Source organism: Enterobacter cloacae complex sp. EB5 (assembly GCF_031432835.1).
Classification (GTDB): domain Bacteria; phylum Pseudomonadota; class Gammaproteobacteria; order Enterobacterales; family Enterobacteriaceae; genus Enterobacter; species Enterobacter hormaechei_C.
The window spans coordinates 1027199-1084869 of record NZ_CP133860.1; the positions used below are offsets into that span (position 1 = coordinate 1027199).

The window sequence follows — 57671 nt, forward strand, 5'->3', positions numbered from 1 at the left end:
CCAGCGAATGCTACAGAAGTTGCAGGAGAGCAGAACCCTTGAAAATGATATGGCAAGAGCAATAGAGAATGATGAATTTGTTGTTTATTACCAGCCTATTGTGAATTCCGTCAGCAAGGAAATTTACGGCTATGAAGCGCTTATTCGCTGGATGCATCCTGTTAAGGGAATGCTCTCCCCGGATAGCTTTATTTTCGCCGCTGAAAAAACAGGCATGATCAACGAGATAGGTAAAACTGTACTTAAACTGGCCTGTAGGGAGGCAGTTTCCTGGGCTGTTCCGGCCAGGATCTCCGTCAACGTCTCGCCTGTTCAGTTAGGCAGCAAATCATTTATTAATACGGTGCAGTCCGTTCTGGCTGAGACCGGGCTACCGGCTAACCGTCTTGAGTTAGAGGTCACAGAGTCATCCCTCTTCAGGCTTTGTTGAATAAATCGAACTTTTGCTGAGTTGAAGGATCAGATCACGCATCTTCCCGACAACGCAGACCGTTCCGTGGCAAAGCAAAAGTTCAAAATCACCAACTGGCCCACCTACAATAAAGCCCTCATCAACCGTGGCTCCATAACTTTCTGGCTGGATGATGAAGCTATTCAGGCCTGGTATGAGTCGGCAACGCCTTCATCACGGGGAAGACCTCAGCGCTATTCTGATCTCGCCATCACCACCGTTCTGGTCATTAAACGCGTGTTCAGGTTGACCCTGCGGGCTGCACAGGGTTTTATTGATTCCATTTTTACACTGATGAATGTTCCGTTGCGCTGCCCGGATTACACCAGTGTCAGCAAGCGCGCAAAGTCGGTTAATGTCAGTTTCAAAACGCCCACCCGGGGTGAAATCGCGCATCTGGTGATTGATTCCACCGGGCTGAAGGTCTTTGGTGAAGGCGAATGGAAAGTCAAAAAACATGGCCAGGAACGCCGCCGTATCTGGCGAAAGTTGCATCTGGCAGTTGACAGCAACACACATGAAATCATCTGTGCAGACCTGTCGCTGAACAATGTGACGGACTCAGAAGCCTTCCCGGGTCTTATCCGGCAGACTCACAGAAAAATCAGGGCAGCATCGGCAGACGGCGCTTACGACACCCGGCTCTGTCACGATGAACTGCGGCGTAAGAAAATCAGCGCGCTTATCCCGCCCCGAAAAGGCGCGGGTTACTGGCCCGGTGAATATGCAGACCGTAACCGTGCTGTTGCGAATCAGCGGCTGACCGGGAGTAATGCGCGGTGGAAATGGACAACAGATTATAACCGTCGCTCGATAGCGGAAACGGCGATGTACCGGGTAAAACAGCTGTTCGGAGGTTCACTGACACTGCGTGACTACGATGGTCAGGTTGCAGAGGCTATGGCCCTGGTACGAGCGCTGAACAAAATGACGAAAGCAGGTATGCCTGAAAGCGTGCGTATTGCCTGAAAACACAACCCGCTACGGGGGAGACTTACCCGAAATCTGATTTATTCAACAAAGCCCCCTCTTCAGTGACAGAAATAACCCCATTACGATCCTCAAAAAACTCCGCGCACTGGGCGTAAGAATCTCCATTGATGATTTTGGCACGGGTTATTCGTCGCTCTCCAGACTCAGCGAACTGAATTTTGATAAAATCAAGATCGATAAATCTTTTGTCAATCCGATATCTACGCAGGAAGATGCGCTTAATATTGTGAAGCTAATTACCGGTATGGCTCAAAGCCTTAATATGGGCGTCATAGCCGAGGGCGTTGAGACCGAAGAGCAGCTTGAGCGGCTTCAGGCTCTGGGTTGCGAGCTTGTGCAGGGATATCTTTTCAGCAAACCACAGCCTCAGGTCGACAGCAAAATTAAGAGCGGCCAGCAATGATCCCCTCTCCTCAGCCCGATACCAACCGGGATCACATTTTTCGCCCCTGGATATTCACTGACAATAAGCAGGTGTTATCATTCACCCCGTAAATACCTATCAACTCAATCCGAGGCTTTGATGCTGGAGAATGTAATCATCCGATAATCAGCTTCCCGACCTTTCCAGGCCGGACTGATTATCAATGCGCCGAAATCGTATGCGGACACCGCTGTGTGTTTGCACGTTTTGCACATGATGATTAAACAGGTTTTCCAGTATGAATTTATCCCGTCAGGAACAACGTACCTTACACGTTCTCGCCAAAGGTGGCCGTATTGTGCACGTCCGCGATACCTCCGGCCGCGTCACCGCCGTTGAATGCTATAGCCGCGAAGGGCTGTTGCTGGCTGACTGCACCCTCGCCGTTTTCAAAAAGCTCAAAACCAAAAAGCTGATCAAATCCGTTAACGGTCAGCCCTACCGCATTAACACCACCGGGCTGAACAACGTTCGCGCTCAGCCTGATAATCGTTGAGGAGAGGATGATGGATATCCCACGTATTTTTACTGTTAGCGAAAGCGAACACCGCATTCATAACCCCTTTACGCCAGAGAAGTACGCGACGCTGGGCCGCGTGTTACGCATGAAGCCAGGCACACGCATTCTCGATCTCGGCAGCGGCTCGGGAGAGATGCTTTGTACCTGGGCTAGGGATCACGCCATTACCGGTGTCGGTATTGATATGAGCCCGCTCTTCACCGCGCAGGCCACGCTGCGCGCAGAGGAACTCTGCGTCAGCGAACGCGTCCATTTCATTCATAACGACGCGGCCGGCTACGTCGCAAATGAAAAATGTGACGTGGCGGCCTGCGTTGGCGCAACCTGGATTGCGGGTGGCGTAGCCGGGACAATGGATCTGCTGGCAAAAAGCCTCAAGCCCGGGGGAATTATGCTCATCGGCGAACCGTACTGGCGTCGGGTACCCGCGACGGAGGAGACAGCCCAGGCCTGCGGTGTCTCGTCGATTGCAGACTTTCTCACTCTGCCCGGTCTGGTTGCGTCTTTCGATCAACAGGGCTATGACCCGGTTGAAATGGTCCTGGCTGACCAGGAAGGCTGGGACAGGTACGAAGCCGCAAAATGGATGACCATGCGGCGCTGGCTGGAGGAAAACCCAGACGATGACTTCGCGCAGGAGGTTCGGGCGGAGCTGACGATAGCGCCTGAACGTCATGTGACGTACACGCGGGAGTACTTTGGCTGGGGGGTGTTTGCGTTAATGGCGCGATAATATGGCGCTGGCGGTATAGCCTTTAGGGTTATGCCGCCGATCAACTTCTTTGAGGTACAAAACGATGACGCGAAAATGTGCAGCCAATAGCAATATTTGCTGCCATGGTCTGAGAATGAGATTTAATGTAATGGAGGGTAACTATTTTATTTAGGTGATAATAGGAACATAACGCAACCTACATAACCATTGATAACTATATATTTTCTTGTTTCATCTTTATAAATGCCCCCTTTTGTGCCCCCACCTTTTTTTTCATGCGACTCGATAAGCCTTTCACCGAGTCGCCAATATCACCAATTTTTTCACAGACCGTACAAATCTTCTCGGCTCTTGAAGTCTTTCTCACTGCCGCGATCGGCTAAGAACAATATTACTTACTTCCCGATACGAACAACTGTTCATTAATCCGCATGCTCTCCTGGCATGAAGGATATCTGTCACGGTCAAATATGGCGCTTGTTCCTGTGAGGTAAATCCTGTGCGATCGATACGTACTAACTCATACTTTTCTACCAGAAAGTTAACGGCATTAGCCAGAGTGATACCCGCATCGATATGTTCCTGTATAACGGTTTGATCACAGAACGGCGTATCGTTCAGGGTCAGACCATAGTGTTTTTCCAGCAGGCGTGTAAGTAGCATTTGCCAGACAGCCACTGGAGACAGACAGGGCTTCGCCGCCCGCGAAATTGTAGCAGGTAAAGTTTTCATGCTTGCTCTCGTGAAATTAGTTAGCTTTGAGTGGGATAAACAACGATATATAAGTAGCCGCAGCTACCAAGAGTATCGGCTTCGCAGGTAAAACCGTTGCGGTACAGGGTGACACAGTGGGCATGGCGAGGGTTCATTTCACCAGTAGTCAGCATTGATTCCATCAGACTGATAAAATGCGGGAATGCGACATCCAACTTCAGGCATTCGGCGTCACTGAATTTACCGGTGATACTTGCCCGGTCAGCCAGATAGTGGAGCCGGTTGCCCTCCTGCACCAGACGGGCTCCCAGACGCGGTGTGATATCACGTTGCAGTCCCCATGTAGCGTTACTCCTCATCAGCTTTTCCTTTATTGTCAGTTCAGGGTGATACTCATCAGACAGGCATAGGGCCCGTTGCGGTCCTGGCGGCGTTCGGCGTATATCGCCAGCACACCGGGAATGTCAGGAACTACAAGACCAGTGTAATGACAGACACTGCCGTGCCACTGGTATCTGCCGGTGCAGTAGCGAAAAATGCGGGAAGCCGGATGCTGACGGTAAATCGTCATCGCCCGGCGTTTACTGATAATTTTCATGGCAGACCTCAAAGCAGACCGTGTTCAGCGAACGACAATATCTGCGTGCCACCAACGATAAGGTGGTCAGGCACACGGATATCAACGAGCTGGAGCGCCTGCACCAGACGCTGCGTGACAGCTTTATCAGCCTGACTGGGTGTGGTGTCGCCGGAAGGGTGGTTATGCGCAAATAATACTGCTGCCGCATTGAAGTACAGGGCCCGCTTGACCACCTCGCGAGGATGTACCTCGGTACTGTTAATGGTGCCGGTGAATAGTGTTTCATGGGCAAGCAACTGGTTCTGCTGATTGAGATAAAGCACCATAAACTCCTCTCGCTCCAGTCCCGCCATTTTCAGTTTCAGCCAGTCACGGGCAGCCTGAGTGGAGGTGAATGCCACGCCTGTTTCGCGCAGGTGGCGGTCAAGCAGGGCCAGGGCATGTTGCACAGTGCGTTGAGCGCTAAGTGGGAGTACCGGAGCCAGTGGGGTAAGTGACTGTTCCATCATGAGTATCCTCAATCAATAATGCGCAGAATGGCGCTGGATTCAGGGTGCTGCAGGGCGTAATCCCGCAGGCGGTAATAGTGCTCCGTCATGGCATCGCATTTGGTGCGACAGGCGTGATGGCTGTATTCAATCAGGCAGACAGCGACACCTGCGGCTTCCGCACTCATTTGCGCACCATTGCCGTTCATGCCATTCAACAGATGCCATTTATCGTCAACGTCAGCATCAGGGGCCATAAACGCGCCGCCATTGCTGAGCGTGTAGAAGGACCAGATACCACCGCTGTACTCATCACAGAAGCGGTCCATCCAGGCGAAAATATGGGGTTCCAGCGTTATCCACTGCGGGATAGCGCCAAAGTACAGCGGCCAGAAGCGGATGCGCTGTTCGTCAGGTACTGGTGTTGCTGTAAGGTCAAACTGAGGTTCATTAGCGGGCATCAATTCGCGTTGAGTTTCTGTCGTCATGGATATTCTCCGTCAATAAAAAACGCCAGCGACGATAGCTGGCGTATGGGGGATATGAAGTAATGATGAATGGGTGTGGTCAGCAGGAGGATGCTCTGAGGATGCCATACTGCCGGATATAGCGGTTAAGTCCTTCACCGGCATCCGTTTCAAAGCTCCACGCCCGCCAGACCATTCGACCTTCAGAGTCACGAACCACTAGGTGGAAGTGGCTACCCAGGTCGTCTTCAATACTGATGTTACAATACCGGCGGGTAACCACTTCGGCCTGCTGTCGGGTGAAAGGTCCCGGCGGCAGTAATTGAAATTCAGACATTTTGATAATCTTAAAAACAAAGCCCCCGACGCAGACGCGTCGGGGGCTTTGAGAGAGTATTGTGGTGCGGGTTCAGTCAGAAACCCGTCTGTACCTTATACAGGCGCAAAGTTTTGCTGCCCCGGACAATCTTCACATACAGGGCATTATCTTTTGTGCCTCGCACAAACCCGGCCTTTACATCCCCTTTGCAGTCACCGCCGTCATAAGGAATGTTAAGTCCGGTGTTAAATACCAGGTCAATAACACCGAAGCTTAAATCTTCGCAGGCTGGACCGGGCAGATCCTGAATCAGGGCAAACTTACGGTCATTACTGACATCAGTCAATGAGCAGACGGTAGTGTTAATGTCATTACCCTGGCACCAGTATTCCTGGCCGGGATTGTCTTTATCCATCAGGCTTTCCGGAAGCTGCGCGGCACCGGCGCTGAAAGCCGCGAGCGAGAGAATTAAAGCCGGGATAACAGAGGTCGCTATTTTTAGCATGGTCTTCTTCCTGAATAAATGCGAACCGGATTGAACCAGATATACCTGCAAGCCATCTGGCGCGGTTAAAACATCTGTAACCAGATCCTCAACAGTTACCGGTTCGGCGGCAGAGTTCAGCCATACTCTGCTTTGCCACCCATTGCTGCAGCTCCCTGTCTTTTTGAGAGCGCTTAGCCTCCAGCGCGGCCTGTTGTTTGGGATTGACACAGTTATCAGGCACGACTATCAAGGTGTTTGGTTGAAATTTTGTACGGGCTACTCGCACTGTCTCTGCCGGGTCATCAGTTCCACTCGCTCGCTGCTGTGCCTCGTCAAGCAATGCAGCCTGTGTATCAATCAGAACGAAACCACATGCCTTTCCCTCACCCTGGTAGACAGATGTCAAATCGGAGGAAGAACCACTGGCTGTTTTGAGCGCCAGTTTGCGTACCGTTTTAGTATTTTTATCGGCCAGAAAATAGCCTCCATTGTATCCCTGACGTAGCAAGAATTGCCGGGTCCAGGGATAATTATCGATCACTCTGGCACCATACAGCGCGTTGCTAAGGGTATGGTTGTCCAGACCATCAGCTGATTTCCAGCCATCTGCCTGCATGTACTGCCAGGCCTTAACCGTACCCACGATATTTTCAGCGGCTACTGGCAAAACTGTTCCGACGCACAGGCTGAGCGCCAGCGTGGTTGCAGTGAGTAATTTCATCTTTGCTCCTTAAAGGGTGAAAAACCGTCGTCACCGACAACGAAAAGTGAATGGAAAGTCTGAAAGTGAGGTAAAACCCGAAGAAAATCGGGGTGTGACAACAGGTTACGTACCTGTGTATCCGGGACAAAAAGCGCCGGATTGAATGTGACCGTGTGAATATCACCCAGCGTGAAAACCGTAATATGTCCTCCATGTTCGCCGGTCAGGTACCAGCAGCCGTCACTGCACACCAGTCGATAGGGAGCCAGACCTGTGCAACGATGGCCTTCTGCCAGAAGCGTTACCCGACGGTGTTCAGTGATGGCGCGAATCAGTCGCGTAAAAACTTCAGTCCGTGCCTGTGTTCTGGCGTTGGTGCTGTGCCAGATAAGGCAGGGAGACTCGCTGGCACTCAACAGAGAGTTGACCAGTTGGTTGTCTATATCCGGAAAAAGCGCCTCCACACCGGACTGACGGACAAAGGTCTGCACCGTCAGCTCCCTCTGACGGCTGCCGGACAGCAGACGACACTGCCCGTTACGGAATTCCAGATCGAGATAGGCCAGACGCTCGCGAAAATCCCGACGCAATGTGCGTACTGACACGCCAAATTCGGCGGCCAGTGTCTGTATGACCAGCGTTTCTCCCGCCACAAGACGGCTGATAATCAGCGACAGCCGGACCGCAAGGCGCTCATGGCGGCGCTCAGACTGAGACATGAGAGGCGTTCTCCACCCTGTTAATGGACTGAAAATTAAGTGATTAGTGTAACGAGAGGGTCGGACAGGATACGGACAGCGGAAGCGGTATTTTTTCTGCATGCTGAATGCAATCAGAATGCGGTTCCGTAGCCTTATCAAGGAAAGCCTGCCTGGAAATCGATCAACGAACGGACAGGGGATGTCCGTACGCTGCCGGAGCTAACATCCGTTTGCCGCAAATCCGGAGAGCATAGCTTCCGCCATCACCCATAGCGCCCGGTTGAGCTTAACGTCGCCGTCAATGCCGCGCACGGCACGGGTATGCGTTCGCCCGCCTTTTGCACTCCGGCCACTGAGCCCACCCTTAATCAGGTTCTCCTGAATACGCTGGTATGTGGTCCACAGGTCATTGCTCTCATCCTGCCAGCGCCGGGGGGGAAAGCACCTGAGGTGCTGTCACCGGCTGGTGGTCCTCACCGAAACGGTACGTCAGTGCAGCCTGAGCCAGAGCCTGTTGTGCCGGTGGCGACAGCATCAGAGACTGCATGGCATCCCGCTTCTCTTCCACACGGTCAAAAATCCCCAGCACTTCATAAGCCCCCTCAATCACCTGACTCACCACATCCCCTTTGTGCGGTACCCGCACCTCACCAAACGACTCGCCGCAGACGAGCCCGTTCTGGCATACCGCACGGAATAATCCCGGTAACATCTGATACGAGCTGGTGCCGTCATGAGAATTGAGCAGAATGATTTCCGGGACTTGCTTGCCAGTAATTTGTCCCTCCCGGCGCAGGCGTAACATATGCTTTGTATGCTCGCGACGCCCTGGGTCACGCACCCGGGTCTGGCAGGCAAAGAACGGCTGAAAGCCTTCGCGCTGCAGGTTCTCAAGAACGGTAATGGTTGGTATCCAGGTATACCGTGCGCTGCGTGACTCATGCTTCTCCTCGCTGAATACGCTGGGCACCACACGAAAAAGCTCTTCGCGGGTTAGCGGACGGTCACGACGAATAAGATTTGCTGCGCCAAAGCGCGAAGCCAGACGGGTCATAAGCAGACTCCTCATGATGGAAGAATGAAAACAAAAAAGCCCTGTCGCATAATCGCAACAGGGCTCAGGAAATAACTGGTTAAACTACTAATAATTCAGAAGAAAAAATTCCAGACGGCGCGGGCGGCCGATACCACGGTATCGCGTACAGCCTGGATTATTGTCCGAACCGGGGCTGGTATCAGGGGCATGGAACTTACTGTATCCAGTACCGAGCCGACCGTTTCACCAAAATCGTCACGGGCTTTTTTATTAACGGCATCGGTACGAAGTGGAGCACTAAGCTGTATCGCCACCGGGCTGCTGGCCTCACGTGGCAGACAACGTGACCTGCTCCCCGTTGATTAGTACACCCCGATGTTAGTAATGTCTTCATAAGCCACATGAGGACATCCCCATGAAGAAGCGTTTTTCCGACGAACAGATCATCAGTATTCTCCGCGAAGCCGAAGCTGGGGTACCCGCCCGTGAACTCTGCCGCAAGCATGCCATTTCCGATGCCACGTTTTACACCTGGCGTAAGAAGTATGGCGGTATGGAGGTGCCTGAAGTTAAGCGCCTGAAGTCGCTTGAGGAAGAGAACACCAGACTCAAGAAGCTGCTTGCCGAAGCCATGCTGGATAAAGAGGCGCTTCAGGTGGCTCTTGGGCGAAAGTACTGACGACAGACCAGAAGCGGGAAGCCGTGATGTTGATGTGTGATGCGACCGGTCTGTCGCAACGTCGTGCCTGCAGGCTTACAGGTTTATCCCTGTCGACCTGCCGCTATGAGGCTCACCGTCCGGCTGCTGATGCGCATTTATCAGGGCGCATCACTGAGCTGGCACTGGAGCGCAGGCGTTTTGGCTACCGTCGTATTTGGCAGTTGCTGCGCCGTGAAGGGCTTCATGTTAATCATAAGCGCGTGTACCGGCTTTATCACCTCAGTGGCCTGGGCGTAAAACGCAGAAGACGTCGTAAAGGGCTGGCAACAGAACGTCTGCCGCTGCTCCGTCCGGCGGCGCCCAATCTGACCTGGTCGATGGATTTCGTCATGGACGCACTTTCCACCGGTCGCAGGATCAAGTGTCTTACCTGCGTCGATGATTTCACAAAGGAATGCCTGACGGTCACTGTTGCCTTTGGGATTTCAGGCGTTCAGGTCACGCGTATTCTGGACAGCATTGCACTGTTTCGAGGCTATCCGGCGACGATAAGAACTGACCAGGGGCCGGAGTTCACTTGCCGTGCACTGGATCAATGGGCCTTTGAGCATGGTGTTGAGTTGCGCTTAATCCAGCCGGGCAAGCCAACGCAGAACGGATTTATTGAGAGCTTTAACGGACGATTTCGCGATGAATGTTTGAATGAGCACTGGTTCAGCGATATCGTTCATGCCAGGAAAATTATTAATGACTGGCGGCAGGATTATAACGAATGCCGCCCGCACTCCACGCTGAATTATCAGACACCGTCTGAATTTGCAGCGGGCTGGAGAAAGGGTCATTCTGAGAATGAAGATTCCGACGTTACTAACTGAGTGTTGTATCTAATCGTGGGGGCAGGTCAGATCCACAAGAAGCTTATGGGCTTGATGACGATCTGCAAGATATCTCTGAAGATGAACATAAACGTGGAGTGAGTAACGATAATCTCCTTGAATGGCGCGACGAAGATGATAGTCCGTCAGATTACCATCGCTTGGCTGGATGTTTGGAGACAATGCCGAAACGATTGAGCCATCTCATGGCCTGGTTCTGCAAATCTCTTGATAGCCCCGTGATGGCTTGGTGGGCTATCCGAAAAATCAGCATTCATCCTCTACTACTACAAAATATTGAACGCAATATTGAGCATTCAACAGGCTTTGTTGAATAAATCGAACTTTTGCTGAGTTGAAGGATCAGATCACGCATCTTCCCGACAACGCAGACCGTTCCGTGGCAAAGCAAAAGTTCAAAATCACCAACTGGCCCACCTACAATAAAGCCCTCATCAACCGTGGCTCCATAACTTTCTGGCTGGATGATGAAGCTATTCAGGCCTGGTATGAGTCGGCAACGCCTTCATCACGGGGAAGACCTCAGCGCTATTCTGATCTCGCCATCACCACCGTTCTGGTCATTAAACGCGTGTTCAGGTTGACCCTGCGGGCTGCACAGGGTTTTATTGATTCCATTTTTACACTGATGAATGTTCCGTTGCGCTGCCCGGATTACACCAGTGTCAGCAAGCGCGCAAAGTCGGTTAATGTCAGTTTCAAAACGCCCACCCGGGGTGAAATCGCGCATCTGGTGATTGATTCCACCGGGCTGAAGGTCTTTGGTGAAGGCGAATGGAAAGTCAAAAAACATGGCCAGGAACGCCGCCGTATCTGGCGAAAGTTGCATCTGGCAGTTGACAGCAACACACATGAAATCATCTGTGCAGACCTGTCGCTGAACAATGTGACGGACTCAGAAGCCTTCCCGGGTCTTATCCGGCAGACTCACAGAAAAATCAGGGCAGCATCGGCAGACGGCGCTTACGACACCCGGCTCTGTCACGATGAACTGCGGCGTAAGAAAATCAGCGCGCTTATCCCGCCCCGAAAAGGCGCGGGTTACTGGCCCGGTGAATATGCAGACCGTAACCGTGCTGTTGCGAATCAGCGGCTGACCGGGAGTAATGCGCGGTGGAAATGGACAACAGATTATAACCGTCGCTCGATAGCGGAAACGGCGATGTACCGGGTAAAACAGCTGTTCGGAGGTTCACTGACACTGCGTGACTACGATGGTCAGGTTGCAGAGGCTATGGCCCTGGTACGAGCGCTGAACAAAATGACGAAAGCAGGTATGCCTGAAAGCGTGCGTATTGCCTGAAAACACAACCCGCTACGGGGGAGACTTACCCGAAATCTGATTTATTCAACAAAGCCCATTCAACATCAATCCACAAACGCTCCCGTCAACTGTGGAGCTTAATTCTTGAACATCATAAAGATCCCCGCAATCGTCGTTATGACGTCGATTGGTACGACTTAAAAGATCGAATTACAAACCAAGGCTGGACAACTGGTGTTTTACGAGAGTTTCGTAGGGTAATGACGCCCCGATTGGAAATGAAATTGCCGTATGGATTGGGTGAAGTCAGACCGCCAAGCGGCTCCTGGGAGGAAATTCAGTTCAGCGAATTAGGCCAATTTGAAGTTGTGTTCACCGAAAGACATGATGACGATTTAGACGTACCTGACAATGTATTACTACAAGTATTTAGTGCTTTAGAAGCGCAAATAATAATTGCCTCCGGGATGTTAGAGGATATTGATACGTACTACTTTCCAAGCCCAAGTTGTTATCCAGAACGTGCGGTTGAAGGAGAAGAACATTTCGAGAAAGGTGCGGAGATATTGACATGTGAATCGCCACGGATAATCTAGACACTTCCTAGCCGTTGATAATACTGGTTTTCATATTCTGTCGGTGACATCTGATCGCTGGAACCATGCCGACGCTTACTGTTATAAAACATTTCGATGTAATCAAAAATATCGCTGCGGGCTTCTTCCCGCGTTCCGTAGCTCTTTTTCTTTATCCGTTCGCGTTTCAACAACTGGAAAAAGCTTTCTGCAACCGCATTATCATGGCAGTTACCGCGACGGCTCATGCTGCCCTCCAGGCCGTGTGATTTCAGGAACGACTGCCACTCATGGCTTGTGTACTGACTGCCCTGATCCGAATGAACCAGCACCTGTTTTTGGGGATTACGGCGCCATACAGCCATCAGCAGTGCGTTCAGGACAATGTCCTTTGTCATCCGGGATTGCATGGACCAGCCGATAATTTTGCGTGAGAACAGATCAACAACCACGGCAAGATACAGCCAGCCTTCGTGGGTCCTGATGTAGGTTATGTCCGTTACCCAACGCTTATCCGGAGCATCCGGATTGAACTGTCGCTGGAGCCTGTTGGGCGACACGATACTGGCCTCGCCTTTACGTGCCCGCGGGCTCCGGTATCCGACCTGAGCCTTTATCCCGACACGTTTCATCAGTCGCCAGACTCTGTTCACTCCGCACTGTTGCCCGCTGTCCCGCAGATCCAGATGGATTTTGCGATAACCATAGACGCATCCCGATTCCAGCCAGAACTGTTTAATCTGTCCTGTCAGTCTCAGGTCTGCCTGATGGCGTTGTGAATGCGGCTGCTGAAGCCAGGCGTAAAAACCACTGGGATGAACATCCAGCACCCGACAGAGCAGGCGAACAGGCCAGCAACAGGTGTTGTCACGGATAAAGGCGTACCTCAGTCGGACAGCTTTGCGAAGTACGCCGCGGCTTTTTTTAATATGTCCCGTTCGTCGGTAACCCGCTTCAGCTCTTTCTGGAGACGGCGGATCTCGGCCTGAGCATCTGACTGTTCTTTATTAGCGGAAGAATCCGGACCGTACTTCTTTATCCAGGCGTAAAGGCTGTGGGTGGTGATATCGAGACGTGTTGCAACGCTGGCAACAGAATAACCGCGATCAACAACCTGTTTGACTGCTTCAGTTTTAAACTCTTCGGGATAACGCTTACCGCTCATGGGCACCTCTCTTTAAGCCATCTTAAATGACTCTGAGGTGTCTGTTAAACCCGTGGCGATTCAATGGTTTGTCCACCTTTTAGACCGAGTTGTTATGAAGTGGCCAGAATTGGCTAAGGCACACGTAACAACTTGGCCAGTAAAGGAGCCGTTTTTCTTCCGAAAGCTTAGACTTTATGCATTCAGTAAAACAGGCGTCTTTGAGGCTGACCGTGTTGCCGAAGAGCTTTTGTCTTTGGATCAAAGTGGATTTTGGGACACAAATGTTACCCGCGAACTTCTTTTTCTGCTCACTGATCGTTGGGAAGAATTCTCGCAAGAAAATCAGAATCGAATTATAGAGCATATTTTAACCGGCCCGAACCATTTACTTTATTTTCCCGAGGAAGACATTCCAAAACAAAGGGAGATAATGGCAGCTAGATACGCTCGCTATCTCGAACTAAGCGGCTGTAAAATGTCCACTATTCATCGTGACCAACTAACTGCGATGATTAAAAGAATTCCTGACTGGAATGATGGCTGGGCTACATCTGTTGTCATCAATTGGGGTTCACGGACAGGTTGGGTTCGTACAGACGAAAAGCCAGATATAATCTTAGATCTTCCAGCAAACGAAATAATCCCAAAAGTAAAAGAGATACTTAAACGAGAAGATGACAGCTTTACTAGTAGGCAACCCTTTGTCGGATTGATAAAAGAAAACCCGCGTAAGGCTTTATCTGCACTAGCTATTGCAGGGAGAGGCGGTGATTACCCTAAGGAATTTTGGTCGCCAATGATAAGTGAGTTACCTACAGATCTTAAACCAAGGGTGAGACGAGTATTCCTGAACCGAATTGTGCGGTTGCCAGTTACAGCTTTGGTCGAGTTACGACATACATTAAGTAACTGGCTTGAACAAAATTTAGCTGCGACTCTTGAATTTGATGAGGATCTCGGGTGGGCAGTTTACGATCATGTTATAGAGGGCATACTGAGCGGTGGGGCTGATGCAACACGGAGTGGTTTCGGAGAAGTTATCCGAAATGGTGAGGTTGTAATACAGTCTCGGCGTACATTCAGCCATGCAATCAATGGTCCAGTCGGTAAATGTACTCAAGCGCTTTTTCAAGTAATGCCAAGTGAAGAAAAAAAAGCTGGTTCGCTTATTCCGTATTCTATTAAGTCTCGTATTGAACGTCTTTTTACTGCACCAGGAGAAGGTGCGGACCACGCTATAGCTATAACGTCTCGCAATCTAAATCGGCTAATGTTTGTTGATCCTGCATGGGTAAAGGAATGGCTTATACCCCTTTTGGATTTAAAACATCCTGCAGCAGAACCAGCATGGAATGGTTATCTTCAGTGCAATGCTATGCCTTCAATTGCAGTAGCTGAACTTATTAAACCAGCTTTTCTTAACCTTATCCCTTGGATCGAATCTCTTTCTTGGGGAAAAGATTATTCAGTTCGAGCTTCGCAATGGCTTGGCTTAATGAGAATGTTTCACCCTGATGAGCCCTCCAGTCCTTCCAGGAATGAAATGCGCTCCATATTACGAGCATTATCTGACGAGGCTCGAAATCGTTTTATTTCCTGGTTAGGATTGGTCGGGCAGAAAAACGAGAGTGGCTGGGTTAAGTATGTGATCCCATTAATCAGAGAGGACTGGCCCAAAGAACGCCAATATAGAACCACGAGCTCTGTAAAAGCATGGGTTGGTTTACTTGACGATACTGGCGATAAGTTTCCGGAGGTTTACGATTCAGTAAAAACATACTTAGTACCAATCGAGATAATTGATCACTTGTTCTACAGATTCACTAGGGAGCTCGGTGGTAAAGAAGCAATTGCAGCTATTTTTCCAGAAACCACACTTGATTTAATGGACAAAATAACACCACAGATATTCACGCGTACATCAGGAGAGCTGCAGAGGATTCTTGAGCTTATTGAAGATACAGATACAAGTCTGACCAAGGATTCGCGGTACTTACGGCTTATTGCACTAGTTGAGAACAATTAGCCTTTATGGTTTTTTACCATTGTTGATTACTCATCAATCAGTAAAAAAATTCGACATGCCGTAGCGCTTAACGTCTGTTATTGACTAAGAGAAGAAGCAGGCGTTAAAGGAGCGCCTCTCATCATTCCTTCTGGTATAAATAATTTATGGAGTATTATTGAAATTGCTCAAATATACCATGCAACCCAATAAACTTTATTTTTAGCTCAGGATCATGCCTTAGAACAGTCTCTAGTGAGTTCCTCTCATAAATTATTGGTTGCGCTTGTATTGAGCCGTTCCATGATGGTAAAAGCAATAAAGCCGATGTATCCAAATCAATACCCCACCAATCGTTAACGTAGCAATTTAAAAAATCCACAAGAGCCTTGATCGCAATAAAAGCATCTTTTTCAGTATATGTTTCAGGATCAAGTGATATACCTGATATATTACTTTTAACTTGTTCGGAGTGAATATTAGATTGGTGTTGATAAGCGATTTTCCCTTCACCCGGTTTAGTTTCTATTGTATCAGTGAAAATTTTAATCTTGGGATGTACCAATGCATTTCGTTGTACTATTAATTCTTTTATTATTTGTGTTTGAGTGGTTCCACGAGGTAAAGATATGTCTTTATGCCATTGAAGAGTATAGTCAAATTTATCAAGTGAAGAGAACCTGTCAATTTGATCTTTTAACTTTTGCGATATTTCTATAGAAGATAAAAATGAGTTAGCTGCAGCCTCAATAGCGTAGTTAATTGAAAGTACACTTGATTTTGCAAGTGTTTTTTTGATGTGTGTTTTTTGTGTTGCAACTGATAATTCATAAAGAGTTATTGCATCAGAAAAAAGCTCAAAAAAGCTGTTCTTGGTTATTTCTACTTTTCTTTTCACACGTCGCCTCCTACTTAAAAAATAAAATCATATAGACACAATACAATTTTCTATAATCTTTATATTCTACTATTTATTGATATCAATGGCTATTGAGAATAAGAACTGGGATTTCTCGAACCAGCTTCGATTGCCTCTCTAAATATCCTTCACCTTAAAAAATCAATAAGTTATAAATCACCTTTATAAGAGACATGTACTCGTCTAAAATGCTGCAACCGGTTTATTATACCTAAAAAATGAATGCTGTGCATTATTAAATATTATATAAACCAATTAGTTACATATAAAATCAAACACATATCAAAAGGGATGGCACTTCAAGGTTTGCAGCATCATTAAACGTGAACCTATTAATCCCCCCTCAAATTAACTAATAAATAAGATATGATTTACGTCTCTTCTGTAATTTATAAAAAATATATTTAATAGTTAAAGAAATTAATAATCAACTTGAGTGTGATTCATAAAAAATAATTATTATTTCAGCCCCTCCATTATGGAGGAGCGATAATTTTAGAATTTTCCTGTATCCCTAACGAGCCAGTTAGGTTTAGAGAAATCTAATTATGAAGCACTCCTGAGAGCAACCCTTCCAACTTTATCAATATAATCTCCATACCACTGCATCATCTCCCTCCTCCCTTCCAGATACAATGCATGGTTGTACGTTCCACGAATCGCATTCTTATCAACGTGAGCCAACTGGGTCTCTATCCATGCCGTATTAAACCCTTCCTCATGCAAAATCGTACTCATCGTGTGGCGAAAACCATGTCCCGTTACCTTCCCCGTGTATCCAATCCGCTTGAACACCTGATTAATACTCGCTTCACTCATCGTCTTGCGGGGATCATTTCGCCCTGGGAATACCAGTGGATATTGCCCAGTCATCACTTTGAGCTGCTGTACGATTTCCAGCGCTTGGGTAGAAAGGGGGACAAGATGGGGGCCGTTTCATCTTCATACGCTCGGCAGGTATTTCCCACACCGCTTTTTCAGATCAAACTCACTCCAGAAAGCACCTCGGAGCTCACCGGTGCGAACTCCCGTAAGGATCAGCAGACGTGCTGCAAGAACAACTAACGGGCTGCCTGTATAGCTAGAGAGAGCTTTAAAGAAGTCTGGTAGCTCCTCAACGGTAAGGAAGGGGTAATGTTTCGATTCATGCCCTGACATCGCACTGGTTAGATCTGCAGCAGGATTGTATTCCGCGCGTCCGGTAACGATGGCATAACGAAAAACTTCACTGCAGCGTTGGCGAACCTTCTTAGCCTTCTCTGTCGCACCACGGCTTTCCATTCGACGCAGCACATTCAGCAGAACAAGAGGCTTAATTTCGTTGACTGGCTGCTGACCGATATATGGGAAAATATCTTTATTAAAGGCCTCCAGAATGTCAGAAGCATAACCTTCTGACCATCGGCTCACCTTCGTTCCGTGCCATTCAAGCGCCACAGACTGGAACGTGTTGTTGAGCTGCACATCCCGAACCAGCTTTTCTTCTTTCTTGGCAAATGATGGATCGATACCCTCGGCCAGCTTTTTCTTGGCTTCATCACGCAGTGCCCTCGCTTGTGCAAGGGACACTGCCGGATAGACCCCAAAAGCCATACGCTTCTCTTTTCCATTGAAGCGATATTTCATCCGCCAGTATCGAGAACCAGAAGGAACAACCTCAAGATACAAACCAGCACCATCTGCAAGCTTATAGGCTTTCTCTCTGGGTTTCGCAGCGTCTACCTGTCGTGCATTTAGCTTCATTGGGGGCATCTCCCTGGACCGAACACAGAATGCCCCCACTTATGCCCCCAACTGTAACTTGATTCCGGTTGAGTCCAGTTGATAACAGGAGATAAGATACGGGCCTGAAACCGCAGTATACGGGCTTTGAGTTGATTTCGGTAGACTTGGGAAGAGTTTGAAATGGTGCCGATAATAGGAGTCGAACCTACGACCTTCGCATTACGAATGCGCTGCTCTACCAACTGAGCTATATCGGCCCTGAAAGGCCGGTTACGAGCGTAACCACGGGGCAAAAGAGTAGATCTAACCGGGTGATGCGTCAATGCCCTTTTGAATCAAACGGCTATTTTTGCATCACCCGTGATTATTTACCCACGAATCGTATCATCACCGAAGCCGATCCACTTGTAGGTGGTCAGCGCTTCAAGCCCCATCGGACCCCGGGCATGCAGCTTCTGTGTGCTCACCGCCACCTCCGCGCCCAGACCAAACTGGCCGCCATCGGTGAAGCGCGTCGAGGCATTGACGTAAACCGCAGACGAATCCACTTCATTCACAAACCGATCGGCATTGCGCAGGGTGCGCGTCAGGATCGCGTCAGAATGCTGGGTTCCGTGTTCACGAATGTGCGCAATAGCATCATCGAGATCCGCAACCACCTTCACGTTCAGATCCAGCGACAAATACTCATCGTCGTACTGCTCCGCGTTAACCGGAACGACCTTCGCCGGACCGTCTTTCAGCAGGGCGAGAGACTTCTCGTCCGCATGCAGCGTGACGCCACTTTCCGCCATCTGCTTGCTCAGCGCTGGCAGGAAGGTACTGGCGATGCCCTGATGCACCAGCAGCGTTTCCACCGTATTACAGGTGCTTGGACGCTGTGTTTTAGCGTTGACGATAATCTTCAGCGCAGGTTCTACCTCCGCGGTGTCATCCACTACGATATGGCATACGCCAATACCACCGGTGATCACCGGAATGGTAGATTGCTCACGGCACAGCTTGTGCAAGCCCGCGCCGCCGCGTGGGATGAGCATGTCGATGTATTTGTCCATGCGCAGCATCTCGTTGACCAGCGCACGGTCGGGGCTTTCAATCGCCTGCACGGCACCCGCCGGTAAACCACACTCCTCCAGCGCCTGCTGAATGACGTTTACCATCGCGGCGTTGGTGCGCCAGGTCTCTTTCCCGCCACGCAGGATCGCGGCGTTACCGGTCTTCAGGCACAGGGAGGCGACATCCACCGTCACGTTTGGACGCGCTTCGTAAATCACCCCAATGACGCCGAGCGGCACGCGACGACGTTCAAGGCGTAACCCGCTGTCGAGCACCCCACCGTCAATCACCTGCCCTACCGGGTCGGCGAGGTTGCACACCTGACGGACGTCATCGGCAATACCTTTCAGACGCGCCGGGGTCAGCGCCAGACGGTCGAGCAGCGCTTCGCTCAAGCCGTTGCGACGCGCTTCCAGCAGATCCTGCTCGTTGGCGAGCAAAATTTCCTGCGACTGAGATTCCAGATAATCAGCGATTTTTTCCAGCACGCGATTTTTCTCGCGGCTGGAAAGGAGCGCCAGTTTATAAGAGGCGGCTTTCGCGGCTGCGCCCATTTGTTCCAGCATGTTCTGGCTCCTTAACGAATAATCATGTCGTCACGATGCACGGCAACCGGGCCATATTCATAGCCCAGGATGGCGTCGATCTGCTGGGAATGGTGACCAGCAATCCGACGCAGTGCGTCGCTGTTATAACGACTTACGCCATGAGCGATGTCGCGACCTTCAAGGTTACGGATTCGGATCACTTCACCACGCGAGAAGTTGCCTGTCACGCTTTTAATTCCTTTTGGAAGTAACGAGCTTCCTCTTTCCAGAATAGCGGCGGTCGCGCCTTCATCCACGGTCAGTTCGCCAGCCGGGGGCGCGCCAAAGATCCAGCGTTTTCGGTTTTCCAGCGGGGATGCCTGAGCGTGGAAGCGTGTGCCCACAGAGATGCCTTCCATCACATCACCGATCACGCCCGGACGGCTGCCCGCGGCGATGATGGTGTCGATACCGGCCCGGCACGCCACGTCCGCGGCCTGGAGCTTGGTGCCCATGCCGCCGGTCCCCAGACCAGAAACGCTGTCACCCGCAATGGCACGCAGCGCATCGTCAATGCCGTGAACGTCTTTGATCAGTTCAGCCTGTGGATTAGAGCGCGGGTCAGCGGTAAACAGCCCCTGCTGATCGGTCAGAAGCAGCAGCTTATCGGCCCCTGCCAGGATCGCCGCCAGCGCAGAGAGGTTATCGTTGTCGCCCACTTTGATTTCAGCGGTGGCAACAGCGTCGTTTTCGTTAATGACCGGAACGATATGGTTATCCAGCAGTGCACGCAGCGTATCGCGGGCGTTCAGGAAACGTTCTCTGTCTTCCATATCCGCACGCGTCAGCAGCATCTGCCCGACGTGAATGCCGTAGATGGAGAACAGTTGTTCCCAGAGCTGTATGAGTCGGCTTTGTCCCACGGCGGCCAGCAGCTGTTTGGAGGCGATCGTCGCGGGGAGTTCGGGGTAGCCCAGGTGTTCACGCCCGGCGGCAATCGCCCCGGAAGTCACAATCACAATACGATGCCCTGCGGCATGCAACTGAGCGCACTGACGTACAAGCTCAACGATATGGGCACGATTCAGGCGGCGCGATCCGCCTGTTAACACACTGGTACCGAGTTTTACCACCAGCGTCTGGCTGTCACTCATGATTCTCTGCCGTTCAACAATAAGGGAAAATGATGTCAGTCAGACGTTTTAACAGGTGTCAGCTCCGTTGCCAACTGCCTTAGCGCATGACCCGTCACTTTGTTGCGCGGGATCAGGAAGCGTAGCGGCAGATTTTGACAATTTTATTACCGAAAAATTAAAACATACTTTTTTAGACATATTCTTACTTTGTCATAAAACTTTCACCCACGAACGATAAAACCCTTCCTGTTTTTCACGGGGTAATAAGTCGAATCTTATTACTCAGCGAATATTAGCGCGTTTTTATAAAATCAGGATTGAAAATGAAAAAGAGCACTCTGGCATTAGTGGTAATGGGCGTAGTTGCTTCCGCATCTGTTCAGGCAGCAGAAGTTTATAATAAAAACGGGAATAAACTGGACGTGTACGGCAAAGTAAAAGCAATGCACTACATCAGTGATGATGACGCTAAGGATGGTGACCAGACTTACGTTCGTTTCGGCTTTAAGGGTGAAACGCAGATTAACGATCAGCTGACCGGCTACGGACGTTGGGAAGCTGAGTTCGCAGGTAACAAAGCTGAGAGCGACTCTTCTCAAAAAACACGTCTGGCATTTGCCGGGCTGAAACTGAAAGACTTCGGCTCACTGGATTACGGCCGTAACCTGGGCGCGCTGTATGACGTCGCCGCATACACCGATATGTTCCCGGAGTTCGGCGGTGACGGCCTGGCGCAGACCGATAACTTCATGACGAAACGCGCCTCCGGTCTGGCCACATACCGTAATACCGATTTCTTTGGCCTGGTTGACGGCCTGAATATGACCCTGCAATACCAGGGCAAAAATGAAAACCGCGACGTGAAGAAGCAAAACGGTGACGGCTTCGGTACCTCCCTGAGCTATGACTTCGGCGGCAGCGATTTTTCTGTGATTGGTGCGTATGCCAGCTCCGATCGCACCAACGAGCAAAACCTTCAGGCTCGCGGCGAAGGTAAAAAAGCAGAAGGCTGGGCAACCGGTTTGAAATATGATGCCAACGATATTTATCTGGCCACTATTTATTCCGAAACCCGTAATATGGCCCCTATTTCCGGTGGCTTTGCAAATAAATCGCAAAACTTCGAAGTGGTCGCGCAATATCAATTTGACTTTGGTCTGCGTCCATCTCTGGGTTACGTGCAGTCTAAAGGCAAAGATATCGAAGGTATCGGCGATGAAGATATTGTGAAATACATCGACGTAGGTGCGACATATTATTTCAACAAAAATATGTCTGCGTTTGTTGATTATAAGATCAACCAGATCGATGACGATAATAAACTGGGCGTAAGCAGCGATGATATCGTTGCGCTGGGCATGACCTACCAGTTCTGATGTTGTGGTAATAAAAAACCGGCGATGAGCCGGTTTTTTTATGCCCGATGATGCTGTGCTTACCGGATCTACGGGTTAGTACATTTTACAGGCCGGGTAAGGCGTAGCCGCCACCCGGCGCTGTGACATCATCAGGCTCTCAGTTTCACCGCTTCGCTGGAAAAATCGTCCGCGGGCTCCAGCTTCAAATCCAGCGTGGCCAGCAGGTCGCGAGCTTTGCCGTGAAATTCTTTTAGCGTATGCTCCAGGCGATCGATCACTTCCTGATCTTTGATGCTCGTCGCCTGCCAGTGCCCGTCTTTATTAAACAGGCCAAACTGATAGCTATAGGTAAAACGGTTTTCCTGTGCTTCCATTTCCATCCACCAGCCCCAGAACTCACGTTTTTCGGGTGCAGGCTTCACGTTGACGCAAACAGCCAGGCAGTCGAAAAAAAAGCGATTCTCTTCACACTGCTCTTCTCGAATATACGGGCCAAGAGCCATGAACTTCTTAATCAGTCTACTTTTCGGGTGTCCACTCGGTAACGTCATTGCGATCTCCTTTTGTGAAGCACTGTTTTACCAAACCAACGAAATTTAGCAAACTATTAACACAATCTCTGCGTGATCCAGCGTGTGATCTCTTTCAGCGCTTTGTCAAAATTCTGGTACACCGGGCTGAAGGGTACCTCCAGCAATTTACCATCAGAAGATGACGACGTGATTAAGCGTGACTCCTCTTCCGGGCTAAACGGATCGTTCTTCCAGAAACCGGACATCATTGGGGTTGGGCAGCGGCGGCCGAGTAAGCCCTGCGTTTTTAATGAGTAACGATTAAGTTCAATGCGCAACGCTTCGTCTGAAGCATCATGCATGCCAAGTCGGCTCGCCAGCACGTCCAGATACATCTCAGGAACACTACCCTGACGCGCAGGATCGCTTAACAGAGCATGCACCACCGGACCAAGACAGGCGACGGCCTTCAGGCGTGAAGATTCAAGGTAGGCCAGCCGCACCGCGACGTTAGCGCCAAAGCGGAAGCCAAACGCGCCTACCCGGGTGTGGTCAACCCAGGGGATATTCTCCAGCGCTTTTAATGCATGCTGGTGCAGCAGGCTGGAGTCTTGCGTAAGTTTCCATTTGGATGAAAAACCAATGGAAGGCATATCGAGCGTCAGCATGGCGATCCCTTTTGGGGCAAAGTAGCGCTCATACAGGCTGTAATAGTCGATTTGTAACGAGTCCAGGCCACCGCACATCAGAACCGTCGGGAACGGCCCTTCCCCCTCCGGCATATGCAGGAATCCGGTCACCGGGCTGCCGCCGGGAATGGCGAACTCAATTTCACGCATCCGGCCAGGCAGCCGCTGGGCGGCCTCTTCATAAGCCCGGTTTGCCAGCGCCTGTGCCTGCTCTGCCAGTTCGTCGCCTTTCAGATGCGGATATGCAGCGATGCTGTACAGATTTGCCGCATGTAGCCAGTGCTTGCCGCTGAGAGTGGCATCTTCTTCCTGGCTCGCTTTTTGCTGCCAGAGCATGGCCTGCTTTGACCATTCGTAGATCCAGTTTCCACCACGGTAACCCACCACCGTATCGTAGAGATCGCCGTCGGTACGCTCGGACTCGCTCATCACGATACGCGCCTGCACGTCGAGGATTTCACGCGGATCGATGCCGCGCCAGATCCACATCAGGCGGTTAATCATTCGATACCAGTGGGGCACGTTTTTACCGTCTAACGCTGACTGAACGGCAGGCATTGTCCCCGGATTAAACCGACGCACCAGCGTCGACGTTTCAGGGTGCTTGAAACGGGGTTTGAAGAGAGTTTCGGTAAGATTCGCCTGCGTCATTGCGTTGCCTCCATGGATACGTCATATGAAGACCATTGTAACGCGTGGCAGGCTAAAAAGAACAACGCCCGGCATAACCGGGCGTGTAAAGTTACGTACTGAAATTAACGGCCAGAGATAGGCGGTACGAAGACCACGCCCATATCCCATGGCTGTTCAATCCAGGTATCCTGCGGGATATCAATGACGTAATCATCAACCAGTGGGCGACCCGCTGGTTTCGCGAAGATAGTGACGAAGTGCGCTTTTGGATACATTTCGCGGATAGCCACCGCAGTACCGCCGGTGTCCACCAGATCGTCGATAACGATAAAGCCTTCACCGTCGCCTTCCGCGCGTTTCAGCACTTTCAGTTCGCGCTGGTTGTCGTGATCGTAGCTGGAGATACATACGGTATCGACATGACGAATACCCAGCTCACGTGCCAGCAGCGCCCCCGGTACCAGACCGCCACGGCTGACGGCAATAATGCCTTTCCACTGTTCGGAAGGCATCAGACGCGCAGCCAGTTTGCGTGCGTGAATCTGCAACATGTCCCAGGTGACGACGTATTTTTCGCTCATGTGAAGTGTCCCAGCCTGTTTATATACGGCTTAAAAAAAATGAGGGTGAACCAGGTTGCGCGAGATTATAGAGATCTGACGCACTAAAAACCAGTGTTACGCGCCATGAGCCTGAGTTTTTACATGCTTAATGCTACCAGCCACGGGAGAAAGTGGTATTCTCAGTTGCATCTCGCAAGCCTGACTTGTGGTAACAATCAACCTGCTAACCCTGTGACCTGCAACATTGTTTTGCAGCGCATCGACAAGGAGACCTATCGTGTCTGAACTGTCTCAATTATCTCCACAGCCGCTGTGGGATATTTTTGCCAAAATCTGCTCCATTCCGCACCCTTCCTATCACGAAGAACAGCTTGCCGAACATATTATGGGTTGGGCGAAGGAAAAAGGTCTGCACGCTGAGCGCGACCAGGTTGGCAATATTCTTATCCGCAAACCTGCCACCGCAGGTATGGAAAACCGTAAGCCAGTGGTATTGCAGGCGCACCTGGACATGGTTCCGCAGAAAAACAACGACACCGTTCACGACTTCACAAAAGACCCGATTCAGCCGTACATCGACGGCGAGTGGGTGAAGGCGCGCGGCACGACCCTGGGCGCAGATAACGGCATTGGTATGGCTTCCGCGCTGGCCGTGCTGGCTGACGACAGCGTTGAACACGGTCCGCTGGAAGTGCTGCTGACCATGACTGAAGAAGCGGGCATGGATGGCGCGTTCGGTCTTCAGGCAAACTGGCTGCAAGCGGACATTCTGATCAACACCGACTCCGAAGAAGAGGGTGAGATCTACATGGGCTGCGCGGGCGGGATCGATTTCATCTCTACCCTGCCGCTGTCCCGCGAAGCGATCCCTGCCGGATTCGAGACCTTTAAGCTGACGCTGAAAGGGCTGAAAGGCGGTCACTCCGGCGGTGATATTCACCTGGGCCTGGGCAACGCCAACAAACTGCTGGCGCGTTTCCTGGCGGGCCATGCCGCTGAACTGGATCTGCGCCTAGTGGACTTCAACGGCGGTACTCTGCGTAACGCGATCCCTCGCGAAGCCTTCGCTACCGTGGCGGTATCTGCGGCGAAAGCGGACGAACTGAAAAAACTCTCCAGCGTGTATCTGGAGATCCTGAAAAACGAACTGTCTGCAAAAGAGAAAAACCTGACGGTGGTGCTGGAGTCCGTTACGACGGATAAAGTCGCGCTGACCGCACAGTCTCGTGACACGTTCGTCCAGCTGCTGAACGCAACGCCAAACGGCGTGATCCGCAACTCTGACGTGGCGAAAGGCGTGGTGGAAACCTCCCTGAACGTGGGCGTGGTGACCATGGGTGACGACAGCGCAGAGATCATCTGCCTGATCCGTTCCCTGATCGACAGCGGTAAAGAGTACGTTGTGAGTATGCTGGAATCTCTGGGTACCCTGGCGGGCGCGAAAACGTCTGCAAAAGGCAGCTACCCGGGCTGGCAGCCGGATGCAAGTTCTCCGGTCATGGCACTGGTGCGTGAAACTTATCAGCGACTGTTCAACAGCACCCCGAACATTCAGGTTATTCACGCGGGTCTGGAGTGTGGTCTGTTCAAGAAACCGTATCCGGATATGGACATGGTCTCCATCGGGCCAACCATCACCGGGCCACACTCCCCGGATGAGCAGGTTCACATTGAAAGCGTCGGTCACTACTGGACGCTGCTGACTGAGCTGCTGAAAGCAATTCCTGTTAAGTAATTCGTCGTCTGTTGCCCGGTGGCGCTACGCTTGCCGGGCCTACGATTAGCGCAATCTACAGTCCCAACACCAGCTGACGTTCCAGCTGCGGATCCAGCAAGGTGACGTGCAGCCCCACCAGCCTCACCCCTCGTCCGCCCCGCCGTTCTTCCCATGCCTTTTTTGCCGTCGCGATAAGATCCTCTTTGTTGAGGCGTGGCCAGACGTGCTCCTGCGTCGTCTGCTGAAAATCGTTAAATTTCAGTTTGATGCCCTGTCGGGCAATAAGCAGATCCGGTTTGACCTTCAGTAAGCGTCGTTCAAGCTCAGGATAAAGCTGTTCCGTAATAATGGTTTCACACTCGGTCCAGTCATGGATGTCTTCGCTGAGCGTGCGTTCAACGCCGACCGATTTACGCAGCCGTTCGTTGTTCACATCCCGGTCATCAATGCCCTGACTGCGTTCCCACAGTACGCGGCCAAACTTGCCAAAACGCTTAAGCAGCAGCGCCAGATCGCTGCGCTGAACGTCTTCGCAGGTGCGTAGCCCCATACTTTCCAGCTTCGCGGCGGAAACTTTACCCACGCCGGGGATTTTGCTGAGCGGCAGCGTCTTTAAAAACGCCGGAACCTCTTCCGGAGTGATAACGTACTGGCCGTTGGGCTTATTTAAATCGGAGGCGATTTTGGCGAGAAACTTTACCGGCGCGACGCCTGCCGACGCCGTCAGGTTCAGCTCGATAAAAATAGTCTGGCGAATCTCCTGCGCCATCAGGGTGGCGGAGCCGTGGCAGTGCACGCTGTGGGTGACATCCAGATAGGCTTCATCCAGCGATAACGGTTCAATCAGTGAGGTGTAGCGGGAGAAGATCTCCCGAATGTGGCTCGATGCTTCTTTATAGGCATCAAAACGTCCGGGCAAAAGAGTGAGATGCGGGCACAGTTTCAGCGCCATCGCTGTCGGCATGGCGCTGCGCACGCCGTATTTGCGAGCAGGATAGTTGGCGGTGCTGATGACACCGCGCTGAACCCGGCTGCCGCCAATGGCGATGGGAATATCCCGCAGCGCCGGGTTGTCACGCATCTCCACTGCGGCAAAAAAGCAGTCCATATCGACATGGATTATTTTGCGCATAGTAAGCCCTCACTCATTACTGGATAAGTATACAGTAAACAAATGAGGGTTGAGAAGGGTGCGCAGGAATTGTCGGGTGGCGGGGTGCCTTACCCGACCTGGAAAACTAAATAATGCGTTGCTGCTCGCGAGCTATCCGCTTTTTCCGCGCATCGCACGGTTCCGGACAATCGCACACTTTTTCCATTCCGATGGAAGAGATGCCTCCGCAACTGCCCTGAATGCTTTTACGCTTGATGATCCAGCCTAAGGACATGCCGAAGATCACCAGCACAAACACCGCAAAGGTCGCCAGAAAAGTCAGCATAATCAGCCTCCGAAATCATCGAGCATGATGTTCTCATCTTCCACGCCAAGATCTTTTAGCATCTTAATCACGGCGGCGTTCATCATTGGCGGACCACACATATAAAACTCGCAGTCTTCCGGTGCCGGGTGCTGTTTGAGGTAATTTTCATACAGCACGTTGTGGATGAAGCCCGTATAGCCTGTCCAGTTATCTTCCGGCTGCGGATCGGATAGCGCCACATGGAAGGTAAAGTTAGGGTTATCACGCGCCAGTTGTTCAAACTCATCGTCATAGAACATTTCGCGCAGTGAACGCGCCCCGTACCAGAAGCTGATTTTGCGCTTGCTGCCAAGCCGTTTGAGCTGGTCAAAAATATGCGAACGCATCGGCGCCATCCCCGCACCGCCGCCGATAAAGACCATCTCCGCATCGGTATCTTTGGCAAAGAATTCGCCGAACGGGCCGGAAATCGTCACTTTGTCGCCAGGCTTGAGGGACCAGATATACGACGACATGACGCCAGGGGGGGCATCAGGCACATTCGGTGGCGGCGTGGCGATACGCACGTTGAGCATAATAATACCCTTCTCTTCCGGATAGTTAGCCATGGAATAGGCGCGAAGCGCGGGCTCTTTTACCTCGGAAACAAAGCGGAAGAGGTTAAATTTATCCCAGTCTGCCCGGTACTCCTCGGGCACGTCGATGTCAGCATACGCAACGGTGTGTGCCGGACATTCAATCTGGATATACCCACCCGCACGGAACGGGACGCTCTCCCCTTCAGGGACACGCAGCTTGAGCTCTTTGATGAACGTGGCTTTGTTATCGTTAGAGATAACTTCGCACTCCCATTTTTTCACGCCGAAGATCTCCTCCGGCAGCTCAATCTTCATGTTCTGGCGCACAGCGACCTGGCACGCCAGACGGCAGCCCTCTTTCGCTTCACGCTTCGTGATATGCGACAGTTCCGTTGGCAGAATATCACCGCCACCCTCTTTCACCGTCACACGACACTGTCCACAGGAGCCACCGCCGCCACAGGCAGACGAGACAAAAATCCCGTTGCCGGAGAGCGTGTTAAGCAGCTTATCCCCTGCCGGGGTACGGATCTGATTCTGCGGATCATCATTAATATCAATGATCACATCCCCGGAATTGACCAGTTTCGCACGCGCCGCCAGGATCAGCCCTGACAGCACCAGTACTATCAGCGTGAACATCACCACGCCAAGAATAATTTCCATCAGTTAGCCCTTATAGCTGCACACCGGAGAAGGACATAAAGCCCAACGCCATCAGGCCGGTGGTGATAAAGGTGATCCCTAAGCCACGAAGCCCCGCAGGTACGTTGGCATATTTCATTTTTTCGCGGATCCCCGCCATGGTGACAATCGCCAGCATCCAGCCGATACCGGAACCGAAACCATACACAACCGATTCACTGAAGTTGTAATCGCGCTGAACCATAAACGAGACGCCACCGAAGATGGCGCAGTTCACGGCGATCAGCGGCAGGAAGATCCCCAGCGCGTTGTACAGCGATGGGAAGTATTTATCGAGGATCATCTCCAGGATCTGAACAAGCGCCGCAATCACTCCGATAAAGGTGATGAAGTTCAGGAAGCTAAGATCAACCCCCTCCACCAGCGCGCCATCACGCAGCACGAAGTTGAAGACCAGGTTGTTAATCGGAACGGAAAGCCCCAGCACAACGGTAACTGCCACGCCCAGACCAAATGCCGTCGATACCTTTTTAGAAACGGCAAGGAACGTACACATGCCCAGGAAGAAAGCGAGCGCCATGTTTTCAACAAACACCGCGCGCACAAATAAACTCAGGTAATGAGCCATTGTCGGTTACTCCTTTTCCTGCTGTTCAGGCTTCAACGTACGAATTAACCAGATCAGCAAACCGATAATGAAAAATGCGCTTGGGGCCAGCAGGAACAGGCCGTTCGGCAGATACCAGCCGCCGTTCTGTACCGTATCCAGCACCGGGATGCCAAATAGCTTGCCGCTGCCAATAAGTTCGCGCAGGAAACCAACCGTCAACAGGATCACGCCGTAACCCAGACCGTTGCCGATACCGTCCATAAAGCTCGCCAGCGGTGGCATTTTCATCGCATAGGCTTCAGCACGCCCCATCACGATGCAGTTGGTGATTATCAGGCCGACAAACACCGAAAGCTGTTTCGAGGTTTCATAGGCGAAGGCGCGCAGGAGCTGATCGACCACGATCACTAGCGAGGCGATGATCGCCATCTGCACGATGATCCTCACGCTGTTGGGTATGTGGTGGCGGATCATTGAGATAAACATGCTGGAGAACGCTGTCACCAGCGTTACCGCCAGCGTCATGACCACCGCCGTTTCCAGCTTGGTGGTCACCGCCAGCGCCGAGCACACCCCCAGCACCTGAAGCGTGATCGGGTTATTGGCTAACAGTGGGCCAATCAGCACCTTTTTAACTTCTTTCAGTTCACCCGTATCAGCCATTATTCAGCGCTCCTTCACGTACATTCTTCAGGAAGGGACCAAAGCCCAGTTCACCCATCCAGAAATCAAAGCTATGCTGCACACCGTTAGAGGTGAGCGTGGCGCCGGAAAGACCATCAACGGCAAATTCATCGCCGGGACGCGCGCCCCCTTTCACCACCTTCAGCGCAGGCTGACCGTTGTCATCGAGCACTTTTTTACCAACAAACTGTGCCCGCCAGTTAGGGTTCTCAACTTCACCCCCCAGCCCTGGTGTTTCGCCCTGATCGTAATAAGTAATGCCTTTGACCGTGCGGCCATCAGTATCCAGCGCCACAAAGGCGTACATCATTGACCATAAACCGTTGCCATAGATGGGCAATACGATTTCCTGGATGCGCTTTTGCTCGTCACGGACGAGGTAAATCTCCGCGACATTGCTGCGGCGCTTAATGCCTGCCGGATCCTGCGAGGCGTCAAGCGTGGTGCTCATCTGCGGATCTTTTAGCGCCAGCGCCTGGTTATATTTCGCCGGGTCTTTATCCATTAACTCCCCGGTTTTTATATCCACCAGCCGTGCGGTAATACGTTCGGCAAACACCGCTGCGACGTCATCCTTCGTCATGCCTTCCTGCATCAGCCCGGCCACGGCCAGGATGTTACGCTGTTTATCCAGCGCTCGTTGCTCCTGCTGTAGCGGCTTTAACCCTACGGCAGAACCGGCTACCACGATGGAACAGACCAGACACAGTACCAGCACCACCAGCAGCGTTTTGCTGATGCTGTCGTTATTTTTGATCTCAGCCACGCGCCTTCCTCCGCTTAATGTTGGCGCGCACGACCAGGTAGTCGAACAGCGGCGCAAACAGATTGGCAAACAGAATGGCCAACATCATCCCTTCCGGATAGGCCGGGTTGACCACGCGAATCAGTACACACATCACCCCAATGAGCGCGCCGTAACACCATTTACCTCTGTCGGTAAACGAAGCCGAGACCGGATCGGTGGCCATGAACATCATGCCAAACGCAAAGCCTCCCAGCACAAGGTGCCAGTACCACGGCATGGAGAACATCGGGTTTGTGTCTGAACCAATGAAGTTGAAAAGCGTGGCGGTGAGTACCATCCCGAGCATGACGCCAGCGACAATGCGCCAGGACGCCACGCGGCCAAAGAGGATGATGGCCCCGCCGATCAAAATCATCAGGGTAGACACTTCACCGATGGAGCCTGGAATATTGCCGATAAACGCATCAAACCAGGTGACAGGCTGTCCGGTTGCATTGTTGACCAGCGTTTCGCCGCCGCCTGCCGCCCACTGTGAAAGTGGCGTCGCGCCGGAGAATCCGTCTGCTGCCGTCCACACCAGGTCGCCCGAGATTTGCGCCGGATAAGCAAAGAACAGGAACGCGCGCCCTGCCAGTGCCGGGTTGAGGAAGTTGCGTCCGGTCCCGCCGAAGATCTCCTTAGCAATCACCACGCCAAAGCTGATCCCCATCGCCGCCTGCCAGAGCGGCAGCGTTGGCGGAACAATCAGCGCAAACAGAATAGAGGTAACAAAGAAGCCCTCGTTGATCTCATGTTTGCGAATAATGGCGAACAGCACCTCCCAGAAACCGCCCACGATAAAGACAGTCATATAGATGGGGAGGAAGAAGACAGCGCCCAGCGTCATCATGCTGATCCAGCCGGCATCTGCCGCAAAGTTCACCCCCAGCGACTGCGCCAGACGATAGTGCCAGTCAGACTGAATCACCTGCGCCAGCTGCTCTGCATCGTACATATGGTGCAGCGCCGGAATAGTTTGCAACCCAACGTTATACATCCCCCAGAACATGGCCGGGAAGACCGCAAACCAGACCAGAATCATCATTCGCTTGAGGTCGATGGCGTCGCGAACGTGCGCCGCGCCTTTCGTTACCAGACCCGGCGTGTAGAAAATGGTCGTTGTCGCTTCATACAGCGGGTAATACTTTTTGAGCTTCCCTTCGCTAAAGTGCGGCTCAATTTTTTCAAAGAGGTGTTTTAAGCCCATGGTTATCCTTCCTGCTCAATGCGGGTTAACACCTCGCGCAATACGGGTCCATATTCGTATTTACCTGGACACACATAGGTACACAGCGCCAGATCTTCTTCGTCCAGCTCCAGACAGCCCAGCGCCTGGGCACCGTCGGTATCGCCAGCCAGGAGATCGCGCAGCAGCACGGTCGGCAGAATATCCAGCGGCATCACGCGTTCGTAGTTGCCAATCGGAACCATGGCGCGCTCACCGCCGTTGGTGCTGGTGGAGAAGTTAAACAGCTTACGACGCAGGAAGTGGCCGAGCGTGGTGCGGGTTACCGAGTATTTTTCAGCACCAGGCAGTACCCAGCCGAACAGCTCTTTCTCGCGTCCTTCAAGTACTACGCTCACCTGAAGATGGAAACGGCCCAGCCAGGCCATCGGGCCTGTCGCGTGCCTGCCGCTCAGCACCGAACCGGAAATAATGCGGTTTTCACCCTCTTTCGTTTCGCCAGCCAACAGCGCCGTCAGGTCTGCCCCAAGCAGCGTGCGAACCAGACGCGGTTGGGTTGCCTGAGGGCCGCCGATGGCAATAATGCGTTCTGCGCACAGCTCACCCGTGGTGAACAGCTTACCGATAGCGATCACGTCCTGATAATTAAGATGCCAGACCTGTTTCGTCAGGCTTACCGGCTCCAGGAAATGAATATGCGTTCCCACCAGTCCGGCCGGATGCGGGCCGGAAAATTCATTAAAGGCTACCTGCCCTTGCGGATGACCGCCCAGCTTACCGCCGCTGGCCTGGCAGACATGCACTTTGCCCGGCGTCAGGCGCGTTAACACGGTGAGGCCGGCATCGAAAGCTTTGCGTTCCGCGAGGATAAGAGGCTGCGGATCTGCGCTGAGCGGGTTGGTGTCGATGGCCGTGACGAAGATAGCGGCTGGCACAGTGCCTGGCACGGGCGTTTTGCTATAGGGCCGCGTGCGAAGCGCCGTCCACAGTCCTGACTCCAGTAGTTGCGTCTGCACCGCGTCGTGGCTGAGGGTAGCGAGATCGGCGGCGTCAAAACGCGCAAATTCGCGTTTCTCATCGCCTTCAATTTGAATAACTACCGATTGCAGAACGCGACGCTCACCACGATGGATGGCGACAACGGTGCCGCTGGCTGGGGCTGTAAACATAACGCCAGGATTTTTTTTATCCTCGAAGAGCGCCTGGCCTTTTATTACGCGATCGCCTTCCTGTACCAGCATCGCGGGACGCATGCCCACGTAATCATCACCTACAATGGCGACATGATGAATACTGGCGCCGGTGGTGACGTGCTGTTCAGGCACGCCAGAGATTGGCAGATCGAGTCCTTTTCTGATTCTAAACATGTGGTTAGCAGGTATCCATGAACAACAATCCAGAGAGGCCGGAGTGTACCATTTTCGGCCCTGCCAGGGGCAGCAAATCCGCCGTCTGGCGCGCCGAAATGCGAGCTATTGCGCAAAGTTCCTGGAGTCAGGACAATGTGAATGGGTTATAAAGTAAAACTAATTTGTAAACGCAAAGGTTGGCTCTTGCGAAAATCTCCATCGGTGCTAATGTGAGCGCTCCTGTCCAGATTAGTCTGATTTCGGGTGTCTTTTGCCGTTCTGGCAAGTTGGTCATTGTTTTATCAAGGAACCAGTAGTATGCGTAAAATCGCATTGTTCATTGCGATGCTTCTGATACCGTGCATGTCGTTTGCCGGGCTGCTTGGCAGTAATAGTTCAACGACGCCGGTCAGCAAAGAGTATAAACAGCAGTTGATGGGATCCCCGGTTTATATTCAAATCTTCAAGGAAGAGCGCACACTCGATCTGTTTGTCAAAATGGGCGAGACGTATCAGCTGCTCGATAGCTACAAAATCTGTAACTATTCTGGCGGGCTGGGGCCGAAACAGCGCCAGGGTGACTTCAAAAGTCCGGAAGGGTTTTACAACGTTCAGCGTAACCAGCTAAAACCGGACAGCCGCTTCTATAAAGCGATTAACATCGGTTTCCCCAATGCCTTCGACCGTGCGCACGGTTACGAAGGGAAATACCTGATGATCCACGGTGCCTGCGTGTCTGTCGGTTGTTATGCGATGACGGATTCCGGCATTGATGAAATCTTCCAGTTTGTCACGGGCGCACTGGTCTTCGGTCAGCCGAATGTTCAGGTCAGCATCTATCCGTTCCGTATGACGGATGCGAACATGGCGCGCCATAAGTACTCTGTTTACACAGATTTCTGGAAACAGCTAAAACCGGGCTTTGACTACTTCGAGCAGACCCATAAGCCGCCGGTGGTGTCCATCGTCAATGGCCGTTACGTGGTGAGTAAACCGCTCAGCCATGAAGTGGTTCAGCCGCAGCTGGCGTCAAATTACGCGGTCCCCGAGACAAAATAGCGCCCACTCGCCTGGCATGATCTTTTGCCAGGTTTCGTTGCCCGTCAGCGGCTGCGTTGCAATGACAGTGACCACATCGTTCGGTGTGGTCTCCTTCTGAAAATCAATTTCCACATCCTGATCGAGCAGCGTGGCGACGCCAAACGGCGCACGTCGGGTGATCCAGAACAGATTCGTCGAGCAGAACGCCATCACGTAGCGCCCGTCAGACAGCAGCATATTAAAGACGCCCTTCTCGCGTAACTCAGACGCCAGTGACGCTATGTACTTAAAAACGGCGGTCATGTTGCCGGGCGTACGGGGGTAGCGCTCGGTCAGCTTGTGCAGCAGCCAGCAAAATGCTTTTTCGCTGTCCGTTTCACCGACAGGACGAAAATTGCCGGTTTCCAGTGATTTATAGCCCGAGAGCTGCCCGTTGTGCGCATAGGTCCAGTTACGGCCCCACAGTTCACGGGTAAACGGATGGGTATTTTCCAGCGCCACTTCGCCGCGATTTGCCTGGCGGATATGGGCGATCACCGAACAGGATTTAATAGGATAGTCCTGCACCAGTCTGGCAATGGGTGAGTTAAAGCTGGGTTGTGGATCTTTAAACGTGCGACATCCTTTGCCTTCGTAGAAGGTAATGCCCCAGCCGTCTTTATGCGGCCCGGTTCCTCCACCGCGCTGAACCAGCCCGGTGAAACTAAAGCAGATATCGGTTGGCACATTGGCGCTCATCCCGAGCAGTTCGCACATAGATCACCTCCACAACAGCGGGGGGCACCGGCGCCCCCCAGCGAAGTCTTACTTAACCATCTCTTTTTCGATCAGCTGGATCAGGATGTGGATCACTTTGATGTGAATTTCCTGAACGCGATCCGCATAACCGAAGTGTGGAACACGGATTTCAATGTCCGCTGTACCGTCCATCTTACCGCCATCTTTCCCGGTCAGGGTGATCACTTTCATGCCCTTCTCACGCGCGGCGGCGATCGCTTTGATCACGTTAGCGGAGTTACCGGACGTAGAGATACCCAGCAGCACGTCGCCTTCACGGCCTACGGCTTCAACGTAGCGGGAAAAGATGTGATCGTAACCGAAGTCGTTGCCTACACAGGAGATGTGGCTCACGTCGGAAATCGCAATCGCCGGGTAGCCCGGACGGTTTTCACGATAGCGCCCGGTCAGCTCTTCGGCGAAGTGCATGGCGTCACAGTGGGAACCGCCGTTACCGCAGGAGAGCACTTTGCCGCCGGCTTTGAAGCTGTCGGCAAGCAGGACCGCCGCGCGCTGAATAGCGTGAATATTGGCATCATCTTTCAGAAAGTTCGCCAGCGTTTCCGCCGCTTCGTTCAGTTCGTTACGAATAAGATCCTGGTACATGAGGATAATCCTTCAGTATTGATGAAATAACACAGTGGAGTGTACCGGATAGCAGTAAAAGCGAGAAGCTAAAGCCATGCGAATCGTCCGGCGTTTTGATTTTTTGTGCCGGCTAAAACGCGAACAATGTGAACCAGGTTGTAATTATTTTGTAAACGCATTGCTAAAGGAAATAACATCAACTACAACCATATCATCACAAGTGGTCAGACCTCCTACAAGCAAGGGAGCTTTTCTTTATGATGATTTTGAGCATTCTCGCAACCGTTGTACTGCTCGGTGTGTTGTTCTATCACCGTGTCAGTTTATTCCTGAGTAGCCTGATTCTTCTGGCCTGGACGGCTGCACTTGGCGTCGCAGGTCTCTGGAATATCTGGCTTTTAGTCCCTCTTGCCATCATTCTTCTGCCGTTTAATCTGACGCCGATGCGTAAGTCGATGATCTCCGCGCCGGTGTTCAGGGGATTCCGTAAAGTGATGCCGCCGATGTCGCGCACAGAGAAAGAAGCGATTGACGCCGGTACGACCTGGTGGGAAGGCGATCTGTTCCAGGGCAACCCGGACTGGAAAAAGCTTCACAACTATCCGCAGCCGCGTCTGACCGCCGAAGAACAGGCCTTTATTGATGGTCCGGTAGAAGAAGCGTGCCGCATGGCAAACGACTTTGCCATCACTCACGAAATGGCCGACCTGCCGCCTGAGCTGTGGGCATACCTGAAAGAGCATCGCTTCTTCGCGATGATCATTAAGAAAGAGTATGGCGGTCTGGAATTCTCCGCTTACGCTCAGGCTCGCGTGCTGCAAAAACTGGCGGGTGTCTCCGGGATCCTGGCAATCACCGTTGGCGTGCCAAACTCCTTAGGCCCGGGCGAACTGTTACAGCATTACGGTACAGAAGAGCAGAAAGATCACTACCTGCCGCGTCTGGCGCGTGGTCAGGAAATTCCGTGCTTCGCGCTGACCAGCCCGGAAGCTGGCTCCGATGCGGGCGCGATTCCGGATACCGGCGTGGTTTGCATGGGCGAGTGGCAGGGCCAGCAGGTGCTGGGCATGCGCCTGACCTGGAACAAACGTTATATCACCCTCGCGCCTATCGCTACGGTGCTGGGCCTGGCCTTTAAGCTCTCTGACCCTGAAAGACTGCTGGGCGGTGAAGAAGAGCTGGGTATTACCTGTGCGCTGATCCCAACCTCAACACCGGGCGTTGAAATTGGTCGCCGTCACTTCCCGCTGAACGTACCCTTCCAGAACGGTCCTACCCGCGGTCAGGATATCTTTGTCCCGATTGATTACATCATCGGTGGCCCGAAAATGGCCGGTCAGGGCTGGCGTATGCTGGTGGAATGTCTGTCTGTGGGCCGCGGCATTACCCTGCCGTCGAACTCAACCGGCGGTCTGAAATCGGTGGCGATGGGGATTGGGGCTTACGCGCATATCCGCCGTCAGTTCAAAATCTCCATCGGCAAGATGGAAGGTATCGAAGAGCCGCTGGCGCGTATTGCGGGCAATGCCTACGTGATGGACGCCGCAGCCTCGCTGATTACCTACGGCATTATGCTGGGCGAAAAACCCGCCGTGCTGTCGGCAATTGTGAAGTACCACTGTACCCACCGCGCACAGCAGTCAATTATTGATGCAATGGATATCGCAGGCGGTAAAGGTATCATGCTCGGCGAAGGCAACTTCCTGGCGCGCGGCTATCAGGGTGCGCCGATTGCCATCACCGTGGAAGGGGCAAACATCCTGACCCGCAGCATGATGATCTTCGGCCAGGGTGCGATTCGCTGCCATCCGTACGTGCTGGAAGAGATGGCTGCCGCGCAGAATAATGATGTGGATGCCTTCGACAAGCTGCTGTTCAAACATATCGGTCACGTCGGCAGTAACAAGGTGCGCAGCTTCTGGCTCGGCCTGACGCGCGGGCTGACCAGCGCGACGCCAACCGGCGATGCGACCAAACGTTACTACCAGCACCTGAACCGTCTGAGCGCCAACCTGGCCCTGCTGTCTGACGTCTCAATGGCCGTCCTGGGCGGTAGCCTGAAGCGTCGCGAACGTATCTCCGCCCGTCTGGGTGATGTGCTGAGCCAGATCTTCCTGGCCTCTGCGGTGCTGAAACGCTACGACGATGAAGGCCGTCAGGAAGCGGATCTGCCGCTGGTACACTGGGGCGTGCAGGATGCGATGTATCAGGCCGAACAGGCAATTGACGATCTGCTGGCGAACTTCCCGAACCGCTTCGTAGCGGGTGCCCTGCGCGTCGTGATCTTCCCGACCGGTCGTCATCACCTGGCGCCGTCCGACAAGCTGGATCACAAGGTAGCGAAGATCCTCCAGGTACCGAGCGCAACCCGCTCTCGTATTGGTCGGGGTCAATATCTGGCGCCTACCCCGCATAACCCGGCAGGTTTGCTGGAAGAGGCGCTGCTTGACGTGATGGCCGCCGACCCGATTCACCAGAAGATCTGCAAACAGCTGGGCAAAAACCTGCCGTTTACACGACTGGATGAGCTGGCAAAACAGGCGCTGGCGGGTGGCATTATCGACAACAGCGAAGCTGCGATTCTGGTGAAAGCCGAAGAGAGCCGTCTGCGCAGTATTAATGTGGATGATTTCGAACCTGAAGAGCTGGCGACACAGCCGGTAAAGCTGCCAGAGAAGCACCGCAAACCTGAAGCGGCATAAGGCCTTTTGCTCCCACAAACCCCGCCTTGCGCGGGGTTTTTTATTGCCACATTTTCTGGTAATGACGTGCTACAGTGTCAAAAAGTGTTTATTAAGGAGCCTGTATCGTGCCTGGTTTAAAGATTTCTGTTTTGCAGCAACCTTTAGTGTGGATGGACGGCCCCGCCAACCTTCGCCATTTTGATCGCCAGCTGGAAGAGATTACCGGACGCGATGTGATTGTCCTGCCGGAGATGTTCACCACAGGTTTCGCGATGGAGGCAGCAAAACAGTCCATGCCGCAGGACGAGGTGGTGGCCTGGATGCACGCCAGGGCGCAGGAAACAAACGCGCTGATTGCCGGTAGCGTCGCACTCCAGACCGGGCGCGGACCGGTCAACCGCTTCCTGCTGGTCGAGCCGGAAGGAAACGTCCATTTCTACGATAAGCGCCACCTGTTCCGCATGGCGGATGAACATCAACATTATGAAGCCGGAAGCGAACGCGTAGTATTTGAATGGCGCGGCTGGCGTATTCTGCCGCTGGTCTGCTATGACCTGCGCTTCCCGGTGTGGTCGCGCAACCGCAACGATTATGACCTGGCGTTGTACGTCGCCAACTGGCCCGCCCCACGCTCGCTGCACTGGCAGGCTTTACTGACCGCGCGCGCGATTGAAAATCAGGCTTATGTCGTTGGCTGTAACCGCGTAGGAACGGACGGCAACGGGCATCACTATCGCGGTGACAGCCGGGTGATCAGTCCGCAGGGTGAGATTATTGCCACCGCCGAGCCGCATCAGGCAACACGAATTGACGCTGAGATCTCGTTAACGGCGTTAAAGGAGTATCGGGAGAAGTTTCCGGCCTGGCAGGATGCAGACCCGTTTACGATCGGATAAACGCAACCCGCGATGTTACCCTGGCTTATCGCCTTGCGTAACATCAGGGAAAAGCAGAAATGAAAAAGGCCCACGTTATAAATAACGTGGGCCTGAATAGTGGCGGAACGGACGGGACTCGAACCCGCGACCCCCTGCGTGACAGGCAGGTATTCTAACCGACTGAACTACCGCTCCACTATTCCCGTTTGGGGAACGAGGCGAATATTACGGTTTGCCTCTGAACTCGTCAACGCTTTTTCTCAGGTTTTGAATCGTTTGCTGCAAAATTCACCCAAACGGTGATTTAACAAACGTTTCGGCACATTTTCACGTGCGCCACAAACAGCTTCCGCCCTTCTTCTGCACTAAATCGAGACGAGATTCATGGTTCATCAGTTCTTCATCACTGGCTAAAACAACCCGCAGGCGATTCGCCTGACGCACAATGCGCTGAATTCCCCCTTCATCCCGCGTCTGCTGGGATTCATTTTCCATACTGAATTTCATCGACGTTTGCCCGCCGGTCATGGTCAGGTAGACATCGGCCAGGATCTGGGCATCGAGCAATGCGCCGTGCAGCGTTCGCTTGGTGTTGTCTATCTCATAGCGAGAGCACAGGGCATCAAGGCTGTTACGCTTGCCGGGGAACATCTTCCTTGCCAGCGCCAGGCTATCCGTGACTTTACAGAACGTATTCGTCTTTGGAATATCGCGGTTGAGCTTGCTGAACTCATAGTCCATAAAGCCGATATCGAACGACGCGTTGTGAATGACAAGTTCCGCACCTCTGATGTAGTCGAGAAATTCATCTGCGACGTCGGCAAAGGTGGGCTTATCCAGCAAAAACTCATCGGCAATGCCGTGAACGCCGAACGCTTCCGGGTCCACCAGCCGATCGGGTTTGAGGTAAACGTGGAAGTTGTTGCCCGTAAGACGACGGTTCACCACTTCAACGGCACCAATCTCAATGATTTTGTGCCCTTCGTAGTGAGCGCCAATCTGGTTCATACCGGTGGTTTCGGTATCAAGAACAATCTGGCGAGTAATTGCAGTGCTCATAGCGGTCATTTATGTCAGACTTATCGTTTTACTGAACGTTTCAAATACAGGAAGTCTACCAGAGATGCGTAAACAGGTAGAAATTTTCACCGATGGATCTTGTCTCGGTAACCCAGGGCCCGGCGGCTATGGCGCCATTATGCGCTATCGCCAGCATGAAAAAACATTTAGTGAAGGCTATTTCCTGACCACCAACAACCGCATGGAGCTAATGGCGGCCATCGTGGCGCTGGAAGCCTTAAAAGAGCATTGTGACGTGGTGCTGAGTACCGACAGCCAGTATGTCCGCCAGGGCATTACCCAATGGATCCACAACTGGAAAAAACGGGGCTGGAAAACGGCAGAGAAAAAACCCGTCAAGAATGTCGATCTCTGGAAGCGTCTTGATGCCGCCCTCGGACAGCACGAAATCAAATGGGAGTGGGTAAAGGGGCACGCCGGTCACCCTGAAAACGAACGCTGTGACGAGCTGGCTCGCGCGGCGGCATCCAACCCGACCCATGAGGATGCAGGTTATCAACCTGAATCCTGATCACGGTTTTTTGTACTGCCGCGTGGCCCCCACGGTCTGGCGGATCCGCGTTTTTGATTTGCTTTGCTTCATCGGGTTGAGCGTAAGGGGGATCGTCCTCTTACGCGCGACAATAAATTGCATGCAGCCCAGCGCGGGTAAATGGGTGCTTAATAGGACCCCGCCTTTACGCGTCCAGGGGATGACCTGAAAACCCCCGTAGCTCAGCACTTCGAAATTTAACAGTGAAAGCCAGTCCAGCTGGCGCATCATGGTAAACATCCGGCTGTTATACGGCGGTGTGCGACGCAGAACGGGCGTCAGTTTACGTAGCCCCATCAGACTCAGCGGATTAAAACCGCTCAGGATCAGCCAGCCGTCATCAATCAAAACGCGGTCGGCCTCCCGCAGCAGACGATGGGGATCGCTGCACCAGGGCAGCGTGTGGGCGAGCAGACAGGCATCAATGGATTTTTCCGCGAACGGCAAATGCAGCGGATCCGCTTTCACCTGAACCGGGGAGCCATTAAGCGATACGCTAACCTGATGCGAGATAGCGCAGCTTTCGGTATTGATTTCTGCGCTCAGATTGCCAATCTTAAGCAGGTGAAAACCATACATTTTCGCGAGCCAGGGTTTAAGCTGAAGCTCTAAGGCCTCGCGATAATATTCACCCCAGGGCAACTCTGCCCAACGTTCCGGTGGTGCGACAGTCTGAGGTATCCTTGCCGGTTTCATCAAAACACCCGCCACGCTATAAGAGGTAATGCATGAATCTTATCAGTATTTCCGCCTTTCAGGACAATTACATCTGGGTTTTAGTCGACGACGATCGCAGATGCATCATTGTTGATCCAGGCGAATCCGCACCGATCCTGCACGCGATAAAAGAAAACGGCTGGCAGCCGGAAGCGATCCTCCTTACCCATCACCATCACGATCATGTCGGCGGTGTTCCCGATCTCCTTGCGCGCTATCCCCTTCTTCCCGTCTACGGACCGGCAGAGACACAGGATAAGGGTACGACGCAAGTTGTCGAAGAAGGCGAAAGTATCCTCATCCTCGGATGGGAGTTTTCCGTATTTGCTACGCCAGGTCACACTTCCGGTCATCTCTGTTTCTACAGCAAACCTTATCTGTTTTGTGGCGACACGCTGTTTTCCGGCGGCTGTGGAAGGCTGTTTGAAGGCACGCCAGAACAAATGTATCAATCTTTACAAAAAATTAATGCGCTTCCAGCCGACACCGTAATTTGTTGCGCACATGAGTATACATTAGGGAATATGAAGTTTGCTGCAAGCGTGCTGCCTGAGGATCGGGCGATTCAGGATTATTACCACAAAGTGAAGGAGTTACGTGCAAAAAACCAAAAAACACTCCCCGTAATTCTGAAAAATGAGCGACAAATAAATTTATTTTTAAGAACTGATGATGTTGATTTAATTAATAAAATTAATCAAGAAACAAATTTGTTACAACCTGAAGCGCGATTTGCATGGTTAAGGTCAAAGAAAGATAACTTCAGATAATTGCGGGTTGCCTTTTCAAAATTTCGCCGTTATCATCGCTCGTCTTTTAAGCAACTATTGACACACACATGAAGGCAAAAGCGATATTACTCGCCTCTGTCCTGCTTGTAGGTTGCCAGTCACAAAACGGCAGCAACGTACAACAGCACGCACAGAGCCTTTCTGCGGCTGGTCAAGGGGAAGCAGGGAAGTTTACGAGTCAGGCGCGATGGTTGGACGATGGGACATCCTTCGCGCAGGAACAAGACTTGTGGGCCTCTATTGGCGACGAGCTAAAGATGGGAATTCCGGAAAACAGCCGGATTCGCGAACAGAAACAGAAGTATTTGAGAAATAAGAGCTATCTCCACGATGTAACATTACGGGCAGAGCCGTATATGTACTGGATAGCCGGGCAAGTTAAGAAACGTAACATGCCTATGGAACTGGTACTACTACCCATAGTGGAGAGCGCTTTTGACCCGCACGCGACGTCTGGCGCCAATGCAGCAGGCATCTGGCAGATCATTCCGAGCACAGGGCGAAATTATGGTTTAAAGCAGACCCGCAACTACGATGCGCGTCGTGATGTTGTCGCTTCAACGACAGCCGCTCTCGACATGATGCAACGTCTGAACAAGATGTTTGACGGCGACTGGTTATTGACTGTCGCGGCGTATAACAGTGGTGAAGGTCGTGTACTGAAGGCAATGAAAGCGAATAAAGCGCGTGGAAAATCCACAGACTTCTGGTCGCTCTCACTGCCACAGGAAACAAAGATTTACGTACCGAAAATGCTGGCACTGAGTGACATTCTCAAGAACAGCAAACGTTACGGTGTACAACTGCCAACACCAGACGAAAGTCGTGCACTGGCGCGTGTCCGCCTCAGCAGCCCGGTTGATATTCAACAGGTTGCCGATATGACGGGTATGTCGGTAAGTAAGCTTAAAACCTTTAATGCAGGTGTTAAAGGCTCCACGTTGGGTGCAAGTGGCCCACGCTATGTGATGGTTCCGCAGAAACATGCGGAACAGTTACGAGAGTCTTTAGCTTCGGGTGAAATTGCAGCCGTTCAGTCCACGCTGATCGCTGATACGTCGCCTGTAAGCAGCCGCAGCTATAAGGTGCGTTCAGGTGATACGCTTTCAGGTATTGCATCACGTCTTGGCGTGAATGCGAAAGATCTCCAGCAGTGGAATAATCTGCGTGGATCTGGTCTGAAAGTGGGTCAAACGCTGACCGTAGGTGCAGGTAGCAGCGCACAGCGTCTCGCTAAAAACAGCGATAGCATTACCTATCGCGTACGAAAAGGCGACTCGCTGTCCAGTATTGCTAAGCGTCACGGCGTAAACATCAAAGATGTGATGCGCTGGAACAACGATACTGACAACCTGCAACCTGGCGACCAGCTGACGTTGTTTGTGAAAAACAGCGCTACGCCAGATTCCTGATAGTACGATCGCTTGTTAAAAAGGCACCGATTCCCCTCGGTGCCTTTTTTATTTATCCCACTTTTTGCGCTTCAGCCATAATGGTGTCGCTGGTAAACGAACCATCGTCATGCAGTTCAAAGTACGCCTTCACGTCAGCAGAGGCGCTCTCCTGATACAATCGGATCGCCTGAGTCAAAGCCTCCGGTGTGCGCATCCGCGCAATCCATGACGTAAACTCCAGCGGCAAACGGTCGGTTATCAATGAGCGTGAAATCAAGCCGGCTTCGGTGATAAACGTAAGCCACTCTCCACTGGAGTAGTTTTGCACGTGCGAGGTATCACGCAGCGCTTCAACCGTCTGGAGCCAGATATTTCGTACCGGATGTCCGGGAGACATCACGTCCATGATGATGAAGATTCCGCCCGGTTTGAGTACGCGTTTCACTTCCCGTAATGCCTGCCCCACATCATGCCAGTGGTGTGCAGAGTAACGGCTAATCACAACCTCAAACGACGCATCCTCAAAGGGTAAAGATTCAGCGTAGCCCTGGCGCGTCGTGACGTTATTCAGCCCTTTCGCTTTCGCCGCTTCAGCAACCACATCAAGCATCTGGCTCGATAAGTCATACGCCGTCACCTGAGCAACCTGCTGTGCGGCGGTAAAACTGGCGTGCCCCGCCCCGCAGCCTAAGTCCAGCACGTGCGCGTCAGGAAACGCGGCGAGCCGTTCGCCGAGACGTACCAGATCGCGGCCAGAGGCGTGCACGGCGCTGCTCAGGTAGGCACTTGCCTGAGAACCAAACTGTTTCTCGACGTTGTCATGATGGGAGTGTGTTGTTGTCATGTTGCTGTCCTTTTATGGGTTAAAAAAGAAAGGGCAGCACCCGCACAGGCCTGCCCCACGGCAGACCTGACGCACCATTATTTATCAGGTTTGCCGGGACTGAATTCAACTAGTAGAGGATTATGATCGGAGGCGCGCGTCACCAGAACGGAGGCGTCGTGCACGCTTAAACCCCGATAGAAGACAAAATCGAGAGGACGACCAAACGCTTTCTTGCGCTGGTCATCGTTAAAACGAACTTCACGCAGCGACATTTCACGCGCGAAGCGGTACAACGCGTTCATACGCGGACGGCTCCAGGCATTGAAGTCCCCGGCCATAATGATCGGCCCACTGTGATGAGCAATCTGATCGCCAATGGGAAGTAACTGCTTACTGTACACATCAACGCCCAGGCTGAAGTTCACCGCATGAATGTTTACCACCATCAGCAGACGGGTGTCGGGCAACGGATAGACCGTGACCAGCGCCGATTTTGCCAGACGCAGGATTGGCTCACGTTCACGCAGCGGGCAGCAATAGACCGGATGTGCGGCTGAAAGGGTCATCACCCCAGAAGGATGCTGTGGCAGTACAAAGGCTGGCACCTGATCGGCTGCAAGATAGTTTGTCGTTGCAAACCTGACCAGCTCAGGCGTGGTTTGCGCCTCCTGTAACAGAACCAGATGCGCATCTTTACCAAAATTTTGAAGTACGGATAACCACTCCGCGCGCTGTTGCTTAAAGATGTTCCACACCAGTACGCGAATTTTTTCGTCACTGCTTAATGGCGTGCCCGCTGGTAATGCCTGGCTGAGGCTCGCAAACGACCCCGGAGGCAAGATCCTCTCCGCGGGCATTCCGGCTACATAACGCATGGCATAGGTATTTTTTCGCACTTTTGGAAACGGCCTCTGTAACATGAACCAGCCCGGAAAACGGACTGGTTCTAATGTTATAGGGATTTTAGGTCACACTTTCAACGCAATTACTGAGAAACCGTTTTCCAGTTTTGTAAGCAAGCACTTACTGATACTTATCCAAGCGCGACGCGAGCGGGTTTATCAAGCCGTCCACTCAGCCCAATAAGGAAGAAAGCGACAAGCACAATTACCGCACCAATCCATGGCGTTTGGGTTAATCCAACGTGTTCAACCGTCTGCCCACCGATAACCGATCCGAGTGCGATACCGATATTGAATGCGGCGATATTCAGGCCGGATGCGACATCCACCGCATTGGGCGTATAGCGTTCGGCTTTCTGTACAACATAGACCTGCAATCCCGGTACGTTACCAAAAGCGAATATTCCCATAACCAATACCGTTACCAGCGCGGCATATTGTATCGACGCGGTGAACTGGAAAATCATCAGCAGGACAACCAGCGCGGCGAAGATAAATTTTAGCGCCGGTACCGCACCATGCTTATCTGCAAGCTTACCGCCCCAGATATTGCCGATTGCGACGGAGATACCGTAGCCCAGTAAAATCCAGCTCACTGCGCCCGGAGAAAAACCAGCCAGCTCCTGCATCATCGGTGCAAGGAAAGTGAACGCAGTGAACACACCTCCATAACCCAGCGCCGTAACGGCATAGATCAGCAGCAGGCGCGGGTGTGTCAGAACCTTAACCTGATCGCTCAGGCTGGCGCTCGCGCGTCCCGGAATACTGGAGGGCACCAGCAGCAGGCTGGCTACCAGAGCAATTACGCCCAACAGCGATACCGCGAGGAAGGTTTCTCGCCAGCCAAAATGTTGCCCAATAAACGTTCCTAACGGCACGCCGGTGACCAGCGCGACGGTTAAGCCGCCAAACATAATCGCGATGGCTGACGCCGCTTTCTCTTTTGGCACCAGGCTGGTTGCAATCGTGGAACCGATGGAGAAGAAGACACCGTGCGCGAGGCCAGTCAGCAAACGGGCAATGACCAGGGTAGTGTAGTCCGGAGCCTGCCACGCCAGAATATTGCCGGCGGTGAAGAGCACCATCAGGGCAACTAACAGTTGTTTACGTGGAAAGCGTCCAGTCAGTGCGGTCAGCACAGGCGCCCCAACAGCGACGCCTAACGCGTAAATAGATACCAGCAGCCCGGCAGAAGGCAGCGAAATGGCGAGTTGTTCAGCAATGGTGGGAACAAGTCCTACAATAACAAATTCGGTCGTGCCAATTGCGAAGGCACTGATCGTCAGGGCAAGAAGCGCCAGTGGCATAAATACTCCGTCTCTTCAGGATTAAGATGACAGGCAGTATGCGCCAGTGTTTAAATAACAAAAATGGTTAGAATCTCAATAGAATTTTGCGGATGATGCAATAATGAAAGCCACATCGGAAGAACTGACTATCTTTGTTGCCGTTGTTGAAAGCGGCAGCTTCAGCCGTGCGGCCGAACAGCTCGGGCAGGCGAACTCCGCCATCAGCCGCTCGGTGAAAAAGCTGGAGATGAAGCTCGGGGTGAGTCTGCTCAACAGAACAACGCGGCAGCTCAGCCTGACGGAAGAAGGTGAACGTTATTTTCGCCGCGTACAATCCGTTTTGCAGGAGATGGCGGCAGCTGAGACGGAAATAATGGAGTCGCGTAGCACTCCGCGTGGATTGCTACGCATTGATGCGGCGACGCCGGTCGTGCTTCATTTTCTGATGCCGTTAATCAAGCCATTCCGGGAGCGTTACCCGGAGATGACTCTGTCTCTGGTCTCCTCCGAGACGTTTATCAATCTTATTGAGCGTAAAGTTGATGTGGCGATCCGCGCGGGAACCCTGACGGATTCAAGTTTACGCGCTCGCCCTCTGTTCACCAGCTATCGTAAAATTATCGCGTCACCGCAATATATTGCTGAGCATGGCAAACCTGAGACCGTTGAGGAGCTGAAGCAGCACCTGTGCCTGGGCTTTACGGAACCAGTCTCGCTGAACACCTGGCCCGTGGCCTGTCATGACGGACAACTTCATGAGATCACTTGCGGACTTTCGTCTAATAGCGGAGAAACGCTGAAACAGCTTTGTCTTGAAGGAAATGGGATCGCCTGTTTATCAGACTATATGATCGATAAGGAAATAGCTGCGGGTCAGCTTGTAGAACTGATGGCTGACAAACGCTTACCTGTAGAGATGCCTTTTAGCGCAGTGTATTACAGTGACAGAGCGGTAAGTACGCGCATACGCGCTTTTATCGACTTCCTTAGCGAACATATAAAAACAGCTCCCGGAGGAGCTGTGTGAGGGTTTAAGGGTACAGAGGGAGGGCGTTTATTAGTCCCAGTCTGGAGCTAACCCTTCCGGGCTGACCAGACGATCGTTGCATTCCAGTGCAGCGATCGCGTTGTTATCTTCATCATCAAGCTGGAGATCCCGCGCTAACAGGTTACTTGCCAGGTTTTCACGTTTGGTTGAAGACGGGATCACGGCATAACCTTCACCCATTGCCCATGCCAGAATGACCTGCGCAGCAGTCGCGTTATGTTTCTCAGCGATACGCGTAATCACTTCATCTTTCAGTGCCTTACCATAGGCCAGCGTCATGTATGAGGTGATGTGGATACCGTGCTGTTTCGCCCAGTCCACGACTTTACGGTTTTGCAGGTAAGGAGAGAGTTCAATCTGGTTGGTGGCGATATTTTCTTTACCCACTGCGGCAATCGCCCTTTCCATCAATGGGATAGTGAAGTTAGAGATGCCAATTTCACGCGTTAAGCCCTGCTCTTTCGCTTCCAGCAGCGCCTGCATGAACTCCTCCACAGAGACGGCATCGTCAGGAGATGGCCAGTGGATCAGCGTCAGATCAACATAGTCAGTACGCAGCTTTTTCAGACTTTCCTTCAGGCTTGGGATCAGCTTGTCTTTGCTGAGATTCTCAATCCAGATTTTAGTGGTGATGAAAAGTTCGTCGCGCGGTACGCCGCTCTCTTCGATGGCCTGGCCTACGGCAGCTTCGTTATTATAAATCTGCGCCGTATCAATAGCACGATAGCCCAACTCGAGTGCGGTTTTAACAGATGCAATAACAACATCGTCTTTCAGGCGGAAAGTGCCCAGACCCAGTGCAGGGATAGTCATATGATTCCTCAATCGTTATGTTCGTAAACTGAGGAGAATTATCGCTGTAGTTGTTATGACGAAAAAGATCGTAAAACGCAGAGGATTTTTGCTAATTTCGCAACAATCAAACGACAGATAAGAAAAAAGCCCTGAGCGTTAGCTCAGGGCTTTCAATAAGTGGCGGAACGGACGGGACTCGAACCCGCGACCCCCTGCGTGACAGGCAGGTATTCTAACCGACTGAACTACCGCTCCACCGAATACTTCTGTAACCACCGGATTAATGCACCGGCTTACTACTTAATTTTATGCCTGGCAGTTCCCTACTCTCACATGGGGAGACCCCACACTACCATCGGCGCTACGGCGTTTCACTTCTGAGTTCGGCATGGGGTCAGGTGGGACCACCGCGCTAAAGCCGCCAGGCAAATTCTGTTATCTGTATCAGGCTGAAAATTTCGTCTCTTCGCCAAAACACCTTCGGCGTTGTAAGGTTAAGCCTCACGGTTCATTAGTATCGGTTAGCTCAACGCATCGCTGCGCTTACACACCCGACCTATCAACGTCATAGTCTTTAACGTTCCTTCAGGAGACTTAAAGTCTCAGGGAGAACTCATCTCGGGGCAAGTTTCGTGCTTAGATGCTTTCAGCACTTATCTCTTCCGCATTTAGCTACCGGGCAGTGCCATTGGCATGACAACCCGAACACCAGTGATGCGTCCACTCCGGTCCTCTCGTACTAGGAGCAGCCCCCCTCAATTCTCCAGCGCCCACGGCAGATAGGGACCGAACTGTCTCACGACGTTCTAAACCCAGCTCGCGTACCACTTTAAATGGCGAACAGCCATACCCTTGGGACCTACTTCAGCCCCAGGATGTGATGAGCCGACATCGAGGTGCCAAACACCGCCGTCGATATGAACTCTTGGGCGGTATCAGCCTGTTATCCCCGGAGTACCTTTTATCCGTTGAGCGATGGCCCTTCCATTCAGAACCACCGGATCACTATGACCTGCTTTCGCACCTGCTCGCGCCGTCACGCTCGCAGTCAAGCTGGCTTATGCCATTGCACTAACCTCCTGATGTCCGACCAGGATTAGCCAACCTTCGTGCTCCTCCGTTACTCTTTGGGAGGAGACCGCCCCAGTCAAACTACCCACCAGACACTGTCCGCAACCCGGATTACGGGTCTACGTTAGAACACCAGCCATTAAAGGGTGGTATTTCAAGGGCGGCTCCACGCAGACTGGCGTCCACGCTTCAAAGCCTCCCACCTATCCTACACATCAAGGACCAGTGTTCAGTGTCAAGCTATAGTAAAGGTTCACGGGGTCTTTCCGTCTTGCCGCGGGTACACTGCATCTTCACAGCGAGTTCAATTTCACTGAGTCTCGGGTGGAGACAGCCTGGCCATCATTACGCCATTCGTGCAGGTCGGAACTTACCCGACAAGGAATTTCGCTACCTTAGGACCGTTATAGTTACGGCCGCCGTTTACCGGGGCTTCGATCAAGAGCTTCGCCTTACAGCTAACCCCATCAATTAACCTTCCGGCACCGGGCAGGCGTCACACCGTATACGTCCACTTTCGTGTTTGCACAGTGCTGTGTTTTTAATAAACAGTTGCAGCCAGCTGGTATCTTCGACTGATTTCAGCTCCGCCCGCAGGGGCTTCACCTACACATCAGCGTGCCTTCTCCCGAAGTTACGGCACCATTTTGCCTAGTTCCTTCACCCGAGTTCTCTCAAGCGCCTTGGTATTCTCTACCTGACCACCTGTGTCGGTTTGGGGTACGATTTCGTGTTACCTGATGCTTAGAGGCTTTTCCTGGAAGCAGGGCATTTATCACTTCAGCACCGTAGTGCCTCGTCATCACACCTCAGCGTTAATAAGGTACCGGATTTACCTGGAACCTCCGCCTACATGCTTAAACCGGGACAACCGTCGCCCGGCTGACATAGCCTTCTCCGTCCCCCCTTCGCAGTAACACCAAGTACAGGAATATTAACCTGTTTCCCATCGACTACGCCTTTCGGCCTCGCCTTAGGGGTCGACTCACCCTGCCCCGATTAACGTTGGACAGGAACCCTTGGTCTTCCGGCGAGCGGGCTTTTCACCCGCTTTATCGTTACTTATGTCAGCATTCGCACTTCTGATACCTCCAGCATGCCTCACAGCACACCTTCAACGGCTTACAGAACGCTCCCCTACCCAACAACACATAGTGTCGCTGCCGCAGCTTCGGTGCATGGTTTAGCCCCGTTACATCTTCCGCGCAGGCCGACTCGACCAGTGAGCTATTACGCTTTCTTTAAATGATGGCTGCTTCTAAGCCAACATCCTGGCTGTCTGTGCCTTCCCACATCGTTTCCCACTTAACCATGACTTTGGGACCTTAGCTGGCGGTCTGGGTTGTTTCCCTCTTCACGACGGACGTTAGCACCCGCCGTGTGTCTCCCGTGATAACATTCTTCGGTATTCGTAGTTTGCATCGGGTTGGTAAGCCGGGATGGCCCCCTAGCCGAAACAGTGCTCTACCCCCGAAGATGAGTTCACGAGGCGCTACCTAAATAGCTTTCGGGGAGAACCAGCTATCTCCCGGTTTGATTGGCCTTTCACCCCCAGCCACAGGTCATCCGCTAATTTTTCAACATTAGTCGGTTCGGTCCTCCAGTTAGTGTTACCCAACCTTCAACCTGCCCATGGCTAGATCACCGGGTTTCGGGTCTATACCCTGCAACTTAACGCCCAGTTAAGACTCGGTTTCCCTTCGGCTCCCCTATACGGTTAACCTTGCTACAGAATATAAGTCGCTGACCCATTATACAAAAGGTACGCAGTCACACCACGAAGGTGCTCCCACTGCTTGTACGTACACGGTTTCAGGTTCTTTTTCACTCCCCTCGCCGGGGTTCTTTTCGCCTTTCCCTCACGGTACTGGTTCACTATCGGTCAGTCAGGAGTATTTAGCCTTGGAGGATGGTCCCCCCCATATTCAGACAGGATACCACGTGTCCCGCCCTACTCTTCGAGTTCACAGCAAGTGTGCTTTCGTGTACGGGACTATCACCCTGTACCGTCGGACTTTCCAGACCGTTCCACTAACACACAAGCTGATTCAGACTCCGGGCTGCTCCCCGTTCGCTCGCCGCTACTGGGGGAATCTCGGTTGATTTCTTTTCCTCGGGGTACTTAGATGTTTCAGTTCCCCCGGTTCGCCTCGTTAACCTATGTATTCAGTTAACGATAGTGTGACGAATCACACTGGGTTTCCCCATTCGGACATCGCCGGGTCAAGGGTTCATATCACCTCGCCGGCGCTTTTCGCAGATTAGCACGTCCTTCATCGCCTCTGACTGCCAGGGCATCCACCGTGTACGCTTAGTCGCTTAACCTCACAACCCGAAGATGTTTCATCTTCTGATTGCGAAAATTTGAGAGACTCGAACACACATGAGCTGTGTGTCGTTTCAATTTTCAGCTTGATCCAGATTTTTAAAGAGCAAAACTTCGCAGTGCACCTTTTCAGGTTCACTCTGAAGTTTTCTTGTGTTCGCAGTAAAAGATGGTGGAGCTATGCGGGATCGAACCGCAGACCTCCTGCGTGCAAGGCAGGCGCTCTCCCAGCTGAGCTATAGCCCCATCGTAGTCACCTCTGTACCGGTAATTTTTGTTGAGGCAAGGCGTGGTGACATGAAGCATACTTATGTATGTGAGTGTCGCCGCAACGCAGCATCAGCAAAAATTTGGTAGGCCTGAGTGGACTTGAACCACCGACCTCACCCTTATCAGGGGTGCGCTCTAACCACCTGAGCTACAAGCCTGTAGAGGTTTTTTACTGCTGTTTTTCATCAGACAATCTGTGTGAGCACTACAAAGGCAGGTTCTTTAAGGTAAGGAGGTGATCCAACCGCAGGTTCCCCTACGGTTACCTTGTTACGACTTCACCCCAGTCATGAATCACAAAGTGGTAAGCGCCCTCCCGAAGGTTAAGCTACCTACTTCTTTTGCAACCCACTCCCATGGTGTGACGGGCGGTGTGTACAAGGCCCGGGAACGTATTCACCGTGGCATTCTGATCCACGATTACTAGCGATTCCGACTTCATGGAGTCGAGTTGCAGACTCCAATCCGGACTACGACGCACTTTATGAGGTCCGCTTGCTCTCGCGAGGTCGCTTCTCTTTGTATGCGCCATTGTAGCACGTGTGTAGCCCTACTCGTAAGGGCCATGATGACTTGACGTCATCCCCACCTTCCTCCAGTTTATCACTGGCAGTCTCCTTTGAGTTCCCGGCCGGACCGCTGGCAACAAAGGATAAGGGTTGCGCTCGTTGCGGGACTTAACCCAACATTTCACAACACGAGCTGACGACAGCCATGCAGCACCTGTCTCAGAGTTCCCGAAGGCACCAATCCATCTCTGGAAAGTTCTCTGGATGTCAAGAGTAGGTAAGGTTCTTCGCGTTGCATCGAATTAAACCACATGCTCCACCGCTTGTGCGGGCCCCCGTCAATTCATTTGAGTTTTAACCTTGCGGCCGTACTCCCCAGGCGGTCGACTTAACGCGTTAGCTCCGGAAGCCACGCCTCAAGGGCACAACCTCCAAGTCGACATCGTTTACGGCGTGGACTACCAGGGTATCTAATCCTGTTTGCTCCCCACGCTTTCGCACCTGAGCGTCAGTCTTTGTCTAGGGGGCCGCCTTCGCCACCGGTATTCCTCCAGATCTCTACGCATTTCACCGCTACACCTGGAATTCTACCCCCCTCTACAAGACTCTAGCCTGCCAGTTTCGAATGCAGTTCCCAGGTTGAGCCCGGGGATTTCACATCCGACTTGACAGACCGCCTGCGTGCGCTTTACGCCCAGTAATTCCGATTAACGCTTGCACCCTCCGTATTACCGCGGCTGCTGGCACGGAGTTAGCCGGTGCTTCTTCTGCGGGTAACGTCAATTGCTGAGGTTATTAACCTCAACACCTTCCTCCCCGCTGAAAGTACTTTACAACCCGAAGGCCTTCTTCATACACGCGGCATGGCTGCATCAGGCTTGCGCCCATTGTGCAATATTCCCCACTGCTGCCTCCCGTAGGAGTCTGGACCGTGTCTCAGTTCCAGTGTGGCTGGTCATCCTCTCAGACCAGCTAGGGATCGTCGCCTAGGTGAGCCGTTACCCCACCTACTAGCTAATCCCATCTGGGCACATCCGATGGCAAGAGGCCCGAAGGTCCCCCTCTTTGGTCTTGCGACGTTATGCGGTATTAGCTACCGTTTCCAGTAGTTATCCCCCTCCATCAGGCAGTTTCCCAGACATTACTCACCCGTCCGCCACTCGTCAGCAAAGCAGCAAGCTGCTTCCTGTTACCGTTCGACTTGCATGTGTTAGGCCTGCCGCCAGCGTTCAATCTGAGCCATGATCAAACTCTTCAATTTAAAAGTTTGATGCTCAATGAATTGAACTTCGTAATGAATTACGTGTTCACTCGTTGAGACTTGGTATTCATTTAGTGTCCGAGGACATTAAGAATCCATGTCACTTTGAGTGCCCACACAGATTGTCTGATAAATTGTTAAAGAGCAGTGCAACGCGGCTTTCGCTCACCGTTGCGAGGTGGCGTATATTACGCTTTCCTCTTTCAGAGTCAACCCTGATTTTCAGGATTTTTTCTCTTCAACCGACCGGGTTGTTTGTGAAGTGATTCACATCCGCCGTGTCGATGGAGGCGCATTATAGGGAGCTGCCGAGGAATGACAAGCGGAAAAATGCATTTTTATTTCAACCGCTCACCTTTTCGCCAAAACGCCTATTTTTGGTGCTTTTTAATCTCTTTTGGCAGTTCTGCCAGACTAGTTATCACCCAGTCGGCTGCATTTTCTGCTTCTGGGGTGACCGGTTTACCGGTACGCACTAATACTTTGGTACCTACACCTGCCGCCGCTGCTGCCTGCATATCTTCCAGTTTATCGCCCACCATATAAGATGCGGCCATATCAATGTGCAGGAATTCCTGTGCAGAGATAAACATGCCCGGGTGTGGCTTACGGCAATCACAGGTCTGACGATACGCCTCTACACTTCCCTGCGGGTGATGCGGACAATAATAGATGCCATCAAGATCGACGCCGCGATCGGCCAGAGACCAGTCCATCCATTCCGTTAGCGTCTCGAACTGCGCTTCGGTGAATTTACCCCGGGCGATACCGGACTGGTTAGTTACCACCACCAGCGCATAGCCCATCTCTTTCAACTGGCGCATGGCATCTATTACGCCCTCGATAAATTCGAACTCATCAATCTCATGGACGTAACCGTGATCCACATTAATAGTGCCGTCACGATCGAGAAAAATTGCGGGTACAGATTTTGCCACCGGTTTGCTCCTGAAAAAGTCTTGTTCAGCTAGTATCTCATGAATCGCAGCGCAATAAAGTGCTCATCGCACAGAGGTGGATTGATTTAGACGTCTGGATGCCTTAACATCCATTTTGTTTACGGTCATTCCCCGTATCTGGCAGAAGAAAATGCCACGGCTAACTTACTTACGATAAAAATAATCTAATGATTAAACTTTCCAATATCACCAAAGTGTTCCAGCAGGGGAACCGAACCATTCAGGCGCTGAACAACGTCAGCCTGCATGTGCCTGCTGGTCAGATTTATGGCGTCATTGGCGCATCGGGTGCGGGTAAAAGTACGCTGATCCGTTGTGTTAACCTGCTTGAGCGCCCAACCCAGGGCAGCGTAGAAGTTGGCGGCCAGGAGCTTACCGCTCTCTCAGAAAAAGAGCTCACCAAAGCGCGTCGCCAGATTGGCATGATTTTCCAGCACTTTAACCTGCTGGCCTCACGCACCGTTTTCGGTAACGTTGCGTTACCGCTGGAACTGGATAACACACCAAAAGAAGAAGTGACGCGTCGCGTCACCGAATTGCTGAATCTGGTTGGACTGGGTGATAAACATGACAGCTACCCGGCAAATCTGTCCGGTGGGCAAAAACAGCGTGTAGCAATCGCTCGTGCGCTGGCAAGCAACCCAAAAGTGCTGCTGTGCGATGAAGCCACCAGCGCATTAGATCCAGCTACCACGCGCTCTATTCTGGAACTGTTAAAAGACATTAACCGTCGTCTGGGCCTGACTATCCTCCTTATTACGCATGAAATGGATGTAGTGAAACGTATCTGCGACTGTGTGGCAGTTATCAGCAACGGTGAGCTGATTGAGCAGGACACGGTGAGTGAAGTCTTCTCGCACCCGAAAACGCCGCTGGCTCAGCAGTTTATTCAGTCCACACTGCATCTGGATATTCCGGAAGATTATCTGGAACGTTTAAAAACAGACGCAACGCCTGACAGCGTCCCGATGCTGCGCATGGAGTTCACGGGCCAGTCCGTTGACGCACCGCTGCTGTCCGAAACCGCGCGTCGCTTTAACGTGAATAACAACATTATTAGCGCGCAGATGGACTACGCCGGTGGCGTGAAGTTCGGCATTATGCTGACGGAAATGCACGGCACACAGGAAGAAACCCAGGCGGCAATTGCCTGGCTGCAAGAACATCACGTAAAAGTAGAGGTACTGGGTTATGTCTGAGCCGATGATGTGGCTACTGGTTCGCGGCGTTTGGGAAACGCTGGCAATGACCTTCGTATCGGGCTTCTTTGGTTTTGTGATTGGGCTGCCGGTCGGCGTGCTGCTGTACGTTACGCGCCCGGGTCAAATTATTGAAAACGCGAAGCTGTATCGCACACTCTCTGCGCTGGTGAACATTTTCCGGTCTATTCCGTTCATTATTCTGCTGGTGTGGATGATTCCGTTTACGCGCGTGATCGTCGGGACGTCGATTGGTTTGCAGGCGGCTATTGTCCCGCTGACCGTAGGCGCGGCACCGTTTATCGCCCGTATGGTGGAAAACGCCCTGCTGGAAATCCCAACTGGCCTGATTGAAGCTTCCCGCGCGATGGGCGCAACCCCAATGCAGATCGTTCGAAAAGTTCTGCTGCCTGAGGCGCTGCCTGGGCTGGTGAATGCAGCAACCATCACGCTTATCACCCTGGTCGGTTATTCCGCGATGGGCGGCGCCGTAGGTGCTGGCGGTTTAGGCCAGATTGGATATCAGTACGGCTATATTGGCTATAACGCTACCGTAATGAATACCGTTCTGGTATTGCTGGTTGTGCTGGTTTACTTAATTCAATTCTCTGGCGATCGTATCGTCCGGGCTGTTACGCATAAATAACGTTACAAACAACACAAACTCGACGAGTTAAGGACATAACATGGCGTTTAAATTTAGGACCTTTGCAGCAGTAGGCGCACTGATTGGCTCGCTGGCACTGGTGGGTTGCGGTCAGGACGAAAAAGATCCAAACCACATCAAAGTAGGCGTTATCGTCGGTGCAGAACAGCAGGTTGCTGAGGCTGCGCAGAAAATCGCTAAAGAGAAATATGGCCTGGACGTTGAACTGGTGACCTTCAACGATTACGTTCTGCCGAACGAAGCGCTGAGCAAAGGCGACATTGACGCTAACGCCTTCCAGCATAAACCGTATCTGGATCAGCAGATCAAAGATCGCGGCTACAAACTGGTTGCTGTCGGTAACACCTTCGTTTACCCGATTGCCGGTTACTCCAAGAAAATTAAATCTCTGGATGAACTCCAGCCGGGTTCACAGGTTGCCGTCCCTAACGACCCAACCAACCTTGGCCGTTCCCTGCTTCTGCTACAGAAAGTGGGTCTGATTAAACTGAAAGAAGGCGTTGGCCTGTTACCGACCGTTCTGGACGTAACCGAAAACCCGAAAAATCTGAAAATTGTTGAACTGGAAGCACCACAGCTGCCACGTTCTCTGGACGATGCGCAGATCGCCCTGGCCGTGATCAACACCACTTACGCCAGCCAGATCGGTCTGACGCCAGCGAAAGATGGCATCTTCGTTGAAGACAAAGATTCCCCGTACGTCAACCTGATCGTGACTCGCGAAGACAACAAAGACGCGGAAAATGTGAAGAAATTCATACAGGCCTATCAGTCTGAAGAAGTGTACCAGGAAGCCAATAAAGTGTTTAACGGCGGCGCGGTTAAA

Annotated in this window: 52 protein-coding genes, 5 tRNA genes, 3 rRNA genes and 5 pseudogenes (2 of these 65 running past the window's edge); 21 read left to right on the forward strand and 44 right to left on the reverse strand. The window is 52.1% G+C overall.

The genetic code is table 11. The annotated features are described in order from the left end of the window. The 5 genes and pseudogenes from RHN82_RS04970 to RHN82_RS04990 form a co-directional block, all read left to right on the forward strand. Positions 1–418 (forward strand): annotated as a pseudogene (locus RHN82_RS04970) (putative bifunctional diguanylate cyclase/phosphodiesterase); its annotated part reaches 1157 nt to the left of the window's first position; the annotation flags it as partial. Positions 419–451: 33 nt separating this feature from the next. Further along, positions 452–1420: an IS5-like element IS903B family transposase gene (locus RHN82_RS04975; protein WP_022649395.1), complete on the forward strand. Its 969-nt coding sequence runs from the start codon at positions 452–454 to the stop codon at positions 1418–1420. A gap of 43 nt (positions 1421–1463) precedes the next feature. Then, positions 1464–1847, forward strand: a pseudogene (locus RHN82_RS04980) (EAL domain-containing protein); the annotation flags it as partial. 259 nt (positions 1848–2106) lie between these two features. Next, the gene (locus RHN82_RS04985; RefSeq protein ID WP_003863178.1) at positions 2107–2364 is read left to right on the forward strand and encodes a YjhX family toxin; all 258 of its coding nucleotides are present in this window, start codon (positions 2107–2109) and stop codon (positions 2362–2364) included. Between the two features lie 10 nt (positions 2365–2374). Then, positions 2375–3121 carry a cyclopropane-fatty-acyl-phospholipid synthase family protein gene (locus RHN82_RS04990; RefSeq protein ID WP_047051178.1) on the forward strand — a complete coding sequence of 249 codons (747 nt, stop codon included), beginning with the start codon at positions 2375–2377 and terminating at the stop codon, positions 3119–3121. A 345-nt stretch (positions 3122–3466) separates the two neighbouring features. Here the strand turns inward: RHN82_RS04990 and RHN82_RS04995 are convergent, their stop codons facing one another. From RHN82_RS04995 to RHN82_RS05045, 11 genes and pseudogenes are all read right to left on the reverse strand, one after another. Then, entirely contained in the window at positions 3467–3835 is a 369-nt protein-coding gene (locus RHN82_RS04995; RefSeq protein WP_071886833.1) for a TA system toxin CbtA family protein, read from the reverse strand. A gap of 20 nt (positions 3836–3855) precedes the next feature. Continuing rightward, positions 3856–4176 carry a type IV toxin-antitoxin system YeeU family antitoxin gene (locus RHN82_RS05000; protein WP_047051179.1) on the reverse strand — a complete coding sequence of 107 codons (321 nt, stop codon included), beginning with the start codon at positions 4174–4176 and terminating at the stop codon, positions 3856–3858. A gap of 17 nt (positions 4177–4193) precedes the next feature. After that, on the reverse strand, positions 4194–4415 hold the full coding sequence (locus RHN82_RS05005) for a DUF987 domain-containing protein (RefSeq protein WP_016243789.1): 222 nt from the start codon (positions 4413–4415) through the stop codon (positions 4194–4196). 8 nt (positions 4416–4423) lie between these two features. Continuing rightward, positions 4424–4906: a RadC family protein gene (locus tag RHN82_RS05010; RefSeq protein ID WP_075211782.1), complete on the reverse strand. Its 483-nt coding sequence runs from the start codon at positions 4904–4906 to the stop codon at positions 4424–4426. 8 nt (positions 4907–4914) lie between these two features. Then, positions 4915–5373, reverse strand: coding sequence for an antirestriction protein (locus RHN82_RS05015; RefSeq protein ID WP_047051181.1), 459 nt, complete (start codon positions 5371–5373; stop codon positions 4915–4917). A 79-nt stretch (positions 5374–5452) separates the two neighbouring features. Continuing rightward, complete coding sequence (locus RHN82_RS05020; RefSeq protein ID WP_047051182.1) at positions 5453–5689, reverse strand: DUF905 domain-containing protein; 237 nt, start codon at positions 5687–5689, stop codon at positions 5453–5455. A gap of 76 nt (positions 5690–5765) precedes the next feature. After that, positions 5766–6176, reverse strand: a complete 411-nt coding sequence (locus tag RHN82_RS05025) for a hypothetical protein (RefSeq protein ID WP_047051183.1) — start codon at positions 6174–6176, stop codon at positions 5766–5768. Positions 6177–6264: 88 nt separating this feature from the next. Further along, complete coding sequence (locus tag RHN82_RS05030) at positions 6265–6879, reverse strand: hypothetical protein (protein ID WP_047051184.1); 615 nt, start codon at positions 6877–6879, stop codon at positions 6265–6267. Beyond that, positions 6876–7580: a DeoR family transcriptional regulator gene (locus RHN82_RS05035; RefSeq protein WP_047051185.1), complete on the reverse strand. Its 705-nt coding sequence runs from the start codon at positions 7578–7580 to the stop codon at positions 6876–6878. Before RHN82_RS05035 ends, RHN82_RS05030 begins: the two co-directional genes overlap by 4 nt. A 201-nt stretch (positions 7581–7781) precedes the next feature. Continuing rightward, positions 7782–8616, reverse strand: a pseudogene (locus RHN82_RS05040) (DUF932 domain-containing protein). 95 nt (positions 8617–8711) lie between these two features. Then, a pseudogene (locus RHN82_RS05045) lies at positions 8712–8942 on the reverse strand (hypothetical protein); the annotation flags it as partial. A 71-nt stretch (positions 8943–9013) separates the two neighbouring features. Between RHN82_RS05045 and RHN82_RS05050 the strand changes: the two are divergent. From RHN82_RS05050 to RHN82_RS05060, 3 genes are all read left to right on the forward strand, one after another. Further along, positions 9014–10134, forward strand: a protein-coding gene (locus RHN82_RS05050) for an IS3-like element ISSen4 family transposase (RefSeq protein ID WP_085950818.1) whose coding sequence is annotated in 2 segments (ribosomal slippage) — positions 9014–9272 and positions 9272–10134 — 1122 coding nt in all. Because the reading frame shifts where the segments join, the coding sequence is not laid out codon by codon here. 355 nt (positions 10135–10489) lie between these two features. Beyond that, entirely contained in the window at positions 10490–11458 is a 969-nt protein-coding gene (locus RHN82_RS05055) for an IS5-like element IS903B family transposase (RefSeq protein WP_022649395.1), read from the forward strand. 233 nt (positions 11459–11691) lie between these two features. After that, positions 11692–12015, forward strand: coding sequence for a hypothetical protein (locus RHN82_RS05060; protein WP_237764795.1), 324 nt, complete (start codon positions 11692–11694; stop codon positions 12013–12015). Here RHN82_RS05060 and RHN82_RS05065 read toward each other — a convergent pair. Beyond that, positions 12012–13159, reverse strand: a protein-coding gene (locus RHN82_RS05065; RefSeq protein WP_088581786.1) for an IS3 family transposase whose coding sequence is annotated in 2 segments (ribosomal slippage) — positions 12012–12922 and positions 12922–13159 — 1149 coding nt in all. Because the reading frame shifts where the segments join, the coding sequence is not laid out codon by codon here. The genes RHN82_RS05060 and RHN82_RS05065 overlap by 4 nt on opposite strands. 37 nt (positions 13160–13196) lie before the next feature. Here RHN82_RS05065 and RHN82_RS05070 point away from each other — a divergent pair. Continuing rightward, positions 13197–15167, forward strand: coding sequence for a hypothetical protein (locus RHN82_RS05070; RefSeq protein WP_234043674.1), 1971 nt, complete (start codon positions 13197–13199; stop codon positions 15165–15167). Positions 15168–15321: 154 nt separating this feature from the next. On the opposite strand, the gene RHN82_RS05075 is transcribed toward RHN82_RS05070, so the two are convergent. From RHN82_RS05075 to proB, 5 genes and pseudogenes are all read right to left on the reverse strand, one after another. Further along, complete coding sequence (locus RHN82_RS05075; RefSeq protein WP_047052449.1) at positions 15322–16044, reverse strand: hypothetical protein; 723 nt, start codon at positions 16042–16044, stop codon at positions 15322–15324. A gap of 567 nt (positions 16045–16611) precedes the next feature. Continuing rightward, a pseudogene (locus tag RHN82_RS05080) lies at positions 16612–17808 on the reverse strand (tyrosine-type recombinase/integrase). A gap of 163 nt (positions 17809–17971) precedes the next feature. After that, positions 17972–18047, reverse strand: a tRNA-Thr gene (locus RHN82_RS05085). Between the two features lie 111 nt (positions 18048–18158). Beyond that, entirely contained in the window at positions 18159–19412 is a 1254-nt protein-coding gene (proA, locus tag RHN82_RS05090) for a glutamate-5-semialdehyde dehydrogenase (RefSeq protein ID WP_047052448.1), read from the reverse strand. A gap of 11 nt (positions 19413–19423) precedes the next feature. Continuing rightward, complete coding sequence (proB, locus tag RHN82_RS05095) at positions 19424–20527, reverse strand: glutamate 5-kinase (RefSeq protein ID WP_015571369.1); 1104 nt, start codon at positions 20525–20527, stop codon at positions 19424–19426. A gap of 305 nt (positions 20528–20832) precedes the next feature. On the opposite strand from proB, the gene phoE reads away from it, so the two are divergent. Then, complete coding sequence (gene phoE, locus RHN82_RS05100) at positions 20833–21885, forward strand: phosphoporin PhoE (RefSeq protein WP_047052447.1); 1053 nt, start codon at positions 20833–20835, stop codon at positions 21883–21885. A 131-nt stretch (positions 21886–22016) separates the two neighbouring features. Here phoE and crl read toward each other — a convergent pair whose 3' ends face one another. The 3 genes from crl to gpt all read right to left on the reverse strand — a co-directional run bounded on the left by crl (position 22017) and on the right by gpt (position 24282). Beyond that, positions 22017–22418, reverse strand: coding sequence for a sigma factor-binding protein Crl (gene crl / locus RHN82_RS05105; protein ID WP_006809999.1), 402 nt, complete (start codon positions 22416–22418; stop codon positions 22017–22019). Between the two features lie 56 nt (positions 22419–22474). Continuing rightward, positions 22475–23719, reverse strand: a complete 1245-nt coding sequence (frsA, locus tag RHN82_RS05110; protein ID WP_047052446.1) for an esterase FrsA — start codon at positions 23717–23719, stop codon at positions 22475–22477. A 104-nt stretch (positions 23720–23823) separates the two neighbouring features. Further along, a complete protein-coding gene (gpt, locus tag RHN82_RS05115) occupies positions 23824–24282 on the reverse strand; it encodes a xanthine phosphoribosyltransferase (RefSeq protein WP_003863205.1) in 459 nt (152 codons plus the stop codon). A 259-nt stretch (positions 24283–24541) separates the two neighbouring features. Between gpt and pepD the strand changes: the two genes are divergently transcribed. Next, positions 24542–25999 carry a cytosol nonspecific dipeptidase gene (pepD, locus tag RHN82_RS05120; protein ID WP_047052445.1) on the forward strand — a complete coding sequence of 486 codons (1458 nt, stop codon included), beginning with the start codon at positions 24542–24544 and terminating at the stop codon, positions 25997–25999. A gap of 55 nt (positions 26000–26054) precedes the next feature. Here pepD and dinB read toward each other — a convergent pair whose 3' ends face one another. The 8 genes from dinB to RHN82_RS05160 form a co-directional block, all read right to left on the reverse strand. Beyond that, on the reverse strand, positions 26055–27113 hold the full coding sequence (gene dinB, locus RHN82_RS05125; RefSeq protein ID WP_047052444.1) for a DNA polymerase IV: 1059 nt from the start codon (positions 27111–27113) through the stop codon (positions 26055–26057). A 106-nt stretch (positions 27114–27219) separates the two neighbouring features. Then, a complete protein-coding gene (nqrM, locus tag RHN82_RS05130) occupies positions 27220–27420 on the reverse strand; it encodes a (Na+)-NQR maturation NqrM (protein WP_047052443.1) in 201 nt (66 codons plus the stop codon). 2 nt (positions 27421–27422) lie between these two features. After that, positions 27423–28646 carry an NADH:ubiquinone reductase (Na(+)-transporting) subunit F gene (gene nqrF / locus RHN82_RS05135; RefSeq protein ID WP_047052442.1) on the reverse strand — a complete coding sequence of 408 codons (1224 nt, stop codon included), beginning with the start codon at positions 28644–28646 and terminating at the stop codon, positions 27423–27425. A gap of 10 nt (positions 28647–28656) precedes the next feature. Then, on the reverse strand, positions 28657–29253 hold the full coding sequence (gene nqrE / locus RHN82_RS05140; RefSeq protein WP_003863217.1) for an NADH:ubiquinone reductase (Na(+)-transporting) subunit E: 597 nt from the start codon (positions 29251–29253) through the stop codon (positions 28657–28659). Between the two features lie 6 nt (positions 29254–29259). Further along, positions 29260–29898, reverse strand: a complete 639-nt coding sequence (locus RHN82_RS05145; RefSeq protein ID WP_003863219.1) for an NADH:ubiquinone reductase (Na(+)-transporting) subunit D — start codon at positions 29896–29898, stop codon at positions 29260–29262. Further along, a complete protein-coding gene (locus RHN82_RS05150) occupies positions 29891–30685 on the reverse strand; it encodes a Na(+)-translocating NADH-quinone reductase subunit C (RefSeq protein WP_047052441.1) in 795 nt (264 codons plus the stop codon). Before RHN82_RS05150 ends, RHN82_RS05145 begins: the two co-directional genes overlap by 8 nt. Next, complete coding sequence (locus RHN82_RS05155) at positions 30678–31913, reverse strand: NADH:ubiquinone reductase (Na(+)-transporting) subunit B (RefSeq protein ID WP_047052440.1); 1236 nt, start codon at positions 31911–31913, stop codon at positions 30678–30680. Before RHN82_RS05155 ends, RHN82_RS05150 begins: the two co-directional genes overlap by 8 nt. Before the next feature lie 2 nt (positions 31914–31915). Then, the gene (locus RHN82_RS05160; protein ID WP_032652651.1) at positions 31916–33259 is read right to left on the reverse strand and encodes a Na(+)-translocating NADH-quinone reductase subunit A; all 1344 of its coding nucleotides are present in this window, start codon (positions 33257–33259) and stop codon (positions 31916–31918) included. 300 nt (positions 33260–33559) lie between these two features. Between RHN82_RS05160 and dpaA the strand changes: the two genes are divergently transcribed. Beyond that, positions 33560–34300, forward strand: a complete 741-nt coding sequence (gene dpaA, locus RHN82_RS05165) for a peptidoglycan meso-diaminopimelic acid protein amidase (protein WP_047052439.1) — start codon at positions 33560–33562, stop codon at positions 34298–34300. Here the strand turns inward: dpaA and RHN82_RS05170 are convergent. After that, on the reverse strand, positions 34271–35038 hold the full coding sequence (locus tag RHN82_RS05170; RefSeq protein ID WP_017383120.1) for a class II glutamine amidotransferase: 768 nt from the start codon (positions 35036–35038) through the stop codon (positions 34271–34273). The genes dpaA and RHN82_RS05170 overlap by 30 nt on opposite strands. Before the next feature lie 48 nt (positions 35039–35086). Then, complete coding sequence (lpcA, locus tag RHN82_RS05175) at positions 35087–35665, reverse strand: D-sedoheptulose 7-phosphate isomerase (RefSeq protein WP_003863232.1); 579 nt, start codon at positions 35663–35665, stop codon at positions 35087–35089. Positions 35666–35904: 239 nt separating this feature from the next. Here lpcA and fadE point away from each other — a divergent pair, with 239 nt between their 5' ends. Both fadE and RHN82_RS05185 read left to right on the forward strand, forming a co-directional pair. Beyond that, positions 35905–38349: an acyl-CoA dehydrogenase FadE gene (gene fadE / locus RHN82_RS05180; protein WP_047052438.1), complete on the forward strand. Its 2445-nt coding sequence runs from the start codon at positions 35905–35907 to the stop codon at positions 38347–38349. A 107-nt stretch (positions 38350–38456) separates the two neighbouring features. Further along, positions 38457–39227, forward strand: coding sequence for an amidohydrolase (locus RHN82_RS05185; RefSeq protein ID WP_047052437.1), 771 nt, complete (start codon positions 38457–38459; stop codon positions 39225–39227). 100 nt (positions 39228–39327) lie between these two features. Here RHN82_RS05185 and RHN82_RS05190 read toward each other — a convergent pair. Together RHN82_RS05190 and dnaQ are read right to left on the reverse strand one after the other, a co-directional pair. After that, a tRNA-Asp gene (locus RHN82_RS05190) sits at positions 39328–39404 on the reverse strand. A 132-nt stretch (positions 39405–39536) separates the two neighbouring features. After that, complete coding sequence (gene dnaQ, locus RHN82_RS05195) at positions 39537–40268, reverse strand: DNA polymerase III subunit epsilon (RefSeq protein WP_003863237.1); 732 nt, start codon at positions 40266–40268, stop codon at positions 39537–39539. Here dnaQ and rnhA point away from each other — a divergent pair. Further along, positions 40222–40800, forward strand: coding sequence for a ribonuclease HI (gene rnhA, locus RHN82_RS05200; protein ID WP_160840538.1), 579 nt, complete (start codon positions 40222–40224; stop codon positions 40798–40800). The genes dnaQ and rnhA overlap by 47 nt on opposite strands. Here rnhA and RHN82_RS05205 read toward each other — a convergent pair whose 3' ends face one another. Continuing rightward, positions 40801–41517: a class I SAM-dependent methyltransferase gene (locus tag RHN82_RS05205; RefSeq protein WP_017383714.1), complete on the reverse strand. Its 717-nt coding sequence runs from the start codon at positions 41515–41517 to the stop codon at positions 40801–40803. A gap of 32 nt (positions 41518–41549) precedes the next feature. Between RHN82_RS05205 and gloB the strand changes: the two genes are divergently transcribed. Further along, positions 41550–42308: a hydroxyacylglutathione hydrolase gene (gene gloB, locus RHN82_RS05210; RefSeq protein ID WP_047052436.1), complete on the forward strand. Its 759-nt coding sequence runs from the start codon at positions 41550–41552 to the stop codon at positions 42306–42308. A 68-nt stretch (positions 42309–42376) separates the two neighbouring features. After that, complete coding sequence (gene mltD / locus RHN82_RS05215; protein ID WP_047052435.1) at positions 42377–43741, forward strand: murein transglycosylase D; 1365 nt, start codon at positions 42377–42379, stop codon at positions 43739–43741. A gap of 52 nt (positions 43742–43793) precedes the next feature. On the opposite strand, the gene RHN82_RS05220 is transcribed toward mltD, so the two are convergent. From RHN82_RS05220 to RHN82_RS05230, 3 genes are all read right to left on the reverse strand, one after another. After that, complete coding sequence (locus RHN82_RS05220) at positions 43794–44567, reverse strand: class I SAM-dependent methyltransferase (protein WP_047052434.1); 774 nt, start codon at positions 44565–44567, stop codon at positions 43794–43796. Between the two features lie 77 nt (positions 44568–44644). Beyond that, a complete protein-coding gene (locus tag RHN82_RS05225) occupies positions 44645–45445 on the reverse strand; it encodes an endonuclease/exonuclease/phosphatase family protein (protein ID WP_032621812.1) in 801 nt (266 codons plus the stop codon). Positions 45446–45582: 137 nt separating this feature from the next. Continuing rightward, positions 45583–46758 (reverse strand): MFS transporter, encoded by a 1176-nt coding sequence (locus tag RHN82_RS05230; protein WP_047052433.1) that lies wholly within the window; start codon positions 46756–46758, stop codon positions 45583–45585. Between the two features lie 103 nt (positions 46759–46861). Between RHN82_RS05230 and yafC the strand changes: the two genes are divergently transcribed. Beyond that, a complete protein-coding gene (gene yafC, locus RHN82_RS05235) occupies positions 46862–47767 on the forward strand; it encodes a DNA-binding transcriptional regulator YafC (protein WP_015571393.1) in 906 nt (301 codons plus the stop codon). Between the two features lie 30 nt (positions 47768–47797). Here the strand turns inward: yafC and dkgB are convergent, their stop codons facing one another. From dkgB to gmhB, 8 genes are all read right to left on the reverse strand, one after another. After that, positions 47798–48601, reverse strand: a complete 804-nt coding sequence (dkgB, locus tag RHN82_RS05240) for a 2,5-didehydrogluconate reductase DkgB (RefSeq protein ID WP_047052432.1) — start codon at positions 48599–48601, stop codon at positions 47798–47800. Positions 48602–48761: 160 nt separating this feature from the next. After that, positions 48762–48838 (reverse strand) — tRNA-Asp (locus RHN82_RS05245). Positions 48839–48893: 55 nt separating this feature from the next. Beyond that, positions 48894–49009, reverse strand: a 5S ribosomal RNA gene (gene rrf, locus RHN82_RS05250). Between the two features lie 64 nt (positions 49010–49073). Continuing rightward, positions 49074–51979: ribosomal RNA gene (locus RHN82_RS05255) — 23S ribosomal RNA — on the reverse strand. Between the two features lie 171 nt (positions 51980–52150). Continuing rightward, a tRNA-Ala gene (locus RHN82_RS05260) sits at positions 52151–52226 on the reverse strand. Positions 52227–52331: 105 nt separating this feature from the next. After that, positions 52332–52408 (reverse strand) — tRNA-Ile (locus tag RHN82_RS05265). A 70-nt stretch (positions 52409–52478) separates the two neighbouring features. Further along, positions 52479–54020, reverse strand: a 16S ribosomal RNA gene (locus RHN82_RS05270). Together the 16S, 23S and 5S rRNA genes with 3 tRNA genes alongside form the textbook arrangement of a ribosomal RNA operon. A gap of 371 nt (positions 54021–54391) precedes the next feature. Next, a complete protein-coding gene (gene gmhB, locus RHN82_RS05275; protein WP_017383733.1) occupies positions 54392–54958 on the reverse strand; it encodes a D-glycero-beta-D-manno-heptose 1,7-bisphosphate 7-phosphatase in 567 nt (188 codons plus the stop codon). A gap of 188 nt (positions 54959–55146) precedes the next feature. Between gmhB and metN the strand changes: the two genes are divergently transcribed. The 3 genes in view from metN to metQ are tightly spaced (at most 40 nt apart) and all read left to right on the forward strand, a layout consistent with a single transcriptional unit that may run on beyond the window. Beyond that, positions 55147–56178 carry a methionine ABC transporter ATP-binding protein MetN gene (gene metN / locus RHN82_RS05280; protein ID WP_047051272.1) on the forward strand — a complete coding sequence of 344 codons (1032 nt, stop codon included), beginning with the start codon at positions 55147–55149 and terminating at the stop codon, positions 56176–56178. Next, positions 56171–56824, forward strand: coding sequence for a methionine ABC transporter permease MetI (locus RHN82_RS05285; RefSeq protein ID WP_003856130.1), 654 nt, complete (start codon positions 56171–56173; stop codon positions 56822–56824). The genes metN and RHN82_RS05285 overlap by 8 nt, the downstream gene beginning before the upstream one ends. Positions 56825–56864: 40 nt before the next feature. After that, a protein-coding gene (gene metQ, locus RHN82_RS05290; RefSeq protein ID WP_047051273.1) for a methionine ABC transporter substrate-binding lipoprotein MetQ crosses the window boundary here: on the forward strand, positions 56865–57671 show its 5' portion. Its footprint extends 9 nt past the window's final position; the window shows 807 of its 816 coding nt (coding positions 1–807); its start codon is at positions 56865–56867; the stop codon falls past the right edge of the window.

What these genes read in the sequence shown, in the direction of transcription:
- RHN82_RS04985 (WP_003863178.1), top strand. Translation starts at nt 2,107, where the DNA reads ATGAATTTATCCCGTCAGGAACAACGTACCTTACACGTTCTCGCCAAA.
- RHN82_RS04990 (WP_047051178.1), top strand. Translation starts at nt 2,375, where the DNA reads ATGGATATCCCACGTATTTTTACTGTTAGCGAAAGCGAACACCGCATT.
- RHN82_RS04995 (WP_071886833.1), bottom strand. Translation starts at nt 3,835, where the DNA reads ATGAAAACTTTACCTGCTACAATTTCGCGGGCGGCGAAGCCCTGTCTG.
- RHN82_RS05000 (WP_047051179.1), bottom strand. Translation starts at nt 4,176, where the DNA reads ATGAGGAGTAACGCTACATGGGGACTGCAACGTGATATCACACCGCGT.
- RHN82_RS05005 (WP_016243789.1), bottom strand. Translation starts at nt 4,415, where the DNA reads ATGAAAATTATCAGTAAACGCCGGGCGATGACGATTTACCGTCAGCAT.
- RHN82_RS05010 (WP_075211782.1), bottom strand. Translation starts at nt 4,906, where the DNA reads ATGATGGAACAGTCACTTACCCCACTGGCTCCGGTACTCCCACTTAGC.
- RHN82_RS05015 (WP_047051181.1), bottom strand. Translation starts at nt 5,373, where the DNA reads ATGACGACAGAAACTCAACGCGAATTGATGCCCGCTAATGAACCTCAG.
- RHN82_RS05020 (WP_047051182.1), bottom strand. Translation starts at nt 5,689, where the DNA reads ATGTCTGAATTTCAATTACTGCCGCCGGGACCTTTCACCCGACAGCAG.
- RHN82_RS05025 (WP_047051183.1), bottom strand. Translation starts at nt 6,176, where the DNA reads ATGCTAAAAATAGCGACCTCTGTTATCCCGGCTTTAATTCTCTCGCTC.
- RHN82_RS05030 (WP_047051184.1), bottom strand. Translation starts at nt 6,879, where the DNA reads ATGAAATTACTCACTGCAACCACGCTGGCGCTCAGCCTGTGCGTCGGA.
- RHN82_RS05035 (WP_047051185.1), bottom strand. Translation starts at nt 7,580, where the DNA reads ATGTCTCAGTCTGAGCGCCGCCATGAGCGCCTTGCGGTCCGGCTGTCG.
- proA (WP_047052448.1), bottom strand. Translation starts at nt 19,412, where the DNA reads ATGCTGGAACAAATGGGCGCAGCCGCGAAAGCCGCCTCTTATAAACTG.
- proB (WP_015571369.1), bottom strand. Translation starts at nt 20,527, where the DNA reads ATGAGTGACAGCCAGACGCTGGTGGTAAAACTCGGTACCAGTGTGTTA.
- phoE (WP_047052447.1), top strand. Translation starts at nt 20,833, where the DNA reads ATGAAAAAGAGCACTCTGGCATTAGTGGTAATGGGCGTAGTTGCTTCC.
- crl (WP_006809999.1), bottom strand. Translation starts at nt 22,418, where the DNA reads ATGACGTTACCGAGTGGACACCCGAAAAGTAGACTGATTAAGAAGTTC.
- frsA (WP_047052446.1), bottom strand. Translation starts at nt 23,719, where the DNA reads ATGACGCAGGCGAATCTTACCGAAACTCTCTTCAAACCCCGTTTCAAG.
- gpt (WP_003863205.1), bottom strand. Translation starts at nt 24,282, where the DNA reads ATGAGCGAAAAATACGTCGTCACCTGGGACATGTTGCAGATTCACGCA.
- dinB (WP_047052444.1), bottom strand. Translation starts at nt 27,113, where the DNA reads ATGCGCAAAATAATCCATGTCGATATGGACTGCTTTTTTGCCGCAGTG.
- nqrM (WP_047052443.1), bottom strand. Translation starts at nt 27,420, where the DNA reads ATGCTGACTTTTCTGGCGACCTTTGCGGTGTTTGTGCTGGTGATCTTC.
- nqrF (WP_047052442.1), bottom strand. Translation starts at nt 28,646, where the DNA reads ATGGAAATTATTCTTGGCGTGGTGATGTTCACGCTGATAGTACTGGTG.
- nqrE (WP_003863217.1), bottom strand. Translation starts at nt 29,253, where the DNA reads ATGGCTCATTACCTGAGTTTATTTGTGCGCGCGGTGTTTGTTGAAAAC.
- RHN82_RS05145 (WP_003863219.1), bottom strand. Translation starts at nt 29,898, where the DNA reads ATGGCTGATACGGGTGAACTGAAAGAAGTTAAAAAGGTGCTGATTGGC.
- RHN82_RS05155 (WP_047052440.1), bottom strand. Translation starts at nt 31,913, where the DNA reads ATGGGCTTAAAACACCTCTTTGAAAAAATTGAGCCGCACTTTAGCGAA.
- RHN82_RS05160 (WP_032652651.1), bottom strand. Translation starts at nt 33,259, where the DNA reads ATGTTTAGAATCAGAAAAGGACTCGATCTGCCAATCTCTGGCGTGCCT.
- dpaA (WP_047052439.1), top strand. Translation starts at nt 33,560, where the DNA reads ATGCGTAAAATCGCATTGTTCATTGCGATGCTTCTGATACCGTGCATG.
- RHN82_RS05170 (WP_017383120.1), bottom strand. Translation starts at nt 35,038, where the DNA reads ATGTGCGAACTGCTCGGGATGAGCGCCAATGTGCCAACCGATATCTGC.
- lpcA (WP_003863232.1), bottom strand. Translation starts at nt 35,665, where the DNA reads ATGTACCAGGATCTTATTCGTAACGAACTGAACGAAGCGGCGGAAACG.
- fadE (WP_047052438.1), top strand. Translation starts at nt 35,905, where the DNA reads ATGATGATTTTGAGCATTCTCGCAACCGTTGTACTGCTCGGTGTGTTG.
- dnaQ (WP_003863237.1), bottom strand. Translation starts at nt 40,268, where the DNA reads ATGAGCACTGCAATTACTCGCCAGATTGTTCTTGATACCGAAACCACC.
- RHN82_RS05205 (WP_017383714.1), bottom strand. Translation starts at nt 41,517, where the DNA reads ATGAAACCGGCAAGGATACCTCAGACTGTCGCACCACCGGAACGTTGG.
- gloB (WP_047052436.1), top strand. Translation starts at nt 41,550, where the DNA reads ATGAATCTTATCAGTATTTCCGCCTTTCAGGACAATTACATCTGGGTT.
- mltD (WP_047052435.1), top strand. Translation starts at nt 42,377, where the DNA reads ATGAAGGCAAAAGCGATATTACTCGCCTCTGTCCTGCTTGTAGGTTGC.
- RHN82_RS05220 (WP_047052434.1), bottom strand. Translation starts at nt 44,567, where the DNA reads ATGACAACAACACACTCCCATCATGACAACGTCGAGAAACAGTTTGGT.
- RHN82_RS05230 (WP_047052433.1), bottom strand. Translation starts at nt 46,758, where the DNA reads ATGCCACTGGCGCTTCTTGCCCTGACGATCAGTGCCTTCGCAATTGGC.
- yafC (WP_015571393.1), top strand. Translation starts at nt 46,862, where the DNA reads ATGAAAGCCACATCGGAAGAACTGACTATCTTTGTTGCCGTTGTTGAA.
- dkgB (WP_047052432.1), bottom strand. Translation starts at nt 48,601, where the DNA reads ATGACTATCCCTGCACTGGGTCTGGGCACTTTCCGCCTGAAAGACGAT.
- metN (WP_047051272.1), top strand. Translation starts at nt 55,147, where the DNA reads ATGATTAAACTTTCCAATATCACCAAAGTGTTCCAGCAGGGGAACCGA.
- RHN82_RS05285 (WP_003856130.1), top strand. Translation starts at nt 56,171, where the DNA reads ATGTCTGAGCCGATGATGTGGCTACTGGTTCGCGGCGTTTGGGAAACG.